This window comes from Paenibacillus sp. Negev47, from assembly GCF_058313655.1.
The window spans coordinates 5303700-5361370 of the sequence record NZ_CM177754.1; the positions used below are offsets into that span (position 1 = coordinate 5303700).

Annotated in this window: 53 protein-coding genes (2 of these 53 cut by a window edge); 19 read left to right on the forward strand and 34 right to left on the reverse strand. The window is 47.5% G+C overall.

Annotated elements, in window-relative coordinates:
• The 8 genes from AC4G47_RS24005 to AC4G47_RS24040 form a co-directional block, all read right to left on the reverse strand.
• Positions 1 to 538, reverse strand: partial view of an XkdQ/YqbQ family protein gene (locus AC4G47_RS24005; protein WP_491103068.1) — the 5' portion only. The gene continues 449 nt to the left of window position 1, outside the view; the window shows 538 of its 987 coding nt (coding positions 1-538); it begins with the start codon at positions 536 to 538; its stop codon lies off the left edge, out of view.
• Positions 535 to 1164 (reverse strand): LysM peptidoglycan-binding domain-containing protein, encoded by a 630-nt coding sequence (locus AC4G47_RS24010; protein WP_491106778.1) that lies wholly within the window; start codon positions 1162 to 1164, stop codon positions 535 to 537. The genes AC4G47_RS24005 and AC4G47_RS24010 overlap by 4 nt, the downstream gene beginning before the upstream one ends.
• A gap of 54 nt (positions 1165 to 1218) precedes the next feature.
• A complete protein-coding gene (locus tag AC4G47_RS24015; RefSeq protein ID WP_491103069.1) occupies positions 1219 to 2970 on the reverse strand; it encodes a hypothetical protein in 1752 nt (583 codons plus the stop codon).
• Positions 2971 to 3152: 182 nt separating this feature from the next.
• A complete protein-coding gene (locus AC4G47_RS24020; protein ID WP_017690174.1) occupies positions 3153 to 3587 on the reverse strand; it encodes a phage tail assembly chaperone in 435 nt (144 codons plus the stop codon).
• A gap of 175 nt (positions 3588 to 3762) precedes the next feature.
• Entirely contained in the window at positions 3763 to 4170 is a 408-nt protein-coding gene (locus tag AC4G47_RS24025; RefSeq protein WP_491103070.1) for a phage tail tube protein, read from the reverse strand.
• A gap of 245 nt (positions 4171 to 4415) precedes the next feature.
• Positions 4416 to 5879, reverse strand: a complete 1464-nt coding sequence (locus AC4G47_RS24030; RefSeq protein ID WP_491103071.1) for a phage tail sheath subtilisin-like domain-containing protein — start codon at positions 5877 to 5879, stop codon at positions 4416 to 4418.
• Complete coding sequence (locus AC4G47_RS24035; protein ID WP_458125641.1) at positions 5879 to 6079, reverse strand: YqzN/YkzM domain-containing protein; 201 nt, start codon at positions 6077 to 6079, stop codon at positions 5879 to 5881. Before AC4G47_RS24035 ends, AC4G47_RS24030 begins: the two co-directional genes overlap by 1 nt.
• 333 nt (positions 6080 to 6412) lie before the next feature.
• Positions 6413 to 7336 (reverse strand): hypothetical protein, encoded by a 924-nt coding sequence (locus AC4G47_RS24040; protein ID WP_491103072.1) that lies wholly within the window; start codon positions 7334 to 7336, stop codon positions 6413 to 6415.
• 437 nt (positions 7337 to 7773) lie between these two features.
• Here AC4G47_RS24040 and AC4G47_RS24045 point away from each other — a divergent pair, with 437 nt between their 5' ends.
• The gene (locus AC4G47_RS24045) at positions 7774 to 7896 is read left to right on the forward strand and encodes a hypothetical protein (RefSeq protein ID WP_491103074.1); all 123 of its coding nucleotides are present in this window, start codon (positions 7774 to 7776) and stop codon (positions 7894 to 7896) included.
• A 225-nt stretch (positions 7897 to 8121) separates the two neighbouring features.
• Here AC4G47_RS24045 and AC4G47_RS24050 read toward each other — a convergent pair whose 3' ends face one another.
• Entirely contained in the window at positions 8122 to 9972 is a 1851-nt protein-coding gene (locus tag AC4G47_RS24050) for a DUF4127 family protein (RefSeq protein WP_491103075.1), read from the reverse strand.
• 346 nt (positions 9973 to 10318) lie between these two features.
• Here AC4G47_RS24050 and AC4G47_RS24055 point away from each other — a divergent pair, with 346 nt between their 5' ends.
• Positions 10319 to 10801: a hypothetical protein gene (locus tag AC4G47_RS24055; RefSeq protein WP_491103076.1), complete on the forward strand. Its 483-nt coding sequence runs from the start codon at positions 10319 to 10321 to the stop codon at positions 10799 to 10801.
• 108 nt (positions 10802 to 10909) lie between these two features.
• Here the strand turns inward: AC4G47_RS24055 and AC4G47_RS24060 are convergent, their stop codons facing one another.
• The 7 genes from AC4G47_RS24060 to AC4G47_RS24090 all read right to left on the reverse strand — a co-directional run bounded on the left by AC4G47_RS24060 (position 10910) and on the right by AC4G47_RS24090 (position 17084).
• On the reverse strand, positions 10910 to 11869 hold the full coding sequence (locus AC4G47_RS24060; RefSeq protein ID WP_458125636.1) for a hypothetical protein: 960 nt from the start codon (positions 11867 to 11869) through the stop codon (positions 10910 to 10912).
• Between the two features lie 305 nt (positions 11870 to 12174).
• Positions 12175 to 12810, reverse strand: coding sequence for a VOC family protein (locus AC4G47_RS24065; RefSeq protein WP_491103077.1), 636 nt, complete (start codon positions 12808 to 12810; stop codon positions 12175 to 12177).
• On the reverse strand, positions 12807 to 13265 hold the full coding sequence (locus tag AC4G47_RS24070) for a VOC family protein (RefSeq protein ID WP_491103079.1): 459 nt from the start codon (positions 13263 to 13265) through the stop codon (positions 12807 to 12809). The genes AC4G47_RS24065 and AC4G47_RS24070 overlap by 4 nt, the downstream gene beginning before the upstream one ends.
• A gap of 52 nt (positions 13266 to 13317) precedes the next feature.
• Positions 13318 to 13893, reverse strand: a complete 576-nt coding sequence (locus AC4G47_RS24075; RefSeq protein ID WP_491103081.1) for an NADPH-dependent FMN reductase — start codon at positions 13891 to 13893, stop codon at positions 13318 to 13320.
• A 186-nt stretch (positions 13894 to 14079) separates the two neighbouring features.
• Positions 14080 to 14814, reverse strand: a complete 735-nt coding sequence (locus AC4G47_RS24080; protein WP_491103083.1) for a response regulator — start codon at positions 14812 to 14814, stop codon at positions 14080 to 14082.
• Positions 14815 to 14833: 19 nt separating this feature from the next.
• Positions 14834 to 16546 (reverse strand): GAF domain-containing sensor histidine kinase, encoded by a 1713-nt coding sequence (locus AC4G47_RS24085; RefSeq protein WP_491103084.1) that lies wholly within the window; start codon positions 16544 to 16546, stop codon positions 14834 to 14836.
• 55 nt (positions 16547 to 16601) lie between these two features.
• Positions 16602 to 17084 carry an ArpU family phage packaging/lysis transcriptional regulator gene (locus tag AC4G47_RS24090; RefSeq protein WP_458125630.1) on the reverse strand — a complete coding sequence of 161 codons (483 nt, stop codon included), beginning with the start codon at positions 17082 to 17084 and terminating at the stop codon, positions 16602 to 16604.
• A 784-nt stretch (positions 17085 to 17868) separates the two neighbouring features.
• On the opposite strand from AC4G47_RS24090, the gene AC4G47_RS24095 reads away from it, so the two are divergent.
• From AC4G47_RS24095 to AC4G47_RS24105, 3 genes are all read left to right on the forward strand, one after another.
• Complete coding sequence (locus AC4G47_RS24095; RefSeq protein ID WP_458127178.1) at positions 17869 to 18312, forward strand: helix-turn-helix domain-containing protein; 444 nt, start codon at positions 17869 to 17871, stop codon at positions 18310 to 18312.
• A 42-nt stretch (positions 18313 to 18354) separates the two neighbouring features.
• A complete protein-coding gene (locus AC4G47_RS24100; RefSeq protein ID WP_101314157.1) occupies positions 18355 to 18771 on the forward strand; it encodes an ImmA/IrrE family metallo-endopeptidase in 417 nt (138 codons plus the stop codon).
• Positions 18772 to 18952: 181 nt separating this feature from the next.
• Positions 18953 to 20752: a 5'-nucleotidase C-terminal domain-containing protein gene (locus tag AC4G47_RS24105; protein WP_491103085.1), complete on the forward strand. Its 1800-nt coding sequence runs from the start codon at positions 18953 to 18955 to the stop codon at positions 20750 to 20752.
• A gap of 567 nt (positions 20753 to 21319) precedes the next feature.
• Here AC4G47_RS24105 and AC4G47_RS24110 read toward each other — a convergent pair.
• Positions 21320 to 23104 carry a proline--tRNA ligase gene (locus AC4G47_RS24110; protein WP_491103086.1) on the reverse strand — a complete coding sequence of 595 codons (1785 nt, stop codon included), beginning with the start codon at positions 23102 to 23104 and terminating at the stop codon, positions 21320 to 21322.
• 493 nt (positions 23105 to 23597) lie between these two features.
• Between AC4G47_RS24110 and AC4G47_RS24115 the strand changes: the two genes are divergently transcribed.
• Entirely contained in the window at positions 23598 to 24269 is a 672-nt protein-coding gene (locus AC4G47_RS24115; protein WP_458125626.1) for a 3'-5' exonuclease, read from the forward strand.
• Between the two features lie 67 nt (positions 24270 to 24336).
• Here AC4G47_RS24115 and AC4G47_RS24120 read toward each other — a convergent pair whose 3' ends face one another.
• From AC4G47_RS24120 to AC4G47_RS24130, 3 genes are all read right to left on the reverse strand, one after another.
• Positions 24337 to 25308: a helix-turn-helix transcriptional regulator gene (locus AC4G47_RS24120; RefSeq protein ID WP_491103088.1), complete on the reverse strand. Its 972-nt coding sequence runs from the start codon at positions 25306 to 25308 to the stop codon at positions 24337 to 24339.
• Positions 25309 to 25459: 151 nt separating this feature from the next.
• Positions 25460 to 26164, reverse strand: coding sequence for a hypothetical protein (locus tag AC4G47_RS24125; RefSeq protein ID WP_458125624.1), 705 nt, complete (start codon positions 26162 to 26164; stop codon positions 25460 to 25462).
• A gap of 207 nt (positions 26165 to 26371) precedes the next feature.
• The gene (locus tag AC4G47_RS24130) at positions 26372 to 26539 is read right to left on the reverse strand and encodes a hypothetical protein (protein WP_491103089.1); all 168 of its coding nucleotides are present in this window, start codon (positions 26537 to 26539) and stop codon (positions 26372 to 26374) included.
• Between the two features lie 331 nt (positions 26540 to 26870).
• On the opposite strand from AC4G47_RS24130, the gene AC4G47_RS24135 reads away from it, so the two are divergent.
• The 6 genes from AC4G47_RS24135 (at position 26871) to queF (ending at position 30958) form a co-directional block, all read left to right on the forward strand.
• Positions 26871 to 27326, forward strand: a complete 456-nt coding sequence (locus AC4G47_RS24135; RefSeq protein ID WP_491103091.1) for a hypothetical protein — start codon at positions 26871 to 26873, stop codon at positions 27324 to 27326.
• 18 nt (positions 27327 to 27344) lie between these two features.
• Positions 27345 to 28049 (forward strand): AIM24 family protein, encoded by a 705-nt coding sequence (locus tag AC4G47_RS24140; protein ID WP_458125621.1) that lies wholly within the window; start codon positions 27345 to 27347, stop codon positions 28047 to 28049.
• A 374-nt stretch (positions 28050 to 28423) separates the two neighbouring features.
• Positions 28424 to 29104, forward strand: a complete 681-nt coding sequence (queC, locus tag AC4G47_RS24145) for a 7-cyano-7-deazaguanine synthase QueC (protein WP_491106779.1) — start codon at positions 28424 to 28426, stop codon at positions 29102 to 29104.
• Positions 29101 to 29592 (forward strand): 6-carboxytetrahydropterin synthase QueD, encoded by a 492-nt coding sequence (queD, locus tag AC4G47_RS24150; RefSeq protein WP_491103092.1) that lies wholly within the window; start codon positions 29101 to 29103, stop codon positions 29590 to 29592. Before queC ends, queD begins: the two co-directional genes overlap by 4 nt.
• Entirely contained in the window at positions 29585 to 30358 is a 774-nt protein-coding gene (gene queE / locus AC4G47_RS24155) for a 7-carboxy-7-deazaguanine synthase QueE (protein ID WP_491103093.1), read from the forward strand. The genes queD and queE overlap by 8 nt, the downstream gene beginning before the upstream one ends.
• Positions 30359 to 30466: 108 nt before the next feature.
• Positions 30467 to 30958: a preQ(1) synthase gene (queF, locus tag AC4G47_RS24160; protein ID WP_491103094.1), complete on the forward strand. Its 492-nt coding sequence runs from the start codon at positions 30467 to 30469 to the stop codon at positions 30956 to 30958.
• 152 nt (positions 30959 to 31110) lie between these two features.
• Here queF and AC4G47_RS24165 read toward each other — a convergent pair whose 3' ends face one another.
• Entirely contained in the window at positions 31111 to 31323 is a 213-nt protein-coding gene (locus AC4G47_RS24165; protein ID WP_491103095.1) for a hypothetical protein, read from the reverse strand.
• 210 nt (positions 31324 to 31533) lie between these two features.
• On the opposite strand from AC4G47_RS24165, the gene AC4G47_RS24170 reads away from it, so the two are divergent.
• Complete coding sequence (locus AC4G47_RS24170; RefSeq protein ID WP_124117101.1) at positions 31534 to 32808, forward strand: MFS transporter; 1275 nt, start codon at positions 31534 to 31536, stop codon at positions 32806 to 32808.
• Between the two features lie 275 nt (positions 32809 to 33083).
• On the opposite strand, the gene AC4G47_RS24175 is transcribed toward AC4G47_RS24170, so the two are convergent.
• From AC4G47_RS24175 to abnA, 7 genes are all read right to left on the reverse strand, one after another.
• On the reverse strand, positions 33084 to 33929 hold the full coding sequence (locus tag AC4G47_RS24175) for an EcsC family protein (RefSeq protein WP_491103097.1): 846 nt from the start codon (positions 33927 to 33929) through the stop codon (positions 33084 to 33086).
• Positions 33930 to 34124: 195 nt separating this feature from the next.
• Positions 34125 to 35105, reverse strand: coding sequence for a glycoside hydrolase family 43 protein (locus tag AC4G47_RS24180; protein WP_458125618.1), 981 nt, complete (start codon positions 35103 to 35105; stop codon positions 34125 to 34127).
• 623 nt (positions 35106 to 35728) lie between these two features.
• Complete coding sequence (locus AC4G47_RS24185; RefSeq protein WP_491103098.1) at positions 35729 to 37207, reverse strand: arabinan endo-1,5-alpha-L-arabinosidase; 1479 nt, start codon at positions 37205 to 37207, stop codon at positions 35729 to 35731.
• Positions 37204 to 38046: a carbohydrate ABC transporter permease gene (locus AC4G47_RS24190; RefSeq protein WP_491103099.1), complete on the reverse strand. Its 843-nt coding sequence runs from the start codon at positions 38044 to 38046 to the stop codon at positions 37204 to 37206. The genes AC4G47_RS24185 and AC4G47_RS24190 overlap by 4 nt, the downstream gene beginning before the upstream one ends.
• Positions 38047 to 38072: 26 nt before the next feature.
• Positions 38073 to 38963 (reverse strand): carbohydrate ABC transporter permease, encoded by an 891-nt coding sequence (locus AC4G47_RS24195; RefSeq protein ID WP_491103101.1) that lies wholly within the window; start codon positions 38961 to 38963, stop codon positions 38073 to 38075.
• 157 nt (positions 38964 to 39120) lie between these two features.
• On the reverse strand, positions 39121 to 40464 hold the full coding sequence (locus AC4G47_RS24200) for an ABC transporter substrate-binding protein (RefSeq protein ID WP_491103103.1): 1344 nt from the start codon (positions 40462 to 40464) through the stop codon (positions 39121 to 39123).
• 131 nt (positions 40465 to 40595) lie between these two features.
• The gene (gene abnA, locus AC4G47_RS24205; RefSeq protein ID WP_491106780.1) at positions 40596 to 41507 is read right to left on the reverse strand and encodes an arabinan endo-1,5-alpha-L-arabinosidase AbnA; all 912 of its coding nucleotides are present in this window, start codon (positions 41505 to 41507) and stop codon (positions 40596 to 40598) included.
• Positions 41508 to 41906: 399 nt separating this feature from the next.
• Between abnA and AC4G47_RS24210 the strand changes: the two genes are divergently transcribed.
• The 4 genes from AC4G47_RS24210 (at position 41907) to AC4G47_RS24225 (ending at position 45162) form a co-directional block, all read left to right on the forward strand.
• Positions 41907 to 42824 carry an ArsR/SmtB family transcription factor gene (locus AC4G47_RS24210; protein ID WP_017690213.1) on the forward strand — a complete coding sequence of 306 codons (918 nt, stop codon included), beginning with the start codon at positions 41907 to 41909 and terminating at the stop codon, positions 42822 to 42824.
• Between the two features lie 247 nt (positions 42825 to 43071).
• The gene (locus tag AC4G47_RS24215; RefSeq protein ID WP_491103105.1) at positions 43072 to 43989 is read left to right on the forward strand and encodes a helix-turn-helix transcriptional regulator; all 918 of its coding nucleotides are present in this window, start codon (positions 43072 to 43074) and stop codon (positions 43987 to 43989) included.
• Between the two features lie 82 nt (positions 43990 to 44071).
• Positions 44072 to 44581: a DinB family protein gene (locus tag AC4G47_RS24220; RefSeq protein ID WP_491103106.1), complete on the forward strand. Its 510-nt coding sequence runs from the start codon at positions 44072 to 44074 to the stop codon at positions 44579 to 44581.
• 11 nt (positions 44582 to 44592) lie between these two features.
• Positions 44593 to 45162 carry a YdeI/OmpD-associated family protein gene (locus AC4G47_RS24225; protein ID WP_491103108.1) on the forward strand — a complete coding sequence of 190 codons (570 nt, stop codon included), beginning with the start codon at positions 44593 to 44595 and terminating at the stop codon, positions 45160 to 45162.
• 64 nt (positions 45163 to 45226) lie between these two features.
• Here AC4G47_RS24225 and AC4G47_RS24230 read toward each other — a convergent pair whose 3' ends face one another.
• Positions 45227 to 46093, reverse strand: coding sequence for a helix-turn-helix domain-containing protein (locus tag AC4G47_RS24230; RefSeq protein WP_491103109.1), 867 nt, complete (start codon positions 46091 to 46093; stop codon positions 45227 to 45229).
• A gap of 171 nt (positions 46094 to 46264) precedes the next feature.
• Between AC4G47_RS24230 and AC4G47_RS24235 the strand changes: the two genes are divergently transcribed.
• Both AC4G47_RS24235 and AC4G47_RS24240 read left to right on the forward strand, forming a co-directional pair.
• Complete coding sequence (locus AC4G47_RS24235; protein WP_491106781.1) at positions 46265 to 47779, forward strand: glycoside hydrolase family 43 protein; 1515 nt, start codon at positions 46265 to 46267, stop codon at positions 47777 to 47779.
• A gap of 265 nt (positions 47780 to 48044) precedes the next feature.
• A complete protein-coding gene (locus AC4G47_RS24240; protein WP_491103110.1) occupies positions 48045 to 50351 on the forward strand; it encodes a helix-turn-helix domain-containing protein in 2307 nt (768 codons plus the stop codon).
• A gap of 149 nt (positions 50352 to 50500) precedes the next feature.
• Here the strand turns inward: AC4G47_RS24240 and AC4G47_RS24245 are convergent, their stop codons facing one another.
• The 5 genes from AC4G47_RS24245 to AC4G47_RS24265 form a co-directional block, all read right to left on the reverse strand.
• Positions 50501 to 51553, reverse strand: coding sequence for a glycoside hydrolase family 18 protein (locus AC4G47_RS24245; RefSeq protein WP_491103112.1), 1053 nt, complete (start codon positions 51551 to 51553; stop codon positions 50501 to 50503).
• A 5-nt stretch (positions 51554 to 51558) separates the two neighbouring features.
• A complete protein-coding gene (locus AC4G47_RS24250) occupies positions 51559 to 54192 on the reverse strand; it encodes a transglutaminase domain-containing protein (protein WP_491103114.1) in 2634 nt (877 codons plus the stop codon).
• Positions 54193 to 54199: 7 nt separating this feature from the next.
• Complete coding sequence (locus tag AC4G47_RS24255) at positions 54200 to 55222, reverse strand: carbohydrate-binding family 9-like protein (protein WP_491103116.1); 1023 nt, start codon at positions 55220 to 55222, stop codon at positions 54200 to 54202.
• Between the two features lie 63 nt (positions 55223 to 55285).
• Positions 55286 to 56572, reverse strand: coding sequence for an alpha-L-fucosidase (locus AC4G47_RS24260; protein ID WP_491103118.1), 1287 nt, complete (start codon positions 56570 to 56572; stop codon positions 55286 to 55288).
• A gap of 49 nt (positions 56573 to 56621) precedes the next feature.
• Positions 56622 to 57671, reverse strand: the 3' portion of a protein-coding gene (locus AC4G47_RS24265) for an extracellular solute-binding protein (protein ID WP_491103120.1). 546 nt of this gene lie beyond the right edge of the window; only the last 1050 of its 1596 coding nucleotides appear in the window; its start codon lies beyond the right edge, outside the window; it ends in the stop codon at positions 56622 to 56624.

Here is a 57671-nt window from a genome sequence, read left to right on the forward strand (position 1 = left end):
AGAGCTGCAGCCCACCGGGCGTCATCCGTGGATGATACATGTCCCCGCCGGACTTCGCCGTTTCCTTCAGATCAGCAAACATCATCGAGAAAATCGTCTGCGACCGATACACGGCTTTGCCCAGCTTTGTCTTCGTATCCGGCAGCGTGGCGTATGGAATCTTCCACTCTTTGGCGTAGGTTTTGAGTCGTTGCGTGGCAGTCTGATCTTTGGGCAGCAGGAACTCGTCCTCCGATTTTTCCAGATATATCATCCTATCGTACACCGTGAGGGACAGCCGCTTGGTGCCGCTGTTCGAGCTTTCCACCTCCCAGATGACCGCAGGATGCAGCAGATGAACCATCGATTTCTCGCCAAAAGGAACCCCGCTAATCCGCACTGCCATGCCCGGTGAGATTGAAGGCAGACCGGAAGGTGCAGACACCGCCAGCCGGATGTTGGCCTGATACGCAATCTGGTCCAGCGAGTCCTTCAGCGTAATCGTCTCCACCAGCTTAGTGATGTCATATTTGTCGTCGACAATGACCTTGTAGGTCATGGCATCACCAGCTTTTGCCCCGGCTTGATCCGGTTTGGATCACTCCCGATGGTTTTCGCGTTGAGTTTGTAAATCTCGTTCCATTTGGAACTGCTGCCCAGCTCCAGCTTTGCTATTTTGGAGAGGGAGTCGCCAGCTTTGACGGTGTAGGTCTTGCTGCTCTTTTTCAAATCCGTACGAGAACCTGACTTGCTCGTGGATGTAGCCGCGCCGACCTTCTCCACCTTGGAATCCCGCCATGTGCGCAGCGTAATGTCGAAGTAAATATCCCCGCTCTCGCCGCCCCGGAAGGTCGTATTGTGCGAGATCAGATATACCGGCACGTTCACCCCCGTGTTGGTAATGATGAAGCGCAGCGGCTTTTTCGATATCAGAAACGTATTCAGCATATTCATCGCTACCCGTGGATCAGGCAAATCTTCGTACATGCAATAGGACGCATCATATTCTTTGGGAAAAAAAGAAGAGAAGGTGATCTCCTTCACCTTCTCTCCCTGCGCAAAATCAAACTCGCCATGCTCCAACATATTAATCGTTTCATATCCTTTGGAACGTGAGATTGTCAGTTCTTCCGGTTTCACCGGAAACTGGAACTTCGTTTTCCCATCGATCAGCGTAAATTCCATTCTGACACCTTCCACGTTGTCTTCAAATACAGTCATAAACGGCCTCCTTTCTGCTTAGGCCATAATGGTTTTACGGTTTTCCATGGCACGGCGTACTTCACCTACAATACGTTGTCCAACTTGACGTGACAGCCCGTCGTAGTCAATGGCATTTTCACGGACCGTCACCTGCACAGCGCCTTGAGGGACATTCACGGAGATCTGGTTAGTCGTCTCGGTTTTAAAATCTTTCAGGTAACCGGACAGACTGCTCATCTGGTCTTCGGATATTTGTACCGTCATCGTGGACGATTTTCCATTCGTCTGCGCAACGTTACCAAGCGCCATTGCTTGGTTCTGCATCATGCTTGTTCCCATGAATCCAGCAGATGTAGGCTGACCAACCTTGCTGTTCATATAAGCCGCTGGACCTGTCATGGTCAGTGCCGGTGGCATATAGGCAGGTGCCATCTGCGGACCTGTTGCTACGGGAGACGGTGAAGCCACCGTTGCTGCCGAGACCGTCTTTTCTTCTTTTTTGGAACCAAAACCGAAGAAGCTGGATATGCCATCGGTGATATTTTTTGTTTTCTCAGAGACGTAATCCGCTGCACCCGACAATGCATCCCCTACACCCTCAGTAGCGTTGGACATGAATTTTCCAATATCCTTCGCTTTGCCTCCAATCCAGCCCCCTGCCTCACTGCCAACCCAACCACCTACTGCACCACCAACCCATGTTCCGATGCCAGGCAAAAGAACGCTGCCGATGGCGCTACCAATCGCAGTACCTGCTGTGCCGCCAATCATGGAACCCACCGCTCGGCCACGTTCTTCCGGGGGTGCTGTCGCTACATTCGCCACATCAGCAAGCATGCTGATGGGTCCAAGCAACCTTTTGGCTCCTTTGGCAAAGCCACCGCCCAATTTACCAAGCATGCCATCACCTGAAAATAGATTCGACATTGCCGTTGGTGAACTGGACATGATGCCAGAGATGAGATTGGATCTCCTTCCACCAACATTTCTTCTGTTGTTAGCATTTCTGGCTTCATTAAAAGCACGATCTGAAGTATCTGTAATGATCGGACTTGGCGTTGGAACAGGAGTTGCTGTTGATGATCGATTCTTTCCACCGCGTCGTCCACCTACTCTCCGTGGGGGAGTTTCACTCGGATTGGCATTACCAGATCTTGAGCTGTTACGAGTTTGGCTTTTACCTTTCTTGCCCTCTGCCACTTCTGTACTTGCACTCGGATTAGACACTTTATTCTTTTTAGCCTTTCGATCGGACATCCACTCTTTATATTTCTTACCAAGATCAGTAGCATTATTAAGAATATCTAATCCAGTACTGGTCCATTCCAGTGCTTTTTCCCACCACTTTTTATCTTCTTCTTTAGCCACATTATAAATCGTTGTATTATGACTCCCGATCACAACTGACGTGGACGACGCACTCGCAGGATTCATCTTACCCATCGCCACTTCGATCTTCTGCCGAACCTCAAACGATACTGTTCCTGAAGCCGTAACCATCTGGTCCTTAAAACTGTTCAGTTTCGCCCATGCACGATCCAGTGCCGGACTCAGCTTATCGATTAACCCAATCGTCGGTGTGATTCGCAGCCTGCTGATTCGCACAGCCATACTATAAATATGTTCCAACCTGCGTCCGGTCGTTCTCAGCTCATTGTTCACCTTGATTAGACTCTGATATCGAACTCTGCCCAGACGTTCCGTTGAGCGCTGGATCTGATCCAGGTATCGAAGGGTTGTCCGCATTTCCGCATTGGACTTGGATAAACCCACAATCATTTCTGCCATTTTTTCACCTCCTGCCCTATATCGTTATCGATTCATTTGCGAGGTGATCGCTGACATTTCCTCTTCAGAAAACGCAATTAACAGCGAGCGCTCCCCGCGTGGCAAAGACCAGAACTCTCCGGGCCGGAGATGATGACGCACCCACATGTGATACAGGAACGTGGTCATCCCGCCGGAGTGAATCAGTTTTTTAGGTCTTCAATCTCCACACCGAAGCCGGACAGCTCCAGCACTTTATCGCCTACGGCATCCAATTCACCCGCGAGAAGCATGCGGCGAACCGCCTGTTCTCCACCAGAAAGCTTCATGCGACCAGTAATGCGGGTGTCTCCCCAGCCGGACAATTCCAGACTACGGACTTTCAGCTTCACAGTTGCTTCGGAAATGAGCAGCGCGTTAAACGTTTCGGTATCCACCTTTTCCTCGGTGCGGCCTTTGGTCGTTTTTCGAATCGTACAACGTTCGCGAATGTGATCCACTTTGGAGGATGTCAGTCCACGCAAGGTCAACAGCAGATCCAGACGCTGAATGCGTACATTCTCCTCTGGCAAACGTTCTGCTGCTTCAAACAACTGATCCAAAATCTGTTCTTCGGACATATTTTCATTCATACTCATCGGGCGTTATCTCCTTCTTTTTTCACAAATAGGTTCATCTATGCCATTTTCCAAGACTGTAGAGACAACAAAGAGACCGAGATCATCTCGGCCTGCATTGGTGTCCATATTATAAGGAAGTAACTATGCAATCACGCTTGAGCAAGCAAGCCTAATAACGTGGCTATTTCAAAGCTTAGTTCGCCACAATCGGATTCAATAAATCAAATCCTTCAAACGTAAAGCCTGTTTCCTCGGGCACTTCTTCGCCGGCTGTCCAGTTGGCAAGCTGGATTTTGTCCACCATGCAACCTTTCAGTAACACACTCTCGTGTCCATACGATTCAGGGTCGTTCAGCTTCGAAATAATCTCGAATTTGGTGAAGCCACGCTGAATCATATCCGAAGTGACTTTGTAGCCGGTCATCGTGCCTGTTCCTTTTTTCGCTCCATTTTTGTGCACTTTCCAGTCGTTACCGACCAGGTTCAACTCACGCTTTTCAATCTCCACACTCGCTTCCAACTTGTTAATGTTTGTCTGCCACACACCATCGATATGCAACTGACCATGGGTACCGAGAATTACTCTTGACGCATCCAACATATATTTTCCTCCTTGGGTTCGTTGAACTAATAAATATTACACGGTATAACTCCGCAGTCAGAACAATCTTCCGATCGCTGTTATCCCCAGATTTTTTTGATTCCTTTTTATAAAGGGAAAATCCGGGGGATAAAGGCGAGCGCTTCGCTTCTTCAGATTTTTTCTGTCCTCTCCGTTATCGTGTAAACCAGCAGTTCAACGTATAGTAGTAATTCAGAAAAACAGTTCTTTCCTTCCACACAACCTTATTGTACGTAAAATGTACCAAACAACTGCTCCATCACATCCGTCAGCTTCACATTCCATTGCAGGAATACCTGATCCGCCTCCGGTTTGAGAACTGGTGCCGCGCCGTAGTAGGCAGGGTCAAGAATAACATCATAACCGTCAGCTTCAATCACATTGCTCTGTGCGAGCAGCGCCAAATAGGCCTTCATGGCACTAATCAGTGCCTGACGACCCTCTTCCGTATTGTTCACTTTACCGATATACGTATCTTCCGCGGAGCGCTGCAAATCCGTGTTGATCGCGTCCAATACACGAATGGAACGGATTTTTTTCCACGCATTATTCTGTCCAGCGGCCGGAGTTACCAGTGTGTTTACACCGCGAAGTGCCTTCACCTGACGTCCATCATGGAAGAAAATAAATACGCCATTCTGTACTGCCTGCTCCTGTTCTGCACGTGTCCAGCGACGTGTAACGTCATCGAACGGAGTAGCTGCATAAGTTGTGGATTGGTTCAGACGTTGTCCGGCGATCAGTCCTGCAACATAGGCGGACGTTTCCGCCGAGCTATAAAATGCATCTCCAAGGCGCACGCCTGTACCGACATTAATCACACCTTCATGGTTGAGCATAAGCGAACGTGCTGCTGCTTTTTGTGCTGCTGTAGCAGAGGTGTCGTCCGCTGTGGAACCGCCAAATACAGCTACCACCGGTTTGCCTTCACCACGCACACGTTTCACCCATGCTGCAAAACTCGCAAGCAGAGGCGCATCAGCCGCCTGATCCAAAGCCAAGACGTCGAATTGCTCCCCTTCCAGCGCACCCTGTACAGCAATGTATTCCGCATTGGTCAGGTCATCGTTGCCACTTACCCCGCCTTTGAATGCCGCACCCGCAACGGTAGCAACCACACCCGTACCATCACCAATGGCCTGCGCCGTTACCCAGACATTTCGTTCATCCGCATTCATCTCTTTCGCCAGAGAAGCTGCTGTAATATCCGCTGTCAGGAGCGCATACAACATCCGGTTACCTTCAAAAAGGCGCACTTCATGCTTCGTATTATCAATCACACCCGGCTGGATGGTAACGTAGAATCCATTCGCACGATCCCCCGGATACTTCGCATCCAGTTGCAGCACATTTGCATCACTGCCGTCCTTCAAAGTAAGCGTAGCTGTTTTGGCCGCAGCACTTGCTACCCGATAAGCGAGCAATTTCTTAGGACCACCCAACAGGGCGAGTTTTAAGGACGTATAGGCCGTGCCGTTATCCAGTACATTCGCCGCATAGATACGTTCAATCGCCGCTTCGCTCCCCACTTCAACAAATGTCCCTACCGGACCCCAGTTCGCCTTGATCGGCACAACGACAGTTCCCCGTGTTCCGGCCTGAATGGCCGAAGATGCTGCCGCCTGAAAATTCATATATAAGCCCGGAAGGACCGGACGATTCGTTTGTTCCCAAGTTCCACCTGCCATTATCCCTTCACCTTCGCTTTCATAAATTGGTTAATTCGTTCCTGCGTTTCTTCAATGGAAAATGTCTCTTGCGCTACTTCGTACAGCGCACCGTACAGCACCTCTGCCTTAACGGCAAAGAGGGCTTCTGCATGATTCATCAGTTCGGCCCTTGTATACCGCGGGGCTGACTGTTTGCCTTTTTTCACTGAGCTTGCCATTGCCATCTCACCTCATTGTTGGACTGATATTTACACCAGCACTTCGATGACAAAATAACTTCCGATCGCTGTTATCCCCAGATTTTTTGTTTCTTCTTTTAGGAGGTGAATCCGGGGATAAAGGCGAACGCTTCGCTTCTTCAAGTTATTTGTGCCCTCTCCGTAATCGTGTAAATTTAATTGAACTTAGATATCTTGAAGCTATATTTTTGACCTATGAATTTTTGATCCTATGAACCTATGAATTTGAAGCTATAGTGTTGAATCTACATCCATCATTTCAAAGCTATAATCTGGAACCACCTTTAATAGAAGGTTCCTCTCGACTAACGTTTACTCCATGCCTTTGCTGTGGTGAATCTCACGGATGAATGGCACATCGGTACCTGGACGACGAATCCGCTGTTGCAACGTCAGGCGAATCTGTCCATTCAGATACGCATCCGTCTGCAGATCTGCGGTGACTTCATCCACCGTTACATAGCGAGTTTTACCTTCGTGCTCTTCGCTCCCCATTTCAGTTACGGCAATCCGAGCTTGAACCGCAAGTTGCCGGGCCAACCGAGTAACCGTATGCCGTGTTAGCACTGGATGATCGGTGAGTACATGCCCAATCCACTGTTGTCGAACCTCCAATGCCGAAGTGCCCGCCACGGACGTGCTGCATCCGGCCAATCGCCATAACACAGACGGCTTCTCATACCCACCGGGCCAGACATCCCCATACACCGACCAGTTCGAGCCAAGTTCCTGCTGTGTCCAGCCTTGAAGTGCAGCCAGCCACGAATTTCCTTTTTCAGCCGTAGCTTCCGTTCGACCTTCGGGAACATACACCCCAAACCGCAGACTGCGTGTAAGCATGCCAGAACCTGCATCCACCCGGTCACTATCTGAAGAACCCAGATAGATGCAAGTAAAAGCCTCGCCTGCTTCATCCACCAACCTTACCTGATGCAACCCTTCGATTAGATCAGCTGACCAAGCTTCCACTTGTTCAGAGCCGCCATCTTCCGGACGGGCGTACGGTGAGATTTTAATAATCCGTCGGTACCCCGCCCATGTAGACTTTGGCACTTCTTCGGCAAACGCAACGACTGCACAAGGCCCGGCCAACCCTTCGCCTGACGCAGGAACATCCAGCACACGACCGTCCCAATCTGGAACAAGTACAGCGAGCTTCTGTTTCAGCGTTTTTTTAATGAGCGTACTCAATGTACTGGTGCTCATGGCAGTGCTAATCTCATTTCTCATAGACACATTCATTTCGCCCCCTTTGGCTGCAAGTTTGAGATCTGCCCACACCGTGCAGCGACAATGCAGCAGCTGTAGACTCCCCCTTTTACTCAGAGTCTGTATTCCGAACGAACCAGTACCGGGACTACATTCACCGCATTAAAAAGACCGGCCACCTGGCCGGTCTGTACATTAGCGTATGTGCTTTTGGTGCGTCCCTTGCTATTGATCCGATAATACAATCTTACACCCTTTCATCCCTAACGCGGATGGTGTTCCGTACGACTTCGGTGCGATTAAGGGCGTCGTTCGGGTGGAAAAAAGACGATTCTGGAATCATCCTTTAAAGGATACCTAAGTAAGCATTAAGATCAAGATCAATGAATTGATAAATTTATCCAAATATATTAATATTTCATTATCAAATTCGTTGTCGCTTACTTAAAAGAGGGAGAATACCTATGAGTAAAACATTCAAGATCACTTCACTTGTCGTCTTATCATTTATACTCGGAATATCCTGCTGGGCCTACTTCGGACTGCTTGGTAATCCACTCAAGAAAATGATGCTGAACAACAGGTAACCACTTACCTGATTGAACAGAATGGTTACTCACCCGAACAGCTTAACGAAGTAAAAGGTACATACTCTTCAAAAAGCACTGACGCACCTTACGGTGCCTCAGTAACATTCGCGGATGAACTGGAAGCGAAGTATCAATACATCATTTTTAACAACGGCGAGATTAAGCAGTACAGTCATACCAGTGATCACCCTAAACATAAGGAACCCATGGTGAGATAACAGTTTAGTTCAAAGTAACCTTCGGGTTCAACGTAATCTCAAACGCACGTCCCCAGATGAAATCGGGATTTGCATATTCCAGCAGCGCACTGCCATACGTCGCATAAGACAATTCCTCATTACAGATCTGTTTGATCGCCACATTGCCTGCCTGGAAGGCTGTCTTATTCGCAAGCGCCGTGGTATAAGTCTGCATCAAATCACGGAGCAATGTTTGCAAATAGGCATAGTCCTCCTCCGAGTTGAACAGCAACATATTCTGATCCGAAAGGGTAGCCACGTTGGTATAAAGCGCATGGGCTCGGGAATATGTGCGAATCTGTGCAATCGCTACCGCTTTGTAGTAGTAATCCTTCAGGAAACGCTTAAACAACAACGACCCGTGAGCGTTCATCGCATCTCGCAACTTATGTTCATGCTTCTCTGTTGTGATCAATGCGTACCTCGACTGTCCCATGCCTACGGCAATACCGATCTTGTTGCCCGGCGTATTCCAGGCACTATAACCCAGAACCCGGCCAGTATATGGACTGTTCAGCAACGCTTCAGCAACATCAACATTGGCTGGTCCTTTACCCACAAAATCAATCAACACCGAAGGCAGACCTTGCTCACCATTTAGTGTCAACTGCTCCAACGCAGCCTGCAACTGATCCAGAGCGGTAATCGCAATAATCTCGATGTCGATGCCTGTGTTCTCTGTGGAATTGCCCGGGTGACCCTTCGTCATACGGTCCAGTTCGGAGGCCATGTCAAACGGGACAACTTGCTCGGCTGATACAGCCACCAGCTCTTCATTCTCCACGCTAGCAATTGCATCCGTCCCCACCTCCGGTTCAGGATAAGCTGAATCCGCCACAAGTACACCACCTACAATATCCACGTGACGAACTACATTCTCGTGTACATCCATGTATTCATACGTGTTAATGATGGTATTGCCGTGAGGACCAAAATATTTCACTGCGTAACGTGTCTTCGCCCCACCTCGGAACAACTGGTTAGCCATGCGAGCAACCAAAGCGTGCCCCAGACCATCCGCATCCGGCAAGATGATAGCACGATCCGGATTTTGTCCATTGGTTCCACCCAGCCATTCATTGATCCGTGCTTCCACATATTTGATTTCATTGATCTGAACACCCTGCGTGTTGGCATCGTCCACTCCAACCGCGAGGAAATCGATATAACCTGTGCGAGCCAGCTGATCCAGAATGTACAGGTTTGTTTTGAATTTATGTTGTCTTGTATTGTAATACTCTTCTTTATTAAAATAGGTCGTTGTCCCATATTCCACCCCATCCGGAGACAGGTTATACCCTTGAATAATATCGTCAAACTCGGTGTACGTCTGACGTGGCTGCTGCATTAACGCACGGGACTCATTATATGCATCGAGCGCCAAACCATCTGCGAACGAGGTCGTGGCAAGACGCATAATCGTATCCATCACGTACACGGGTTTGCGTGGATATTTCTGCTTGATCACCCGGATCACATCCAGCAAACGAGTAGTCTCATCATCATATCCCGGATAGGCACCTCCCCCATCTTCGCGAAGCTGACGACTGCCAATCAGACCGCCATAGGCGAGCATATCGGATGAAATAATAAATCCATCGACTTTGGCAGCATGTTTCAGAATAAAGTCATGAATGTTGGACGGTTTCCCATACACCGGCGTGGAGGTACCGAGCAGCGTTGTGCCATCTACGGTTTTCTCCGAGTCCAGACGATTCTTAAGATCACTCAGGTTCGGTGTAACGATATGGATACCGGCTGCTTTCCCTTGCACAATCACATCATCCAGATTCGCTGGACGATCATCCAGTGGAACATACAATACTGTTTTCATATCACGTAGCCTCCTGTTATCTAATTAGTCTTATTACCCGATCAGGGCAAGGATGCAATCACCGAATTAAAAAACCGGCCCCAGGGCCGGTCTGTACTTTAGCGTACGAGCTGTCGGTGTGTCTTCCTTGCTGCTGATCCGATAATACCATCTTACCGCCTTTTCCCACTCGCGCTGACGGTAATCCGTACGGATAAAGTCTATTTGCTGACGCCTTCACAGCGGTTAAAAGTCGGTTTCTTGCGAGGAACTCCTACCGGATAATCCAACCAAACCATTCCTGATGATGTTTTTATGATATAAGTAGCTTTTCAAATCCTATGTACAATAAAGGATGGATATGATCATGAAAAAAAGGCATCTCTTCTATCTTTGGATTGCGGTCACCAGTTATATGGTGGGTCCCGTCATGTATGCGTTGACGATGTACATCTTATATCAGGAAACAGATGTTGTAACGACATCACTCATTGGATGGACCGCGGCAACGTTCTTATCCGTTGGTATCCTGTTTATCCTGATCACAGTCATCATGCTTCGAGTGTTAAACATCTATTATTTCTGGCTGCAAACCCTGCTCTTCGAGCTGCTTTTCCTTGCGCTCGTCTATATGACCACTGTTCTTCTTGGGGCTGGCAACACAGGACTGCCCAAGCTATCCTTTCCATTTACACCCGAAGGCGTTTCCTTATGCATGTTCTGGGGGAGTATTGCACTTATGAGTTCCTGGGGAATATGGGCAGCGCGTCAGCCTATACGAAAATCACCATACATGCTGGTGTCCAGAGTCATTCTGATCCTGTTTATCCTTGAAATTTGGCCCCGTTAAAAAGAGGCAGGCTGCCCACGATTCGGTAGACCAGAATAATGCCAAAAAGGGATGTCCTCCGTCAAACTCATAACTGACGGACACCCCTTCTGAAATGTATCTTTTATCTCACGCGATGATATAACGAAAATTTTCCCATGTTTCCGGCACAGGCTCCCCGTTCTTCGCATGATGATAGAAGCTGAACGGGAATTTGAACACATGACCTCCGTACCAGTCACGGGAACGTCTATCGGTGAGCCAGTATTCCAGTTCATGGGGCAGCGCCACCGACCTTTCCGCTCGTGCTAGTGGCAGCAGATCTACAGGGGATTGCAATGTTGGCATCTCCTGTTCGCTGTTCACATCTCGGCTTAAGCGTAGCGCCTTCACCATAGTAAGGAAAGGCGGAATACCTTTGTGAAATAATGCCGGGTAACCCAATTCATATAATATGTTAAGCGCATGTCCGTAGGTGAGCATATGACCAATTAGATCATGATGTGCTTCCGCGTGATAGATGGTCTGGAACGCACCAAGCTCATCCAGAATCAAGCGTGACAACTGCGTTGGATCTCCGATCTCAGGGAAACCATCGCTCATCTCCGGCTTCAGACTGCGAATTTCTTTCACGGTTGTATTCATCCATGATCTTCCCGGGATGGTTCGATCGAATGAATCGATCAGTTCAACCAGCCGACCAATGTCTTCAGCCGTACCCCATCCCTCCAGTTCGCGAATAGCCTTCAGGCTGATGGCCCCGTAGATGGCCTGGTGCCCAACCCAGTGCAGCTCTCCAATGGTTCGATGCAATGCGTCCGTAATGCGCGCTTCGGCATCTTCCATGGGCATCATCTCACCTATCGGAGAGGTCTGACCAGGGCTCAATCCATGCTGGCGAAGCATGGCTTTTGCTTCGGCGGTAACACTGCCGGCGGCAAGGGCAGTGAGACGATTTTCCCGTACCCAAAAATATGCCGCAATCGCGCCTGCTCCATAATGGGCGTGCCACAGATCTCCTGTACGTTCCCGACTGGAAACAATAATTGCAAGTCCTTCTTCCAATAAACGTCGATCCAAGCTTGCCACCACCCTTCATAATATATAAGCCCATCAGAGAAACTATATAAGTTGAACAAAGATTATTTACACTGACACTACGATGACAGAACAACCTTCCAATCACTGTTATCCCCAGATTTTTTCGATTCCCTTTCCTAAGGGAAAATCCGGTGATAAATGTGAACGCTTCGCTTTTTCAGGTTTTTTCTGTCCTCTCCGTTATCGTGTAAATTTAGTTCAACTTATATATCCTAATTAATAAATAAAGCGTTTACTTCTATAACATGACGGAAATGTTCCACATATGCCCGTTTTGCCCCGGAATGCAAAGTTTAGCCCATTCGAAGCCTGCCCACGTCACGAATGGACACTTCCAGCGGATAGATCTGTGCTTTTTGCGTAGAGAAAAACCACGTCCGTTCCTTCTTGACCACAATAAACAGACCATGCACATCCCCAACAGGGGCAAAGGTATCACTAACCTCACACCAGCGCTCAAGTCCAATCTGCTGAAGCTCGTTCACCACAGACAGAACATCATCCGTCACCAGGCCAATCTCACACACCTGTAATATATCTTTACTGGAGAAGTCATGGTCACTCTCGTTCTGGATACGATGATGAGCAATCAGCTCGATAATATTGCCTCCCGGATCTTCGAAATAGACAGAATGAGAGTCCCAATTAGCTGAGTACGTCTCATCCCGATTTCCTTCCCTGCTTAAGGCAACACATGATGCAGCCCACTGCTTCGCTTCCTTGAACCGATTCGTCGGAATTAACCAGGCCACATGATAGAAGGGCTCATGATCTGTTTCACACGGTTTGAAAATCATCTTTGTGCTTCCAACCTGAAGGTTGAAAGCCTGATCTGTCTCACTGGATACCTCCATTCCCAACGTATCGCGATAAAAACGCTTGAGGTCCTCCAGCCGTGTTGTATATATCTGTAATTCTTCGATCATCATATGGTCTTCTCCTGCATCTCCTCCCACTGACTCCATGGCACCATGCCAAGCTCAGGCTTCGCTTCATCCGGAAGCATCGCGATGAATTCAAGCGAATGACCATCTGGATCGTTAAAATACACAGATACCGCAGGCATCCAGCCGAAGACATATAGTTCACCGATATCATCATCCAGGAAGTTGTGTGTTTTGATCCCTTTGTTCTCCAAGTGAGCCACCGCATGTTTCATATCCTCCAGAGATACGTGAAAAGCAAAATGCTGACGCTGCACCTCGGAAGATTCCTTCTGCCACAATCCCAGCATGGCATTGCCTTTTCCACCAATCCAGTAGAAGGAATTACCGCGTTCTATCTGCCCGTAGGCATGGGGTAAACCCAGGACCGTTTCATAGAAATGATGGGATCTCTCCAGATCCGTCACGTTCAAATGTGTTTCAAATATGCCTGTAATCATGATGATCAACCTCTTTTCCTTTGCCCATTTTCGTCGTCGCTTTCGTTCGTTCTTAGCTCATGGATGAGTTCCGGGCATTCGTTAACGTCTGAGCCAGATTCAAAAACGATCCAAGGACCCGCTGAACTCGGTCCTCTATATCCTGACTGTCTTCGTACTCTTCGTATCCGTCAAATGTCGCTTCGAATCGTCTGCGCTGTGCACCACCAATGGAGATCCACTCCTGTGCATTGATGCCATGCAGATTGCGAACAATCGCTTGCAGTTGTAAAAGCGAACTCACCCCTACCGCTCCGCCAGAGGAGCTAATCGACAGGACGGGCTTGCCACTGAAATGAGCCTGACTCAGGTGATCCAGTGCATTTTTAAGCACACCGCTAATACTCCCATGGTACTCTGGCGTAGACAGGATGATCGCATCTGCCGCGAGCATACGTGTATTCAAGTCTGCCAGATGTTCATGGTCCGCCTGTTTATCATCTGGTGCGTAGAATGGAAGTGGCGTCTGATACAGATCAAACAGGCTGGCCTGATGTCCCTGTCCCCGATTAATCTCCACAGCATACTCTCCCAAACGCGTACTGGTTGCATTGTTCCGATTACTACCTGCCAATATAACGATATTCATCAAAGTCACTCTCCTTGTTTTTAATACTTCAAGCTCTCATGTTCCAACCGATCTGTTATTTCTACTCTTATCTTACCTTTCTCCCGCATCCATATCGTCAGCAGATAGACTTAACTTGAAATACCAAAAAACTCAACCTTTAGGTTGAGTTTATACGACTTAAGTATGAAGATATGTCGGAATTGGTCAGACGACCCAGCCATTTCTTACGGCATGAAGAGCCGCTTGCGTCCGATCCGCAAGCCCCAGTTTGTCCAGCAGATGACTGACATGGGTTTTGACCGTTTTTTCTGTGATAACCAATTGAACCGCAATTTCCTTGTTGCTCAGCCCTTGAGCAATCAGTCCCAAGACCTCTTGTTCACGACGAGTGAGCATATCCGGACCACCAAGGGATGCTTCAGCTGCTTTTCCAGCCTGGCTTGGCTTCTGATATTGACTGTTTACTGACCGATCTGTTGATATATGCTGTGTTTGCTGTTCATTGATGGACCAATCGGATGAAGACATCACATGCATCAATTGACCTGCCGCCACAGGATGTAATTCCACCTGACCCGCATGCACATTGCGAATGGCCACGGCCAGATCCTCCGGTTCAATATCCTTAAGCAGATACCCTTTCACTCCTGCACGAACAGCGGGAACCACATGATCCTGATCGGAAAACGATGTGAGCACAATGATTCGCGTTTCTGGCATTAACGTACGCATACGTCTGGCTGTTTCAATTCCGTCCATGACTGGCATATGCAGATCCATTAATACCACGTCGGGTTTTAGCGCTTCCGCCTGCTCCAGAGCTTCCTGCCCGTTCGATGCTTCACCAACAACCTCCATGTCTTGCTGCGTGGTCAAAAAAACGTGCAGTCCCCGTCTCACCATCGCATGATCATCTGCGAGCAAAATCGTAATCGGCATCTCTTCTTCCCCCTAACTTTTATACAGATTCGAACGGAAGTGGAATGACTGCCGTTACTGTCGTTCCCTTGCGGGAAGAACTGACCATTACTAATCTGCCTCCGAGTGATTCAGCCCGTTCCTTCATAATGGACAGGCCCAGCGAGCTTCCAGAAGATACTTTTGGCCTTTTCGCACCGCCTGTTCCCTGATCTGTGATAGTGAGCACCGCTTCATGATCACTTAACTTGAGGGTGACTTCAGCAGATGGAACACCAGCGTGTTTCCGTACATTATTCAGCGCTTCTTGTCCGATTCGCCACAATGCTTCTTCTATATTACGTGATACAGACCGCATTCCCGTCCGATCCACCACCACTTGAAGACCCTGGTTGGTGCCATATTCCTGTAGCGCATGGAGCAGTCCTGCTTCCAGTCCCGCGGGCCGAAGCTGCATAATCAATGCACGCATTTCCTTGAGAGCCTCCTGAGACAAAACCCGAATATCCTTCATCGCTTCCGCTGCCGGGTGTAACTGTTCGGAGCCAGATAACATACTTTCTGCACCTTTAGCGGTTAACGAGAGTGAAAAAAGAATCTGATTTACCGAATCATGCAGATCGCGAGCCAGTCGGTTACGTTCTTCCAGTCGTGCCAGCTCATTGCGATTCTCCGCTAGCTTCAGACTCTCCCACGAGGCCGTAATATGCTCGGCCAAAGCCTCCAGCACTTCAAGGTCTGCCTGAGCAGGACCTGATGTTCCTACTCCAATCACCAGAATTCCTGATTCTCCTGGCGTATGATACGGAAGGGGAGCAGCAATTCCCGAAGTAAGGATATCTATCGTTTTCTCCGGCTCGCACACTGTGAAAATCTCAGTCATTTCTATTGCAGACAGGGACGCAGCACGGTGACTATGGATCACTCGGTTCATGTGGTTTGCTGCTTCCAAAGATAGAGTCGCACTTGATAACGTTTGAACGATGCTACCTGCATAAGCTGCCTGCACCGTATATACGCCATTTTTCTGTTGAATAATAGCTGCCAAAGGCCAGTCATAATATTGTCCAAGCAGCTGCACAACTTTTAAAGAAAAAGCCTCTGAATTACTGCATTCGTTGACTGCCAGACCCAAGGCCGCGCTGAACTCCCCCAGCTCGGCATACAGGTCGGCCCGTCGCTGCTCTGCGCGATACAATCTCATCCGCTCCATTGCACTACCGATCTGATAGGCAACGCCCTGTAACAATGCCAGTTCGCTGTCGCTGAAATGTTCCTTAGCTGGTGCGGCAACGTTGAGCAGGCCAAGCATCTTCTCACCCGATCGCAGTGGGACGGTCGCATGATGGGTTACATCCTGAGTATCTCCCCATTGGAATTCCACCGCATCCTCCAGCCGTTTACAGTTAATGATGTTGACCGCATGATTCAGTCGACCATCCTTGAAGCGGTTCACACACCAGCAAGTGCCCGTTCGCATCGGCTCTTTATCGTTCCGCAGTAATGCAGGGGGCAAGTTATAATCCGAAACACAGGTATAATCTCCGCGTTCATTAATGAGAAATACCCAGCCAGCAGTTAATCCGGTTAACTCCAGTAATTTGCCGACCACGGTATCCAGCATTAGGCTCAGATCATTGGACGTATTGAGCGTTTCCGCGATTGTCTTCAGCGTGACCATTTCCTGCATTCCGAGTTCTTCCGACATGGCAGACTTCTCTCCTTTGACTGATGCCAACTGTGGTTTGTTCAACTATTGTAACCAATCCACCTTGGATATTAAAGGATCAACTTCTTAGACGTTTCGCTTAGCCCAGCTTCTGCCGCTCTTTCCGAGACACTGACAAAGGCTCCATATTAATTAGTCCGCGGTCCGACAGAGCTAGTGCCATTTTGTAGAAAGCACGCGTACGAATCTTCGTATACGTATCCTTGCTGACAGGTGGATCAAACACATGGTTATACACTTTATAGTCAAACACATCATCGTCCTTCAAGTACCGTTCACATACGAGTACACGTTCCTTCTCACTCAACCGGGACACAATAAAATCAATCGTATCGCAGTATGCCTGACGCGCGCGCTGTACGTCCACATTATAGATCGCCGTTCTCGCCGTGGAATCCCCCGTCACATTGGTTGTACCATGGAAACGCTCGGCATAACTTGCCGTCACCATAACCTCTCGTTCTTCAAATGCAATGGTTTTATAGATTCGGTATTTTTCCAGCGCAGCTTCGACAGCTGTTTGCGTTTTGCGTCGGTCCAATTCGGGCAGCATCAATTCCATAATCATTTTCCTCCTTTAGTGTTCTTTATAAAATGAATATCAACTGGTTCCGCATGTTCACTTGGATGACAGAACAATCTAGTTAAACATGCAACCATCTCATCTCCCGCACTTCTTCTCATTAATCAATTCAAGTCACTCTATCGTTCACATGATATTGCTTTGCCATCGTTCTTTCGACGATTGCAAAAGGCTCTTATTCATAGAGTTGTCCAGTTCTCCAAAAAAGTAACGATAATTCTTCAATTTTCCCTGTTGCCTTTTGGAATCAATCCAAACCGCTATAATCCGGGGAGTTCCATCTTTAAGAAGGTAATCTCTAAAACTCCAACCTGTCTCAACTTTACATTTTGTTCGTATATTGTTCGTATTTCTATTTGAGGATACCACTTTCTGGAGATCGGAGTAAACCTTCATTTTGGTTCGTTTTGACGATAAAATAAAACCTTCGCTCTCATTTCCTATGCCTTTTGGCATAATTGTTTCATATCTCTTTACCTAATGGTATATATACGTTATAGTACTGTTTAATTAATGAACTTCCGTACAAGTCATTTGATTTTTATAATTTAAATTTGTATATGACATGAGAACGAAGAGGACAGAAAAGACCTGGAGAAGCGCAGCGTTTGCCTTTATCACCAGATTTCAACCTTTTGAAAGTAAACTAAAGAAATCTGGGGATAACAGCAATCGAAAGGTTTTCTGGACTCGAAGTGTCTTAATGACATCAATGGTTTAATTTATATCTCAAGCACTTGTACGAATCGAAGGAGTGGCATGAATTGTGGAGCACGCTTTTGGTCCTTATATGAAACAACTGCGCGAGCAACAGGGATATAGCATCAATCAGCTCGCCGAAGCAGCCGGAATAAGCAACTCACAGATTTCACGCATTGAGAACGGGGTCCGGGGTGTGCCCAAACCTGCGACCATCCGCAAAATCTCAGATGCACTCTCGGTTCCCTATACAGAGATGATGAAGCATGCCGGCTATATTGAACCAGGGAGTTCCACTGAACTTCAGAATGTGCCGGAATGGGCTACATACAAAGACCGTCGTGATTTTAAAAAGATGCTGGAAGACGATGATGATCTGATGTTTGACGGCATTCCACTCGATGAAGATGACAAAAAACGAATTAAGGATGTGCTGACAGGTCTGTTCTGGGAAGCCAAACAGATGAACAAACGCAAAAAGACAGATGAATCGGACAAGCGCCCATGAGGAACGACGAACTGAATTTAATAAGGCAGCAGGTGAGATCATATGGATGACATCGTAACAAAACTGATTCGAAAACACCGGACCAACTGCCCTTTCAGCATTGCCCGCGCGGTTGGAATACAGATTCGTTTCACCAATTTGGGGAAGTCTACCAAAGGACTGTACTTTCGAAAGCTCCGGCGCAGGTTTATCGTCATACACAATGATTTGCCGCCGGAATGGCAACGGTTCGTATGTGCCCATGAGCTTGGCCATGATCGGCTTCATAAAGGAATCAATCGATTCTTTCTGGAGGAACATTCCTATTTTGCTCCAGGCAAGCTGGAAAGACAGGCTAACCGTTTTGCCATTCAGTTGTTAACCTCCGGCGTGATGCCTGAACCGGATGAATCTTTGGAAAAATTCTGTTTACGTACCGGACTGCCGCGTGAAGCGCAGCATTTTTTTTACACCATTTAAGAACATATGTTCTTAAAGAGGATTATTTTATCTCTATTAACCATTAGAAGATTTACATGTCACTTTCAGGTTAACTATTTTTACGTAAATCGCGAGATTTCCACATAATAGTCTGTTAAAATACAACATGAGCTGTGTAAACGCTCAATTAGATTATTATTTTGGGAGGTTTCGGATTCATATGAAAATCTGGAAGAATTACGTTTCACTTCTGCTAACGGTCTGTTTGCTGTTTGGCAGTGTAGGTATTGCCGCGGCTGCAACGGACACCACGCCGGGCACAGGCAAACACATTACGATTCTACATACGAATGATACACATGCTCGCGCAGTTGAATCTTCACCTGCTATGGGTTTTGCCAAAGTAGCTGGAATCGCTGACAAATATCGCAGCGACAACCCAAATACACTCTTGCTTGATGCGGGAGATGCTGTACATGGTACTACTTTTGCCACTCTCGTGAATGGTGAAAGCATCGTGAAACTCATGAATGAAATGGGCTACCAAGCTATCGTACCGGGTAACCATGAGTTCAACTATGGCTCGGATCGCCTGCTTGAGCTGGCGGACATGATGAATTTCCCAATGATTAGTGCCAACGTGAAGAAAAAAGACGGAACTCGTCTCTTCGACCCTTACCTGATTGAAGAAATTGATGGTGTAAAGGTTGGAATCATTGCCCTGTCCACACCTGAAACGATGTACAAAACGAATCCGAAAAATGTAGAAGGTCTTGATATTACAGACCCATCTGCAGAGGCTAAAGTTCTGGTGAACGAGATCCGCAGCAAAGTAGATGTTGTTGTGGTATTGGGACACCTTGGACAAGACGCGTCCAGCACGGATACTAGTTTAAAAGTAGTTAAAGAAGTTCCTGGCATCGATGTATTCATTGATGGTCACAGCCACACAATACTGCAGGACGGTCTTGTGTCTGATAACGGAACGTTGATCGCAAGTGCAGGAGAATACACTAACTACGTAGGTGTCATCGACCTGTGGGTAGATGGTGGTAAAGTAACGAAGAAACAAGCAACTTTGATTGATGAAACTGAAGCAAAAGACATCAAACCGAATGAGAAAGTCGCGGCTCTCGTGGACTCCATTCAAAAAGAACAAGAGCCTATTTTGAAAGAAGAAGTAGCCAATACAGCCATTCTGCTTGAGGGTAAACGTGAACAGGTACGTGCAGGTGAAACCAATCTGGGTGACCTGCTTGCAGATGCAATTCGTGATGTCAGCAACGCCGATATCGCACTGACTAACGGTGGTGGTATCCGTGCTTCCATTGAAAAAGGTATCGTAACCAAAGGTGATGTTATCACTGTGCTTCCATTTGGTAATCAAGTGGTAACCCTTGAAGTGAAAGGGTCCGATATTCTGGCAGCCCTTGAAGTCGGTGTAGGTTCCTACCCTGAACCAAGCGGTGGATTCCCGCAAGTATCTGGCATCAAGTTCAAAATCGACACTTCCGCTGCAGAAGGTAGCCGTGTACATTCCGTAACCGTTGGCGATAAAGCCCTTGATCCGGAAGCAACATACACGCTGGCAACCAATGATTTCACTGCTGTTGGCGGTGACGAGTACACCATGTTCACCAAATATGCTACAACAGGTATGTACGGCGCGTTGGATGAAGCGTTGATTAACTACATGCAAAAGCTCGGCGCTGTAGACATCAAAACAGATGGTCGGATCAGTGAAGCGAAAAAACCTGCAGTAGAGCCAGAAACTCCGGCAACCGAAACACCAGCTCCAACCAAGCCAAAACCAGAAACACCAAAACCGGAAAAACCGTCTAAACCGACGCCAAGCAAACCAGCTCCAGCCAAACTGCACGTTGTGAAATCCGGAGATTCCCTGTATTCCATCTCCAAGCAATATGGAACAACTTGGAAGGCATTGCAAAAGCTGAACAATATCAAAAATCCACACTGGATCTATCCGGGTCAACAATTGAAATTGCCTGCAGCTTCTTAAGATCAATACAGAGCAGCAGCATAACGGATTTATCTTGTCATAACAAAAAGGGTGTCCCCAAGCCAGATTACTGGCTAAGGGGACACCCTTTTGTATATTAGTTCTTAACATCAATCCACATCAGGCATGAACATTCCCTGTGGACATATCCTGCTGATCCTGACAATCATCTGAGGCAAAAATAAATCCCCGCCAGGCCATTATGGACCAACCTCATCATATGCCTTCGACACCGAACTATATAAAAACTCTCCGGAATTACCGTGTTCATGCGGTTATTATACATTTAATTTCGACATCTCTGGTCTTCTCAAAATTGCATACTTGCACATAAATCTGCCTGAGTAAGATCATCTCTAAACCTTAAATCATAAAATCATTTGTTTACTGAATACAACTACCCGAATATAGTTATTTCGTATGATACGATACCTGAAATTCTGCCTTTTTAATATGCCTGTAGCCCTCTTTTTCTTGCTCTCATTGCAATTTCAGCAATCAAAATCATCTACCGCATTATAATCGGTACTATGATATGAACTCATATAATTAGCAAATCCCCTGAATCTAGGAAGTGAGCTGTTCCTTTACATAAAGCACAGCTTCCTGTGCAGTCATTCCCATTCGTTTCGATTCACCTGATGCTGCAAGCGCATGTGACCCCAGTTCAACCTGCTCTTCTGCTGCTCCTCTACCAATAACGATCTGCACAGGCAATCCGATCAACTCTGCATCCTTGAATTTCACACCCGGACGTTCATCCCGGTCATCAACCAATACCGTGTAACCACCCTCGACCAATTGTTGTTCCAGTTCAAGGGTGAGCTGACGTTGCTGCTCATCCTTCCAACTTACTGTAATCAGATGCACATCATATGGCGCCACAGCGGCAGGCCATCTTATGCCTTCATCTCCTGCATATTGTTCAGCTATCGCGGCCATCAGGCGGGATACGCCAATTCCGTAACATCCCATGACTGGTGCGCACTGGCGACCATTGCGATCCAGGAAGGAGGCACCCATGGCATCACTGTATTTCGTTCCCAATTTGAATATGTGTCCAACCTCGATGCCTTTGGTAAACACAAGTGGCGATGCACATGTTGGGCAAGCATCCCCTTCAGCAGCAAAGCGAATTCGTTCTACTCGCTCCATTGCAAAATCAATCCCTGGGCGTACGCCAGAAACATGCATATCCACTTCATTGGCTCCTGTAATTGCGCTCTTCATCACTGCCACGTCAGCGTCCACTACCATCGGCAGATTCAGTCCAATCGGACCCAGAAAACCTACCTTCAAGCTTGGATGTGCCGCAATGGCTGCATCGTCTGCAAGGATCAGTTCCTCTACACCCAACACCTGCTTCAGTGCGATGTCATTCAGTTCATGGTCTCCACGCACCAGCGCAGCGACAAGCTGACCATCTGCCACATAAAGCAGCGTTTTGATCATATGTTCAGCACCTTCGCCCACAAAGACACTTAACTCTGCGATCGTACGAACCCCAGGTGTGGAGATGCGTATTACCTCTTCATCTCCTGCATGCTTATCCGTTTGAAGCGCGGAGTTTGCACTCGCAGAGACAGGTGGAACTTCTGAGCTTCCTTCTTTTTCCCCAATATCTCCGAAAGTCTGATAATCAGCTTTCTCCAAGTTTGCAGCATATCCACACTGTTTGCAGGTTACAATCGTGTCCTCACCCACGTCAGCAAGAGCCATGAACTCGTGTGTTTCCCCTTGACCGCCAATCGTTCCCGCGTCCGCCTCAACACGGATATAGTCAAGACCACAACGCTCCAGAATGCGACTATAAGCTGTATTCATCGCCTGATAGGTACGGTCAAGCTCTTCCCAATCCGAAGCAAAAGAGTATGCATCTTTCATGATGAATTCACGCCCGCGCAGCAATCCAAATCGCGGACGGCGTTCATCCCTGAACTTGGTTCCAATCTGATACAGGGTGAATGGCAGCTTACGATACGAACTCACCTCGTCCCGAGCTAACGCAGTTACAACTTCTTCATGCGTTGGTCCAAGGGCAAATTCTCGTGCATGACGATCCTTCAGACGCATCAATTCAGGACCATACTGTGTGTATCTTCCGGATTCTTCCCACAGCTCGGCAGGCTGCATAATTGGCAGCAATACTTCCTGACACCCTGCACGATCCATCTCTTCTCGAACGATCCGTTCAACGTTCAACAATATACGCCGCCCAAGTGGCAGATAACTGTAAATTCCCGCGGCCAGTTGGCGAATCATACCGGAACGCAGTAACCAGCGATGTCCCGCCGCATCTGCCTCCGCTGGCGCTTCACGTAATGTTGGAACAAGCATTTCACTTTGACGCATCTAAACACACTCCTAATCTTTCTCATGGTTATTGGTTATCTAGAGTTATAAACAGCAAAAAGACACATCCGTCAAGGGACGAATGTGTCGTGGTACCACCCTTGTTTAACTGCACTTTAAACCATTCGCTCGCAATCTATGCGATCTGTGACATGCAGTCCTACGGAGCATAACGGGCCCTTCCGGCGGAGGTTGCAACCCTGGACGGGCATTCTCTTCCGCAGCTTGCGAGGTAGGAATTACGAAGCAGCCACAGGAACCTTGCACCACACTGTTCCCTCTCTGTTGAAGCTGACTAACGCAATCATGTCCTCGTTATAACGCTGTTATCATTTTTGATCACATTAGTTCATTTACAAGAAATTGTCAACCATACCGAGTTAACATAAAGTACAATGAATTCCGCAACGATGGCTGACACGACAGCGCGTTCCCTGTAATATAGAGAAATAGAAATATACCCTTGGTATTAATTGATAAAGGAGCTTGTCCTATGCCATATATTATATATGATCTTGAATTCACAGTAAGCCGCAATACTCGCTATTCATCTGAAATTATTGATATCGGTGCCGTCAAAGTTACGGAAAGTGCGGATGGATTGGCCGTTACGGATACATTCCATACGTACGTTCGTCCTTCCAACAAATCCGTCCTGTCTACCGACACGATCCAGTTCACAGGCATCACGCAGAAAGATATTGATGCAGCCCCTCTTTTTCCCGCAGCACTGAATCAATTCATCGCCTGGATGGGAAGCGAATCCTATTACATGTGTTCCTGGGGACCCGATGACCGCAGCAAACTGATCTCTCATTGTCGTACGCACCAGCTCGATGTGGCCTGGATTACCAATCATAACGATCTCCAGCAGCAATGGTCCCGCACCGTTCGCAAAGAGGGTAAGTTCCGTCAACTCGGACTCGCGCAGGCTCTTGAAATCTGCGGCATCGAATTCGATGGTACCCAGCACCGGGCTTTGGATGATGCCATCAACACAGCCAAGGTGTTCATGCATCAATTTGACCGATTCACGCTGGAAAACAACTGTGCAGCGGACGATGAGGGCATTGCATCAAAGGTCGTCTATTCCAGCTCCACAGAAGATGAAGAGAAAGAATCACCTTTTGGCAATCTGGCAAGTCTTTTCAAAACCAAAGAATAGCCAGCCACAGCTCGGAAATTTTTGGTGTTTTGATATTCGTGTTCTTGCTTCAGATTGCATACGAATCTCAATTTCTATCGTACATTTGTTGCCAACTGTTCAGGCGTTCTTTCATCATGATGCGGCAGACCTCAGGTTCGAGGATTTCCGCATCAGGTCCATATTTAGACACCCATGCGAGAATCTCCTCAACATCACTTAATATGGCTTCAAATAACAGGCTGCCTTCCGGTTCTATGGTTAAGATGGGGCGTATAAAGAATTGCTCCTGCATCACACGCTCCACAGCATGGGGTGAAAATCGAATTTTGAACACAGTCCACTCCGTACTCCCCTCGTATGCCCAAGGAATGCGGAAGTGCGATTGTATGAGATAATCCTCTTTGCGAAACGTGCGTGGCAATATCCGTATCCGCTGCAACCGACTCACCTGAAATATTCGTATTTTCTCCGACAGGTGGCAATACGCTAACAGCTCAAATCTGTAATCACGAGGGATAAGACAGTAAGGATCTAAGCGTACGATCCCTTTTTTACCTTGAGACAGATATTCCCCTTCAATGGTGTTCTGTGAAATGCCGGCCTGAAGCAAGGTAATTAGGGATTGATTCTGGGGATCGTTTCTCTCATTTTGCCATATAGGCAATCCCAGTTTAAACAAGCTATTAATTTGCTCCGACCGTTCCACTCGTTCTGTTTTGTTTTTCTGACTCGCAGCAACCACTTTCTCATAAGCGCTCTCAAAAGCAGGTTTCAGCAAAGGACGAATATTCTCCATAACTTCAGCAAGATGCATGAAAGCTTGAGCTTCTTCATCAGACCAATTTAGCGGATACATGGCAAAATGGCTGATAAACATGTACCCTTGCCCGTGTCCCATATTGGCGATCGGGATATGCATTGCACTGAGGGCCTCCATGTCGCGGTATATCGTCCTTTCCGTCGTCTCGCACCGCTCAGCAAGCTCACGTGCCAGAATGCCCGGCTTGGCCTGTACCAGCGTTATAATGCGCATTAATCGGATTAGTCGGTCTGTCATTTTGCCGGACCCTCCACGATGTTGTTTCAATAAATTTGATACAACTCCATCCATTGTTTAATATGATATTGATACATACATTCGACCTTCTCCTAAACTTCACCTTCAAATATGTAGACTCTCTCTATACCGTTACCATCTGAAATCAACCCTATTCCCCTAGTATCTTTTTTTCACGGTCATGATATCCGGTTGTAAACGTGATCCCATAGTGATAACGCAGCTTTTCAACGATCTCGGCTTCTGCGTAATAGTCCAAATCCTGCTTCCGCGCAGCTTCGATTAACAGCGCATCTGCATGACGACGCAACATATTGCTTCCCTCTTGAACCCGGCCTCTTTCATAGGCGCGCAGGGCTTGTTTGATCAGGGGCACGGTTTCACTTAATTTGATCGTCTTCTCCACCTTGGGATCTTCCGGCTGGCGCAACATGCCCAGATGACTGGTGTACTGAATATACAACTGTTCTCTGCGTAACAATACGCGTTGACTTTGCTTCAACTTTCTTGTGCTCCAATAGGCTGAACATACGGCAGCTTTTCCTGATACACGGGGTCCCATGACGAATTCAAGCAAAATTTGTTTGCTTTCCCCCTTGTACATATCGCCAAGCCTTAGTAACCAGCCAATATCCGTTTCTTTGGAACGACATCCATAAATGCCTTTTAGCTGTACTCCAAATTCCGGTTTGAGCAAAAGTTCCAAATCTCTTGATACAATTTTGGGTGCTATTTTCCTAAGTCTTTTGGCAGGGGCACCGTTACGCCACTCTACCATCATATATACGGGGTCGGCTCCCCCTGTCGGTATGGCCTCTTTATTCCACGAATAAGATACTTCAAAGACTGAGTTCACTGGTAGTCTCTCCCCCGATTTATGTGTATTATCTTCTAAGTTATCAGGGTGAATGGACACTATATTGTCACGGAACACATGTTCGCATTAAATTTTTCCAATATATTAGTTTTACATCCCTAAATCCGTCTCAATACGACAATAAACGACGAAAAAGCCTGGCGCTATGCCAAGCTTTTCAATCACTTATCTATGACAAGTCCCAAATTAAACAGTAGGATGATCGTTTCCCATTTTGTGTAAATATCGTGCGTTATCTGCTTCGGTTACCGGAGCATAGGTGACACTGTCAATGACCAGCTTACGTCCCACTGGCTCTCCGTTAACAGTGATCATAATGGTTTTGGTTGATGTGTTCTGATCTGCTGTATACATATGTTTCTACTCCTTCATGTTCACGATCTTATATTCAATCGGATATATTGGTATCTTTCATTAAATTGCGTATTTGTGAATAGCATGCACCCGGAACTGAAGTAAAAGATCTGTTAAAACGGTCCGGTGTGCTTGCCTATCGTACTATTACCCCACAGATTTATAAGCTAAACAGCTCTTACGACAAATAATTTTAAATATTTCGGGTAATAAAACGATATCATCTTGAACCCATCGTCCCGATTTTGACGTATAATGTAAGAGCCGTATTTCAACAATAGACGACGAATTCGGCGATCGACATATCTAACCGAAGAAAGAGGTGTTAACGATGCCAAAATCCACTCAGGGTTATTTCATTCGGGTGTTATTCATAACATGCATTCTATTTACCGTTTCAATAGCATCCACAGTAAGTGCAGCCAGTGCCAATATTTTCACTGATATATATAGCGGATGGGAGCGAGTCTCCGAACTGCCCGGAGAAGTGAACGCTCTGCAGGAAAGTTACAAGCAAACGATGGAGCAACTAAATCAAACGTCTGCCCAATTGGGACAAGCCCAGGCCAATGTCGAAGCATTCAAGACCCAGAACGAACAACTGCTGGCTCAGAACCAGAAACTTACTGAAATGGTAAGTAAACTGCAGGATGACCAGAATGCCAAAGCGGCTGCCAGCAAACGAATTCAGACGATGATTATCACTGTCGTTTCACTCATATTGGGTTATTTTATTCTGATTCGTGTGATGCGTTGGGGAATGCGTCGCCGTTCGGGCCGAGTATAAAAGAACAGGAGCAACTGCATGAACATACACCTGAACAATGCTGAAGCAGGCGGAGCTGGACAAGTTGTTACGTTCTCACTGATTCAAGATGACCGCCTTCATATTTTGCATCCGCAGCAGATTGTCGCCTTCCGCGGTCCGAGTGGTAGCCGCAATGATAAATTCATGAATATCACGGGCATATATCGCAAAAAAAAGCTGATTAAATCCGAAATCACCGGACCTTGCCAATTTGTGGCCGCCCTGCCTCCCGGATTCACCATGAAGGAAGTGGAGCTCACGGAGGATAGTGATCTGCTCTATGACTTCCGCCACCTGTTCTTCTACTCTGATGGTGTAACCATGCATACCAAAATTCTGAAAATCAAAAACATGCTGATCACCCGCGATGCAGTAAAAATGAAATTTTCCGGCAAAGGAAAAATCGGATTGCTCACCCAGGGTCAGGTCTGCCAGCAGGAACTACACCCAACTGCCCCGCTTTATGTGGATGCTGGTAGCATAATTGCCTATCCCGAAAATGCACATCTGGAACTCACGGTATATGGTAACAACCTTGCCAGTCAGCATATGAATTATCATTGGAAGATGACAGGACATGGCTCGGTACTCTTCCAAGCTGGGCGGGAGAATCATCGACTGGAACAGGATCTCAACGATGAGGGATTGTTCAAACGAATCCTGAAAGAAGTGATTCCTTTCGGCAATGTACTGATCAAATAAGCTGTTATAGGATGAAGTCACCCGATTAGCTGCCACTATGCTCCAGTGGGGTGGTCACCACGCGGTTTCATGTTATAATGGATCAGACAATTGAAGAAGAAAATCCATGCCTAGGGCATGGGAGAGGTTCGCGAACTCCCTCTATAAGACTTGACCATGCGATGGTCAGTATAAGTCTTGCGTACACGTTAGCAGTCACAATGCAATCATGTACGTAAAAAACTAAGGACACTTACTCATGGCGGCTTTTTTGAAGCGGTTATTGGGAAGGTGTGTTTTTTGATGGATGTTAGTTCATGAACTTCTCTGTTCTTCCGACACTCTATGCATACGTGCATGGTTTGATCTCAAGAAGATGGAGAGGTTTTTTTATGTTGAACGAAGAAAAAGCAGTCGTTGTATTTAGCGGCGGTCAGGACAGTACAACTTGTCTATTCTGGGCCAAACAACAGTTTGCCGAAGTCGAGGTCGTTACGTTCGATTATGGTCAGCGCCACAAGCTGGAGATTGAGTGTGCAGCAGACATTGCTCGCGATCTGGGCGTACAGCAAACGGTTCTGGATATGAGCCTGTTAAACCAACTTGCACCCAATGCGCTCACTCGCACGGATGTAGAAATTACCCATGAAGAAGGCGAACTGCCGAGCACATTTGTAGATGGACGGAATCTGCTGTTCCTCAGTTTTGCAGCCATTATGGCAAAGCAAAAAGGAGCACGTCACCTGGTTACAGGTGTATGCGAGACGGATTTCAGCGGATACCCGGATTGCCGGGATTCATTTGTGAAGTCGATGAATGTGACGCTTAACCTGTCGATGGACTATCCATTTGTCATTCACACGCCGCTCATGTGGCTGGACAAAGCCCAAACGTGGAAGATGGCGGATGATCTCGGTGCCTTTGATTATGTACGCGAGCGTACCCTGACCTGCTATAACGGTGTGATTGGCGATGGGTGCGGAGAATGCCCTGCCTGCAAACTGCGCAAAGCCGGACTGGATCGCTATGTGCAACAGCGTACTGCTGCTGAATCTGCGGGAGTGGATGTGCGATGAGAGAGCCTGGAACGTTCCGTATTGTTGAGCGATTGCAGCGAATTGACGAGGACATCCTGCCTACACAACTGAGATATCATCGCAAGCGTGTAATGGTCAGCAAAGAATTTACCTTTGACGCGGCACATCATCTGCATTGTTACGAAGGTAAGTGCAAGAACCTGCACGGTCATACGTATAAAGTTATTTTTGGCATCAGCGGTTATCCGGGTGAAACCGGGCTGACGGTTGATTTTGGACATATCAAAGATATTTGGAAAACTCAGATTGAGGGGTATTTGGATCATCAGTACCTTAACGAGACGCTTCCTTTAATGAATACAACGGCGGAAAATATGGTTGTTTGGCTGTTCGAACAGATGGAACATGCGTTGCAAACGGAGCCCTATGCCGGGCTGACAGACGGTGGGCGGACAGAGTTTGTCCGACTCTTCGAGACACCAACCAGTTACGCTGAGGCGAGACGGGAGTGGATGATCGATGAGTAGTATTGTAGAACAGAGACAGTCGCGCGAACGCAACCAAGAGGCTCGTATCCCTGTGATGGAGATTTTTGGCCCGACGGTTCAAGGCGAAGGCATGGTGATCGGTCAAAAAACGATGTTTGTTCGCACCGCGGGCTGCGATTATCGCTGCTCCTGGTGCGACTCGGCCTTTACCTGGGACGGCAGTGGCAAGGACCAGATTCGGATGATTACGCCGGAGGACGTATGGGAAGAATTGCGCCGCGTTGGCGGCACGCGTTTCTCCCATGTCACCATCTCCGGTGGTAACCCCGCCCTGCTCGCTTCGCTGGGCGGATTGGTTGCCCTGCTGCGGGAGAACGGCATCCGCACCGCGGTGGAGACGCAAGGCTCCCGCTGGCAGCCTTGGCTGGCAGACATTGACGAAGTCACGGTCTCGCCCAAGCCACCTAGCTCCGGCATGGACACCGATTGGGCCGTGCTGGATGATCTGATCGAACGGCTGGCCGCTGGCCCGGTAGAACGAAGTCATAGTCTGAAGATCGTGATCTTCGATGAGACAGACTTGGACTATGCCCGCCGTGTGCATGCACGGTATCCGGGCACGGATTTATTTTTACAAACCGGTAACCCGGATGTGACTTCCGCCGATACGCCAGATCTGGCGTCCTCGTTGCTTGCTCGTTATGAGTGGCTGATTGACCAAGTCAGTGCTGCCGATGACCTGAACAATGTTCGTGTGCTTCCACAGCTTCATACGTTGGTATGGGGCAACAAACGAGGCGTCTAATGGGCAGTATGGGTGGAGACAATAAGAGAGTTAAACAGGCAGAATTGCCTATTCATATATACCGTGAGGCTTCGGGCTTTGACGGAAACAAGGAGCGTTTACGAACCGATGAGACAACCTGATGAAATGCAAGATGTGACGTTGCTGGGCAACCAGAACGTAAAATATACGTTTGAATATGATCCGGGAATCCTGGAGAACTTTGATAACAAACATCCGTACCGTGATTATTTTGTAAAATTCAACTGCCCGGAGTTCACTAGCCTTTGCCCGATTACGGGTCAGCCGGACTTTGCAACGATCTATATCAGCTACATTCCGGATGTGAAAATGGTGGAGAGCAAATCACTCAAGCTGTACTTGTTCAGCTTCCGCAACCATGGTGATTTCCACGAGGATTGTGTGAATATCATCATGAACGATCTGATCAAGCTGATGGACCCGCGCTACATCGAAGTATGGGGCAAATTTACACCGCGTGGCGGCATTTCCATTGACCCTTATACAAACTATGGTAAGCCGGGAACGAAGTACGAACAGATGGCCGACCAGCGTATGATGAATCATGATATGTATCCAGAGACGATTGATAATCGTTAAACTGGTGTGTAAATCAAATCTGCTATAAATAAAATCAAATTATAGGACACAGAAAAGCCGAACTCTTCAAACCTGAAGAAGTCCGGCTTTTTCTTTGTTTAGTATAATCCTGTAGAACCTCAGTCTCTCGATACAATGGGATCGCAGTGCATTTAAGTAGACTGATCTTCCTTTAGTTTTTTGATTTTTCTGATGTAATGTCTCAACATCAGCACACCTATCGATTGAAATATGATAAATATGACGATGGCAGCAGATAGAGATTTCGGTGCAACATATATAGCCTGAAACGTTATTACAGTCATATATACAATGGTCATCACCAGCTCACGTTTCGCAGAAGCATAAGGTGATAGCGATTTCATATCCATCCCTCCTCTGGCCTTCTTACACATAAATATGGATCTTCTTACAGTAGATGCTAAAGCAATACGTTTCTGTTGTAAATGTACGTTTTCTCTTGTTCCCCTTGTCGGTCCAATCAATCTATCCTATTATGTAACAATATGCTTAAACGCATAGATTACAACATCAGGCGCTGATCCCTCGTGACCGCGACCAAAGGAGAATTGTACATGTCTACGCAATCCACATTAACCAAGGACGCCGCCGCGCGTTCGAAAGCCCCACCCGGATCGGATGCCCAAAGCACCGTTTACCGGATACTCATTGCCATCAGTCTGGTTCATCTCTTCAATGATTCGATCCAGTCGGTCATTCCAGCCATTTTTCCGATTCTAAAAGATTCCATGCATCTCACGTATACTCAGATCGGATGGATTTCCTTTGCTATCAACTTTACCGCATCCATTATGCAGCCTGTCGTAGGCTGGTTTGCAGATAAAAAACCGACGCCTTCCATTCTGCCCATCGGTATGGGTTTTACGTTTACCGGCATGTTGCTGCTGGCCTTTGCTGACAGTTATATGGCTGTCCTGATCTCCGTTATCTTTGTCGGTCTGGGTTCGGCTGCTTTCCATCCAGAAGGCTCACGGGTATCACATATGGCTGCTGGTCAGCGCCGTGGGCTGGCACAATCCATCTTCCAAGTCGGTGGTAACGCTGGTCAATCCCTGGCTCCATTGCTTACACGTTGGATCTTTATCCCGTTTGGTCTGTTCGGAGCTATTGGATTTACAGGCATTGCTGCCATGGGAATTGCAGTTCAAATCTACATAGCCCGTTGGTATGGACGCATGCTGCAATCGGGAGGATACCTGCGTAGACAGGCTGCTGCCCGTCGTGCACCCAATCCAGCTTTGCGCAAGAAGATTACTGCCGCCATTACGATATTAATCTTGCTCGTCTTTGTTCGTTCTTGGTACATCGCTTCCATCGGCAGCTTCTATGCGTTTAATCTGAAAGATACTTTTGGATTGTCCACAGAGGACGCTCAGATCTATATCTTCTTGTTCCTGGCTGCCGGAGCACTTGGTACGTTCTTCGGAGGCCCACTGGCGGATCGATTCGGCAAACGCAACCTGATCTTCCTGTCCATGGCGGGAGCTGCTCCACTGGCGTTATTGTTGCCCTATGCGAATCTGTTCTGGACAGGTGTACTGCTAACCATTATTGGTTTTATCATGTTATCCAGCTTCTCGGTTACAGTAGTCTATGCACAAATGCTGATTCCAGGCAAAATCGGAACGGTCTCTGGACTGATCACTGGTCTGGCATTTGGTATGGGAGGTCTGGGCGCACTTGTACTGGGCAACTGGATTGATGTCTTCGGTGTATCACCGGTAATGCAGATGTGCAGCTTCCTGCCACTGCTCGGGATCTTCACGTTCCTGCTTCCATCCGATAAATTACTGAATATCTGGGCGAAAGAAAATGGTAGTGAAGAGTAACCTACATTTGCAAGCTGAATAAAAAGTTTAACCACTACAAAAAGGTTCCCGCCAACTCTGTATATACAGAACGGCAGGAACCTTTTTGTTATATTTGTTTTCTCGTATTTAGCTTTAGGCGCTCTATTCCACGTCACACATGACAACACTACCATTGTGTACACTGCGGGATGTTCAACACTCTCGTAAACAATATTATTGCGATCCAAAGATCATAGAAACCCTGTTTGTTTAGTTTGTAAAATTTATCTCTTTCATTTAAGTTCTTCTGTACATTATTTCAAACGCTGAAGGATCAGCCGTTTTTTGTACAGCATTTTACCTGCTTCAGCTACATCCCGAATTGTATTTTTGTTGCTCACTGAACCAAACACCATGCCGGCAATCGGAACGAGTTGGAACAGTTTCTTCCAGCCAAAGGATTCACTGTAGGAATTAAAAACTTCACGCCAGCCCTGCATTTGCGATACCACTTCAATAGGTTTGTCCGGGTCGTCGTAAGCCGCCAGTTCTTCAATGATCGCTTTCTTGCCTACAATATCGGCGGAAGAGAATTGCAGACATTTGACAATAAAGATACGCTCCAGCGGTTCATCCGGATCATACCCGTAACATAGTGCCATCTCCTGCAGAACCTTCAGGGAAAGTCCCATCACCATCGGAATATCTGCTGCAATCGTTACAATACCACCAAAACCTGTAGCTGCTCCCTGAGCGGCGGCAAACTTCGTTCGACTCTCAGTAATGTTATCAGCCACCTGGTCCAGCACCTGAAGTGGCAGATTCTCTACACTATGAATCTTGGCTGTGCCCTCAGCTTCTGCTTCCTGCTCCAGATGATCGGTCGTATTTATCATGGAATAACCGGACTTCTCAGCTTCCTCTTGCAGCAATTTGGCTACTTTTTTCTTCTGTACGAGAAATTTGCCCCCATTCTGCACATACTGACCGACGTCGTTCAGGGAATCTCCGATCTTCTGTTTTAGCGCTTTAGGCATCACTTTATCCAACATCGCAAAGGGCAAACGCCCGATTTTATCCCAAATAAACAAGTCCTTCTGTTGTTTCTCCCATTTCAAAATCTGTTCGAGTTCCTGGTCCAATGTTTCGCGTGAATCCATATATGATCCTCCTAATAGGTTGTGTATCGCAATCTGTATCTTTCTCATACGCAGAAATCATCGTTGTGGTTGCTTTGTTTTATATCCAAGACATCGATACGTAGACCACTCTTCCTTATCGTTCACATACGGAAGAGCCCTTAATCAGCATCACTCGCTAACTAAGGGCTCTCGTATTTATGGTTTCACTACCTCTTATTTTGCTTCTGCTACTGCTTTTCCATCTGGAACCGGAACACCGAAATCAGGTGTGCCATCTTCACGCCAGCGAATCACTTGAGCACGGGCGTGACGGTTCGGATCATACAAGGGATCGCCCTCGATATCTTTGTAATTACGCGCATGATAAATCAGAATATCGGTCTTGCCATCCGGTGACACCGTAAAGCTGTTATGGCCCGGACCGTATTGGCCGTTCGCTTCACAAGTCTGGAATACCGGCTTGGGTGATTTCACCCAGCTAGCCGGATCAAGCAAGTCGGCATTTTCATCTGCGGTGAGCAGACCCATACAATAGTTGTAATCGGTCGCGCTGGCCGAGTAGCCGATAAACAACCGCCCATTCCGATGCATCACGGCTGCTCCTTCATTGACCTTAAAGCCGATGATCTCCCAATCATACTCTGGCGTAGAGATCATGACCTGTTCGCCGCGTAGCGTCCATGGGTTTTCCATTTCGGAAATGTACAGGTTCGAGTTGCCCACAATATCGGGATCTTTCTGCGCCCAGACCAGATAGCGGATTCCCTTATGTTCAAAGGTCGTTGCATCCAGCGCGAATGATTCCCACCGGGTGTAAATCTGTCCTTTCTCTACCCACTCTCCTTCGAGTGGATTCGCAGAATCGTTCTCCAGAACATACATCCGATGATCGAACAGGCCTTCTTTGGTCTCACTGGTGTGAGCCGCAGCGTAGTGTATATACCATTTGCCATCGATAAAATGAATCTCCGGTGCCCAGATGTTGGCACTCATCGGCCCTGTGTCACGCTTCGTCCAAGCCGTTACCGGCTCCGCATTTCTCAACTCTTCCAAAGTCTTTGCTCGCCGGATCTCAATCCGGTCAAAAGCTGGTACGGATGCGGAGAAGTAATAGTAACCGTCCGTATGACGGTACACCCACGGATCAGCACGCTGCTCCAGAATGGGATTAGTAAAGGTAATGGAATCAGTCATGGGAATGCTCCCCTTTCAAATGTATGTGATGGCTCGGAGTTAGGGATGTAACGCATACGTGAAAAGAAAAGGCAAGACATGGTGCACAGCGGACGTTCGGGGGTGGCAGGGCCTTGGTGCTCTCTTGTCCTCCGATTTCTTTTATCACCGCCCCTGGCGGTTGAAATCGGATGCCAAACTCGCTCCTGCGGCCCCTTCCTCCCCCTCACTGCTTGTGCACCTTGGCGCAGCAGCTCGCTCTTTTCGCGCTCGCTGGGTTACAACCTCACTTCGAGCCTTTTTGGTGGCTCGGTCTTATGGGGTTGACCGCTTCGCAGGGTCAACTCTCCCCATATTTAGTACATGATTGGCCTTAAACTTAGGCCAGCATAAATGCATCTTGAGTGTCTAAAGGCAGCAATACCTTGCCGTTATCGCACCTTAACAGGACAGCTTTGTGGTGCACAGCGGACGTTCAGAGGTGGCAAGGCCTTGGTGCTCTCTTGTCCTCTGATTTCTCTTTCCACCGCTCCTGGCGGTTGAAATCGGATGCCAAACTCGCTCCTGCAGCTCCTTCCTCCCCCTCACTGCTTGTGCACCTTGGCGCAGCAGCTCGGCTCTTTTCGCGCTCGCTGCTCGCTCCCTTACTCCTCAGCTTCGCTAATTTGCTTGCCCCAGACCGCGATACCGCGGTCATTAAGGCCTGTCACTACGAGCGCAGACTGGCTTCGCTCCCAGTCCCAGGACGGGAGCAGCTTCAGCTCTTCTGTGGAAGCTCCGCCCCATGGGCTTTCTTTCCACTTCAGTGTCAATGTTTGTTTACCATCAAACGTCCAGGTTCCTGAACCGTTTTCGCTTTGAATTTTACCGTTGCCCGTTAGGGTATATGGCACGGCCTGAATCTGCCCGTCCACGGACGGATCAAGCGCCATGCCTTCCCACTCCCCGGCAATCATGGACTTCGGAATGTCCTGTGCAGTCTCACCGGCGTAACGCTCCGGTGAGACAACAGGCCAGCCGTCCTTGGTCCATAACATTTTGCGTACATGAAGATACGGCCAGTGTTTATCCGTCTCGCCCCTTGCATGATGCACGATGTAATAATCGTCTCCGTCCTTCAGAACGGAGTTATGTCCGGGCGCAACCCAGCCCTCGCCTTCTGTGAAGCGATAACCGCCGAGAATTTTGGTGCCGATCTCATATTGCGGCAGATGCTCCGTATCCAGCATGTTATTGCCGTTTATGTCCGTGTACGGTCCTGTGATTGAATCAGCACGCGCAACCCGCACGTTATAGTCCTCAAATAAGGAGTCATATGAGACGAACAGGTAATACTTTTTGAACTCCGGGTTATACACAATGTATGGACCTTCGACTGCACCTTCTTCGGTAGCACGATCCCGAGCGGCAATGCGGGTACCATAACCCTCGTCCTTGAATTTCCCGGTGTCCGGATCGAGTGGCGCAATATAGATTCCGTCAAAAAAAGAACCGTATACCATCCACGAATTGCCCTCGGCATCCACAATGGGATTGGCATCAATCGCATTCAGTTTGTCTTGTTCATTTGCGGAAGTTTGCACAACCAGCCCTTCGTCTGTCCAAGGACCTTCCGGAGACGAGGATGTCTGCAATCCAATCGCCGATTGAGTGCTGCCAAAAGTAGAAGCCGAATAATACATCCGATAGGTATCGCCAGCCTGGATCACATCCGGTGCCCATAGATTAAGAGCACCTGTCCAGTCCAACGCTTCTTTTGGGATACCCGGCAGAGCCTGGCCCACCCATGTCCAGTGGATCAGATCATCGGATTTACGTACCATGACGCCAGGTTTGGGCTCTCCCGCTACGCGAACGTCCGTGGAATACACGTAGTAACCCTGGTCTGTTTTGATAATCGCCGGATCATGTGCATTGTTAACCGTCCAGCGAGATTCATCATCCAGAATAGAATTGTCGTACAGTACCGTATCTTGGGGAGCATCCGGAAATACGGGACGTGAATTCGCATCTCCTCCCCCATCTCCTGAGCAACCCGTAGCCCCGATAAGCAGTAACAGCATGGAAGCAACAACCCCTCTCTTCGAAAATGTCCACCCTCGGAAGTTATTCCGCTGATTCATCCCTTCACTCCCGAAATGGCAACCGATTCAATAATCTGTTTCTGGAAGATCAGGAAGATGATTAATACCGGTAACAGAGCCACAATCGACGCTGCCATAATAAGTGGATAATCCGTCTGGATTGCATACGTGGCATTGAAGTTCGCTATAACCAGCTGCAGCGTCTGCTTCTCCGGTGAATTCAGATAGATAATCGGTGCGAGATAATCGTTCCAGATCCCCATAAACCACAGAATTAACTGTGCAGCAACGGCAGGTTTAATCAATGGGAACGTGATACTGGAATAGAGCCGGAAATAGGAACTTCCATCAATTTTGGCTGCTTCAATAATGGCATCTGGCACACTAAGCAGATATTGCCGGAGGAAGAAGATCATAATCACATTACCGAACAACCCCGGTACAATAAGCGGCAATAATGTATCTGTCCACCCAAGCTTTGAGAACATCATGAATTGTGGAATCATGACTGTTGGATATGGAATCATCATGGAAGCAAGCAAAGCAAGAAACAGTTTGTTTTTATGTGGAAACCTCAATTTGGCAAAAGCAAACGCAGCGATACTGGATGTAAACGTACCCACGATCGTTACACTCACCGCGATAATGAGGCTGTTTTTGATCCCGCTGAGCAGCGGGCCTGCTTCCCAAATTTCCTTATACTTATCAAATTGGAACACTTCAGGGATCCACACAGGTGGAAGCGCGAATACATCCTGCTTCTCCTTCAATGAAGTGGATAGCATCCAGATCAGTGGTGCAACCATCGCAATAGCGCCGATCGCGAGTACGATAAAAATGATCGTGTTCGTTAAATTCCTTTTTTGACTGTAAGACATCTCCGATTCACTCCTTCCCTTGACAATTAATCCCCATCATAGGCTGATTTTTCGTTCATTTTGAATTGCACCAAGGTAATGACAAAAATGAAAATACCAAGAATCATAGCCATGGCTGACGCATAACCCATCTGAAGGTTACTGAAGGCTTTCTGCCAAATGTAGAAGACAATCGAAGCCGATGCATATTCAGGACCACCTGTAGGCGTCATAATGTTCATCTCGGTAAAGATCTGGGAACCGCCAATGATATTCGTAACGACGAGGAAAAAGGTAACAGGCTTCACCATCGGCCACGTGATATTGCGGAAAATCTGGAACCCATTGGCTCCATCCAGTTCAGCCGCCTCATAATATGTACGTGATACACTTTGCAGCGCTGCCAGGTACAATAACATGGTGTATCCCAAACCTTTCCATATCGTCATAATAATCAGTGCTGGTTTGACTGTGTCTTTGTTCGCGAGCCAGTTGGGACCCTCAATGCCAAACAGGCCGAGGAATTGGTTAACCAGACCGTAATCCCCGTTATACGCCCAGTTCCACATGATGGACACCGCAGCCAGGGAAGAGATGACCGGAATATAATAAATGACACGGAAGGTCGTAGTCCCGGGAATTTTACGATTCAAACCCATAGCCAGCAATAATGCCAGCAAAAGGCCGATCGGGATCCCCAGCATCAGGAAGAATGTATTAAACATCGCTTTGTAAAATAAGTCATCCGTGAGCAAGTCCTTGAAGTTGGCCAATCCGATAAAGTTCATCTGTCCCAGTCCATCCCAGTCGGTAAAGGAACCATAGAGGGAGTAGAGGAATGGGAACATGACAAAGATCAGCAACCCAAGAATCGGAGGTAAAATAAACAGATATCCGTACAGCATCTCTTTGCGATACAAACTCGATTTCGTAATCACAGCGTTCACCCCTGTTTCTAGTATCAGCATGTGGCATTCTTCGATTGAACCTTGCCGATCAACGAATGCCACATGCCCGTATGGAATCCAATAATACCCAATACGAATGATGCCAGCAGCATGATTGCAGGCTGCCGGCATCGCCCTTTCCTATCTACTATTTCTGAGATTTCTGTTCCTGTTCAACCGCTTTGTCGAGCAGTTTCTGCATCTTCGGCTGTTGCTGCTTCACATAATCTGCGGCTGTAATCTTGCCATCCAATACCGGCTGGATGTCCGTGTAGAACAGGTCATACCACTCTGCATTGTACGTGTAGTTACCTGGCAAAGAACGTCCGTAATCCTCTACGATATCAATGAATTCCTGCTTGTTGGCCGGTTTCGTGGATGTATCTTTGGCCCACTCATCTGCCATATCAAGCAGATTCGGAATCTGTACCTTGGCATCTACCAGTTGTTGCATACTTTCTTTCGAAGCGGTTAAGTAGTTCACTAATGCTGCCGCTTCTTCCGGATGTTTCGATTTCGCAGATACCCCGATTCCCAGGGAACCAATCCACGTAGCTGACTTGCCAGTCGACCCCGCAGGGAAAGGTAACAAATCATACTCAAAAGGCAAAGTCTCGAATGTACTCATATCCCAAGGACCTACAGGGAAGAAGGCCATTTCGCCTTTCATCCAGCGTTGGTAGGTATCCAATGTTTGCGCTTCCTCAATGGAAGGTGTAATGTTGTATACGTTCTGCATATCCGCGAAGAATTGCAGAGCTTCTGCGAATTTCGGATCATCAATGGTTACCTTCGTTTTGCTCTCATCCAGCCAGTCCCCGCCATTGCTCCACACAAAGGATTGCAGTGCCCACTGTACGTTAAAACCTGTACCGAATACATCCGGTTTACCGTCCCCGTTGGTATCCTTGGTCGCTTGCTGATTCACCTTAATGAACTCTTCCCATGTATATGGTTTATCCTTGTCAGGGAGTGGAATGCCTTCTTTTTCAAACAAAGTCTTGTTGTAGCCTAGTGCAAATGGCCCAAGGTCCTTCGGCATGCCGTAGAGATCACCCTGTCCTGCCATCTTGCCGTCATAACGGTATAGATCCACTCCATATTTCCAGATGTTATTCAAATCTACATCCGCATTATTTTCAATGTAAGGTGTAAGATTCATGAGAACATTGCTGTTCACATAGGCCTTAATATCGCCTGGGTTAAAATAAAATACGTCAGGCAAGCTGTTTCCAGTAATTGCCGCTCTCAGCTTGGTTGCATATTGATCCGCAGCCGTTACAATAATTTTGACTTTCACACCCGGATGATCTTCTTCAAATTTCTTGACCACCGCCTGGTATGCTTTCTGCTCATCTGTGCCCCCGCGGAACATAAACGTTAACTCCTTGTCCCCACTTGCACCGCTGCTTCCTCCTCCGCAGCCCGCAAGTACCAGTGCACTTACCAGCATAAGAAGCATAAACGTGACCCAATTCTTTTTCTTTACCATCTGAACCCCTCCTGATCTGGATTTGTAACCGTATTCAATTGGATGAAATATGATTTCTGTTGTTAATTTATCAAATCCAGATCACTTTAGTCAACACTTTTATAAAACATTTTATATTTATCTAAAACAAATCAATACTTCGGCCAGCCATTAGCGTCCCACAGCAAGTCATTAATCAACAATTTCGGATTACCATTATCCTCTGCATCATAGGCGTGTCGTGCAATGACATTGCCGTTGTACACGTCCTGACCACCTGGACCTTTCCATTTCACATTGCCTGTATCCAGTACCGTTCCGCCGCCATTCAGCATATTTACTCCGTTTTTATCCACATAAGGGCCTGTAATACTGGTCGAACGCCCATAGACCATTTTATAGGTACTGTTCACCCCTTGGCAGCATGAATCGATTGAGGCAAACAAGTAATAATAGCCATTCCGGTACACAATACTTGGTCCTTCGATAGCTCCTCCGTTATTCGGACGTGCAGCAATGGAAGATATGCTTCCCGTCGGTTTCATGGTGTTTTTGTCGAGTTTCACGATCTTCAGACCACTCCAGAAAGAACCAAAGGCCAACCATGGATTACCTGAGGCGTCGATGACCAGATTCGGATCTATGGCATTGTAGTTATTGGCAGATGTGCTCTGTAGCACCAGTCCTTCGTCTTTCCACTGTCCCGCACCAATGCTGTTCGCAGATGCAAGACCAATCGCAGACCGATTGGATCCGAAGGTTGAGATTGAATAATAAAGCCACACTTTGCCGTTGTACTGTTCGATGTCTGGTGCCCATACATCCAAATCTTTTTGCCCCGGAACGGCTGTTGCCCACCAGGAAGGCTTACTTAAGAAGATTTGTGGAACACGATACCAGGACGATCCATTATCCGATTTCAATACTTGTATGCCCGGGCCGGTTGAGAAGGTGTACCAGGAACTGCCCTCTTTGATAATTGACGGATCATGAACGGCGATATCTCCGGTCAGATTCCAGAACGCTGCCAAAGCTTTTGACTGACCTGCCAACAGTAGTACCATCACAAGTAATGCCGGTAACGCCAAACGTTTCCACTTAAACCTCTTCACATTGTTTAACTTTTCCAAACCGAACTCCACCTTTCCTGATCAAATGGTTAATTAGGTTCATGAAGTAATGAATCAATTTAGGTATAATAGGATTATAAAAGCGGTTACATGACATTTCAATGGTATATTTCAAATATATGTGAACTGATTAACACTTATTTTAACCGGAATAGTGAACAAAATATAGATTATATTTTCATATTTGCGCTATACATAGGGGTTTTGGCTTCTATTTCTCTGCCCTTCCCTTCCATGAGGGAATGATTTATAATTATCTGAAATAAAACATATAAATGTGCAAATGTCTGTTTCGAAGAGACTTTGTTCAGAACGGGGAAAGGAAATCCACCTATGATTTATATTAAAGATCTGATGTCGGGTGTGAATATCTTCAAAGCGCTCAGTTCGGAAATCCGGATTCAGATCATTGAGCTGCTGGCCAAGAACCAAAGTCTTAATCTCAATGATCTTGCAACCAAACTCGGACTCAGCAATGGTGCCATCACGATGCATATCAAGAAGCTCGAAGAAAGCGGATTGATCGAGATCAACACCGCTGTTGGCAAACATGGAATTCAGAAAATATGTTATCTCAATGAGGAAAAATTGATGGTTGATCTGCGTTCACAGGAGATCAACAATCGTTACGAAGTGGAGATTCAGGTAGGGCATTACAGCGATTATCAGGCTGCACCTACATGTGGTCTCGCTACCCGAGACAGTATTGTTGGAGAATTCGATGATCCGCGTTACTTTGCTGATCCACTGCGAATTGATGCGGAGATGATCTGGCTGGCTGAAGGTTATCTGGAGTATCGGATTCCCAACTATCTCAAGCCTAATCAGTCGTTTAGCGAAATTCAGTTGTCGATGGAACTGGGTTCGGAGGCGCCTGGCTTTTGTGACAATTACCCTTCGGATATTTATTTCTATGTCAATGGTATTGAGATTGGCTGCTGGACGAGTCCGGGGGATTTTGGCAATACACGCGGTACCTTCAACCCGGAATGGTGGCCTCCCCATCTGAATCAGTACGGCATGCTGAAGCTGATCCGAATCACGCAGGAAGGCAGCTATATTGATGGGTGTCGTATCTCGGATGTAACACTTGACCAGATTGGTTTGGATTACAAAAGCGATATTCACTTCCGCATTGCCGTTACCGACGGACCTTTGAACAAACGTGGCTTAACGATCTTCGGCAAAAACTTTGGCAATTACGGACAGAATCTGCTCGCCCGCGTTCTCTATAACGTACAGGAGGAATAGAGCCCACTCTGACTCAATGCCCGAAATAAAAGCTCAGCAGGACTGCAAAGATACCTAAGATACCTGTTCTTCTACACAACACAACAATAATGTGCCTTGTAGAGAGTGCGATCCAGCACTCTTTTTTTGTTTTTTCATCCGATCCATACCTTGTTCAATCAGGGCTGTAGTCATCCATCTTGTTCACTATGTCGTGATATAATAATGGCCTGGAATGACAATATGAAATAACGGGCGGGGATAGCTTTTGAAATTGGAGCGATTAATATCAATCATATATAAACTGCTGAACCACGAAGTGTTGTCTGCTTCCACTCTGGCGGAAGAGTTTCAGGTGTCCCCAAGAACGATCTATCGGGATATTGATGTGATCTGCGCAGCCGGCTTTCCGGTTGTCTCCCATCAGGGACTTAAAGGCGGATATGGCATGATGGACGGATATAAAATGGATAAGAGCCTGCTCGGTTCTTATGATGTTGATGCCCTGATTACGGTCCTTAGCAGTCTATCGACGGTATTCGAAGATGCACGTGCACAGGGAACCATTGAACGTCTACAGACGATTGGACCCAAGCATCAGAATCCAAGTCTATCTGTGGATTTGGAGACTCGCCGAACAGAGCCTGATGCGCTTCCTCATCTCCGTACAGGGATTATGAAGCATCAAGTTGTGCGTTTTGACTACATCAATACGAAAAATGAACATATAACCCGCCATCTGGAACCGGTAAGACTTCATTTTAAATATCGTAATTGGTACGTGTATGGATTTTGCCAGACACGACAGGATTATCGGGAGTTTCGACTATCCCGGATGATGAATGTGAGCCTGACCTCCAATACTTTTCAACCACATCTTGAGCTTCCTCAAGAGACTGTGGCATCAGATCCGTCATGGCAAGATCAGATCAGTGATGTTATATTTCGGGTGAAACCGGAAGCGCTCGCGGAAGCTATGGATCATTTTCAACAGGCGGATAAGCAATTTCACAAGGATGGAAGTATGACGATGCGTATCCGGGTTCATCAGCCGTTACAAGCCAAATGGTTATGGTCGTTTCTGCTTAGCTTGGGCAGCGGCGCCGAGGTGCTTGAACCGATTGAATTACGTGGCATCCTGAAAGAACAACTTCGTAACGCGCTTAACCTCTATGAAGAAGTATGACACGCTGTTGTCATACTTCTTTTTTTATAATGATCTCAGTAAGTAACCAAATCCCTCGCCAAATAAAAGGAGACGATCATTAATGAATCATCCGGAGCAAATGTATAACTACCACACGTGGGCCACTCAAACCATCCTGAGCAGAATCAAGGAACTGCCCTCTTCCGTACTGAGTCAGGAAGTGAATAGTTCGTTTCCAACCATCGCTCATGCCCTCAGCCATATCTATGCCGTGGATAAGATGTGGTATCTGGTGTTAACTGGCACCGGTATGCCCGAGGCACTCCAAGCATGCATACCTCTCAATAGTGAGATTCACGGTTCAATAGATGAGTACATCCAATGTTTTGCCGACTTGTCGGTACAATACAAGGAATGGCTCCAAGGCCAGACTGATCTGGAAAAAACCGTTCTGCTCGATAATCCATTTGCGGGAGTCCGCGAAACCAGCTTATCGGAAGTGGTATTCCATCTGGTAAATCACGGGACCTACCACCGAGGCAACGTGTCTACTATGCTCCGCCAGTTGGGGCATGCTTCCATCATGAACGACTATTCTCTCTTCTGGTATCAAGAACTGGCTCAAGTATAGACAACGATTCGATGGAAAATGCACATTGTATCCCCGTGACATCGAGAGAAGAATTGAGAAATTGGTTACAGCAGCACGGAAAAGTCCAGAAATCTTGCTGGGTCATTGTAAGCATGAAACCAACCCCTGATACCCTACTGTACTTGGACGTGGTTGAGGAGTCCCTATGCTTCGGCTGGATCGATGGGATCAAAAAGAAAATATCCGAGACCCAATTAGCACAGAGATTATCTCCTCGAAGCAAACGTAGTTCATGGACTGAATTGAACAAGGAACGTGTCCGTCGACTTGAAAAGTTGGGCTTTATGCATGACGAAGGTAGAAAGGTTCTTCCTGTGATGGACCCGAATGCTTTCATCATCGATGGCGTGATCGAACAAAGACTGAAAGAGGACCAGCAGGTTTATGCGAACCTCATGGCCTTCCCTGCCCTGTATCAAAAGGTTCGGATCGATACGATCCAAAGTGTGAAACAGCAGCCCGCATTATTTCAGAGCAGATTAGACAAATTCATAACCAACACGAAGGAAAATAAAATGTACGGTCAGTGGCATGACCACGGACGGCTTCTGGATTATTAAAGTGTCCCTGAGACAGCAAACAGGACTTCCCTTTTGAGGAGGCCCTGTTTTGATGTTTCTCATGTTAATGATTCTGCCTGTATGTTTTGGGAGACTCGCCAAAAGCTTTCTTGAACTGACGGGTGAAATAATTACTGTCGTTAAACCCGCATTCATACGAAATTTCCGTAATGGACAAGTTCCTGTTTTTCAACAGATGACAAGCCTTTTCCAGACGCAACTTCTGCAAATAAGAGATCGGAGTCATCTGATAATAGGATCGAAAAATCCGATTCAGATGCCTAATCGAAATATTTGACTTCCCCGCAATGTCCTCCAGCGACAATGGCTCCAGATAATGATCTTCAATATATGAAATGGCATTCGCCAAATGCATCAGATTGTTGCCCTCGATCCCCTTTTCCTGCGTATCATATTGCCTCGACAAATATACAACCATCTCGGTAAGACGTGAGATCAACATCGTCTGATACCCTTGCTGTTTACTATGATATTCCTCAATCATGAACGATATCAGTGATTCTACATACTCCAGACTTGCAATGGATAACGCCAGTTTACTGGGAAATGAGTGGGTATGACGATAAAACGGTTCCAAAACAAACAGCGCCTGAAAGCCATTGGATTTCCTCAGATCAGGCCCAGCCGAAGCAAGCATCTCGGGACTGAACATAACGTTACAGATCCTAAAGTCATGAGGGTCTTTATACGCATGATGGGTGTCGCCATTGATCACAAATACGTTCCCTTTTTTAATGAAAAATTCCTCGGTGTTCACCACATGCGTTGCATGACCATTCAGGACAATCACAAGTTCGGTAAAATCCATATGATTATGAAGCTCCATGTCCTCAACATGTCCACCGTACTGAATAAAAAACGGAAATTGTTGATGATCTGAAGTAAACCATCTCAAATATGCATTACTCAAAAGCATTCCCCTCCACGAACATTGTTGGGTTGAATGTCTATATCATGCTATTCCAAGACCGAAAAATCAAGGTGCAATATACTTGAAAGCGTTATAATTCGCCTTGTAGCAGGGAATTTCAATGTGTCCAGATTCGTACTAAACTCTCTCAATGAATAGGAGTATAACATGATGAAATATACCAATCCGGTGATTCCGGGTTTTTATCCAGATCCAAGTATCTGCCGTGTAGATGAAGACTATTACCTGGTGACTAGTACATTTGAATATTTCCCGGGTGTACCGCTCTTTCACAGCAAAGACCTCGTGAACTGGCGACAGATCGGTCATGTCCTTACTACCCCAGAACAACTTCCTCTAGCGAATGCAGGCAGCTCGGGCGGTATTTATGCTCCAACACTCAGATATCATGATGGCTGGTTCTATATGACAACAACCAATGTAAGCGGCGGCGGAAATCTCTATGTACGCAGCACCCAACCCGAGGGACCGTGGTCTGATCCGATCTTTGTAGATCAGAACGGTATAGACCCTTCATTTCTATTCGACGATGACGGTCGTGTGTATTTTCAGACTGCCCGTAATGGCGATGAAGGCGAGGGTATCTACCAATGTGAGATAGATATCTCGACGGGGACCAGATTGACGGAAAGCCGATTGATTTGGACCGGAACCGGAGGAGCAGCCCCTGAAGCTCCCCACCTGTACAAAATAAACGGCTTCTACTATTTGATGATCGCCGAAGGCGGAACCGAGTATGGTCATATGGAGACCATTGCTCGAAGCATAGATCCATACGGACCATTTGATCCGTGTCCTCATAATCCGATCCTGTCCAATCGAAGCATGAAATCCAGTATCCATGCAACGGGTCATGCAGACCTTATCCAGATCCCCGATGGAAGCTGGTGGGCCGTATGTCTTGGCCTTCGTCCAGCAGGCTACCCCATGCGGCACCATCTGGGGCGAGAAACCTTCCTGGCACCTGTCACTTGGACGGATGACGGTTGGCCGATGATCGGGGTGGACGGACATATTGAGCCGGAGATGACCGGACCTTCGTTACCTGAGCACCCTTGGTCACCTCAGGCTATCCGGGATCATTTTGACGAACCAACATTGCACATGAACTGGATCTTCTTGCGGAACCCGGCTCCGGATAGTTGGACGCTCACAGAAAATCCCGGGCAACTCATCCTGCGGGGTCATCCAGTTTCGCTCGATGATGGAAGAAATCCAGCCTTTGTCGGGCGTCGCTTGAGCCATTTCTTATGCAACATGGCGGCCGAGCTGGATTATGAGCCAAGTGCGAGTGGCGGTGAAGCTGGATTAACTGTATTTATGAATGATAAATATCATTACGATTTGGCTGTAACACAGATCGACGGTCAGAAGAAAATCATCCTGCGGCGAACGGTCGGCTCTCTACGAACAGAACAGATTCTTGACTGTGAGCAGGGTTCGGTTGTTTTACAGATCAAGGCCGACCGTAATCACTTTACGTTCCTCTACCAGCAAGGCTCATCCGATGCCATCGAAGTAGGTTCGGGTGAAACCCATCTGTTATCTACTGAAGTAGCCAGTGGTTTCACGGGTGTCATTATAGCCATGTATGCCTACGATCCATCGGGGGAACGTACCCCTGCAAGTTTCGATTGGTTCGATTATGAACCTCTGAAAGAATAATCGTTTTAACTCCTAATTTAATATTTGCTCGACTATAATTATCCCCTTAAAGTAGATACTCTTTGAAAAGCCTTATGTGGTAGCATAAGGAAATGAGTATACTTCAAGGGGATTTTGCTATCGTCATATCTTTCTTGCTTTATTAGAGAAGTTCTCCTAGTATTTTTAGTAGGTACACCCCGCATCTCGCATCATGGCAATAGCTTTACTTTCCATATGAGAGCGCTATCGCTGCAGCACTAAAGAAAAATGGGAGGTTGCAGATATGAAATGGAATCACTTCAAGTCCAAGCTTCTGCTTAAGTACACACTATCCTATATCTCCATTTTCCTTATACCTCTTGTTATTTTAACCATCATTATTTACCACAATGCTGTGGACACTCTCCGTTCAGAGATTGAACAGACCAATGTCAACCAGCTCACTCAAGCCAAAACTGTCATTGATGATCGTATGAAGGAATTACAGGACATCGCGTTTCGTATCGCCTACGATGAGCAGTTAACGCGGTATTGGACCCACCATCCGTACTATAGCCGAGAATCGATTGGAGCATTGGTCAAATATAAAGCCACCAGTTCCATTATCGATGAGCTGTTCCTCTTCTTCCGTGGAGATGACAGCATCTACTCTTCTCAAGGTTCTGAGCATCTGGATGTATTCACGGGCCGCTACAAATTTAATACATGGAACGAAACAGACATGATCCGGGATCTGAATAACGTGCAGTTCCCTACGATACGACCGGCGGAGCAAGTCGTTCAAGGAACCAAAATACCCAATTCCATGCTGGCTTACCTTGTACCGATTGCACCTAACAATACGCCCGCTCACGGAACCGTCATGTACCTGATTCATGAATCTAATCTGACCGGCTTGATTGATTCCATCCTCAGCGACTATCACGGGATGACTTACATTTTCGATAATTACGGGCAAGTTCTGGCAGCCAATTACAAGGGAGAGATCATTTCCGAACAGGAAGTCAGTGCACTGTCTGCACTTGAACCTGGAACGCACAGCATCTCCTTAAATCAAGAACCACATTCGGTTGTATCCGTTAAATCAGACGCTGGCTGGACTTATGTAACCGCTATGCCTAGCAATCAATTTTTTAGCCGAATCGTTCATATTCGTACCTTTATTATTCTTGTTTTCTCCTTCATGGTGGTGATGGGCACTTTCCTTGCCATTATGTTGGCCCGGAGACAATACCACCCCATTTCAGATCTAATGGAGTTCATTCGGTTGAAGAATGATCCTGATACATCCTCAACGACCAACGAGCTGGAATGGATTAAGAAAACACTGCACGATTATAGTCAGCGCGTAGATCTTCAGGAGCCCTATGCCCGCAATCATATTTTGCTTATGTTGCTAAAACACGGCCATACTGGAGATTTCCCCTCTGAGTTTACGGACAAGCTCGGCATACGCTTCAACCGATCCCATTATTTTGTCATGGTCATGGGCTGGGAAATGCATGCTTTTCCGATCAGTGATAACGATAACGCTGAGCAAAGAACTATAATGCAGCTGATGAACGATGTGGAACTGTCAGAGTTATCTGCTTATGCTTACGGCGTGGAGCTTCCACAGGCAGACCAATTGGCTCTCATCGTCGGGTTTAATGCCGAGATCGGGCATAAAGGCAGTCTGAACAACCGTATGGAGCCTATCGTTGAAAAACTGCAAGGGATGGTGACGGAGCACACCGGCGTCGCGCCCGCAATCGGGATAGGTAATCGATACAGTTATCCGGAGCAACTGAATCAGTCCTACATCGAGGCATCGACCGCTCTGGAAGCATCGATGCTGCATGGACAGGGCAGCAGTACATACTTTAACGCCCTTTCCGGTTCCAGTGCACAGGATTCTTCCTTCTGGGTCCCTAAAGATGTACTGCTCAAGCTGGTTCAGAGCTTAAAACAGGGAAGCTATGATGTGGCTGTTCAGATGGTGTCGACCGCGTTAAACAACCTGAAAGCCGAAATGCCGTCCGTACCACTGCTGCGTTGCATCTGCTTTGATATTCTGAATACCATGCTTAAAACCGCCTCGGAACTCGGGATTCATCATGTCGTTAACCAACTCCCGAGAATTACATCCTATGACTCGCTGGAGGATTTGGAGAAGAAACTGACTGGGCTTGCCGCAGAGATCTGCGCCCATGTCGAGGCGAAGAGTGAGACGGAAGAAAGTTCCCTGATGGATGAAATCGTTGCTTATATTGATGCCAATTTCTCGGATTATGACCTCAGCCTGGGTACGATCTCATCTAAATTCAGCATCTCTTCATCGTATTTCAGTCGTTCCTTCAAAGAAAAGATCGGCATGAATTTCACCCAATACATTTGGCATAAACGGATGGATGAGGTCATTCGGCTGCTGCTGCATACAACTGATCCGTTAAAAGATATCATCACGCGCGTCGGTTACTTGGATACACCGAACTTCATCCGCAAATTCAAGAAAGAAACGGGATACACACCCGGACAGTACCGCAAAATGCACCGTCCTAACGGCTCCTCCGATTCCCTGGATGATGATGACGAGGAATGTATTGGATGAAGGATTACTTTTCATGTGATTGTTACTGTTAGACCAAAATAACGCAAACAAGGGGCCGTCCTATAAGTCATGAGCATGACTTATAGGACGGCCCCTTCGTATGTTTTTAGTCCATATACATCATCTGACCCGTCGGCTCCCTGACGTGCTTATCCTATTTTCCCAGCCGGAAGATCCTGCAGCCCTTGATGCACTGCATCCAGCAGACGGTGGGTCGGATCACAAGCGTACTCCCAGAACATGATTCCGGCCAGACCTTGATCCTTTACGTAATCACATTTGCATTGGATCGATTCTTCATCATCATAAGATATGAGGCTGGACCCATTAAACAGAAACGGTGCACAGGCTTCTTCATCCCAATAACGGATGTATCCATTCTTGTTGATGTACTTCGCTTCCAGCTCTGCAAATGACGGACCATAGCCGCCTGTGCTGCCGGCCATTTGATGGAGCCCGTGGTTTCGGTCAGGAACCTCAGTCCAGATCCGGGAATAGAACGCGGCACCGATCACCATTTTCTCCTTCGGAACGCCGGCTCGAACAAACAGGTTCACGGAAGCATCCGCACTAATTCGAAACAAATCTCCTGTTGGCGTGTACAGATTCGTGTGATGTCCGGTTAGAACCTGAAAACCACCTCGCATATCATAGGTCATCAACTGGACGTAGTCTAGGTACTGATGCACCTCATCCATCTCTGTACCATCTACATAGTATTGGTCAGCCCCTGCCGCAATGGTGAGCAGATAATGACGGCCATCCTCGGCTCCCTTGGCATCCAGTGTCTCCCGGATCGTCTTGAGTAGCAAGGTGAAATTCCGTTTATCATCAGGACTGGATGCGATACTAGCTTCACCATAACAAGGATACTCCCAGTCCAGATCAATCCCGTCAAAAGGGTATTCCTCCAACACCCGGACCGCCGATGCGGCCATGGAATCCCTCCCCGCCTGGGTTGAGGCGGCCTCTGAGAAACCGCCAGCGCTCCATCCGCCAACAGACAGCAGCACCGTAAGATTCGGATGCTCCCGCTTCATAGTCTGGATAACGTGACCGTTCTTTAAATGCTCGGTGGTGATTTCATCATTCTTGACATGTCCGAAGGCTACGTTCAGATGTGTTAACTTCAACAGATCCTCATGTGTCATATCGGGGAGAACTGAATCAACGGCATAACCCGCAGCAATAAATTTCGTCACTCTCTTCACTCCGCTCCGTTCGATGATTGAGATATCGCAACAGCAATCTGCAGGGCTTCCTTCCCGGTGCCGATCTTGTACCCGGAAGCCGAATACCGAATTCGATCCTGTTTATCCAGCACAAACAGATGCGGATAACCCGCTTCGTGAGCCGCAGGCTTCGAAATGAAACCAGACAAGGAAGCATAACTGGAATCTCGTACAAAAACCGTGCGCACAGGCAGCTTCGGATAACCAACAGGATCAAAGGAAGCGTTCCATTCCGCATCTCCGATTATGAGTACGATTGGCACATCCAGCTTTTTCAGAGGCTCAGCGAGTTCGCACAGCTCCCGAATCAGATGCTTGGTCGGTTCCCGCTCCGGTTCAATCCAGGCAGCAATGGCACCCTCCGATCCCAGAAGTTCCTTCATTTCAACCTCTGAACCATCCAGACGGGTCAGTACACTGCCTGGTGCCAGTTTACCAAGTACAGGAATATCAACCTCAGTCTCGCGAAAGGATAATACAACCTCAGTAGTATCTCCGGCGCTCACGGTAAAGTAAACAAAGCGCACTTTTGCCGTTCCATCTTTCAGACGAATGCCTGTCGTTAAGCGATAAGCTCCTGTTTCAACCTCATATGGCTCGCTATAGACATTCGTGCTGCCATAAGGATAAATCAACGTCTTGTAGACGCCATCTTCCAGACGGGCAAACGAGAAATTCTCGAAATAGGATGCTTCAGGTGTATCCTGCGGAGCCTTTATATCCCTATGAAGTTGAAGCATTCCCCAGCTTGTGCTCTTCTGAGTTAGAGTTGAGGCGAGACTGAACACCGCATCCTCCCAGCCTCCGTCACTCAGGTACTGTGGTTTCTGCGCACTCGGATGTAATCGCGCCGGAATACCTAAACTGCGACATACAGCCACAAACAAAATATCCAGTGACTGAGAGTCCCCTTTCATCAGACTAAATGTCCCGATCGGATTACCCTTGCCTTTTAGATTAGGAAGATCTTCATCGTATTCGTATTCCTGTTCCAGCATTCGGGCAAGCGTCGCAGGATTCTCCCTGAACGCCGCTGCCTCGTCCGCCGAGAAGGCATTTTGGAATACACCTCGATAAGGGACCAGCATTTCATAGGAAATCCGCGGGCACAAGATGTAGCTCACGAACGTATCTTCCGCCCATGATCCTTGCTGCGAGAGCGCACCGAGCAGATGATCGTCCAGCGTCTGGCGAAAGGTATCGATTAAATCTTTTTCATTCATTGACTCCAACAACCGGAGCGGCCACTCACCGTATGGATTGGAACGTTCCTCCAGGAAAGCTGCAATTTCACGGCTGTTCCCCCGTGCCTTCTGGAGAATATCCCATACACGCACCAGGGGCAGTCCAACCATTTTAGCCAGTGAGACAGCCTCCTCTTCACTCAGGAAAGTTTCCTCATACCCGCTCCGGGTCTGCGCTCCTTCCTCCAGACGATGATTGTGAATCTGGATCTTCTCTTCCGGTAATGCAATCACGTCCTCCCCCTCCCCTTCCGGCGGAGGAACCATATCGAAATCTGCGATCCCTGTGGGCTGCTCTGACGAGTCCAGCACAAGCTCTACAAGTTCGTTTTCCTGAGCCTTGTATAGAATTTCACTCCACTTGCCGCCGCTGACCGCACGAATCAAAAGGTCGCCATAACCTGTCTTAAAGGTAGCTTCTCCTTGTGCGTCCGTCCTGATTTCGGCAATCGGATAAAATTCAGCGGTATTGTACAGCTCAAAGCGGACGCTCGCGCCGGGTACAGGCTCGCCCTGCTCATTTTTCACCTTCACACAGATCGTACGCGTTGGCGCATAGTTCTCAAGCAAATTAATTTCCGTAAATCCCTTTTCGGAGAGCGTTATATCCTCCGGTCCGGGATAGTCGGCATAGATCCTCGTATTAATCAGCATGGCCCTGCGGGCTGGCGGGCTGAACCACCCTTGATTCAGACGGGCTTCCGGCTCGCATGCTCCGATGTAATACCATTGACCATCTGCCCAGGCTTCTACCCATGCATGATTACTGTCACAGTGAGCCCAGCGCGGTGTGTAGACCTGACGGGCAGGTATACCGATGCTGCGAAGAGCGGCCACCGCCAGCGTGGATTCTTCGCCGCATCGACCACGAGCATTTCGGATCATCGTCAGCGGCGATATCGTACGCAGATCGCTGCCGATATAGGTCGCTTTCTCATGACACCAGTAATTCGTCTCCAAAATGGCATCAGCCATGGATAACTTCGTTGTCCGCTCAGCTAATTCGTCATATATCAAACCGCGGAAATCTTCAATATTCTCCGTGTTTATCCGATAAGGCAACACAAAATGAAGGAACAGATGATCCGGGACGCGATCTCCCCAAGGCACACGTTTGCGGATATCCAAAGCCCGGCGCACATGGCTCAAGAACAGGTCCCCATCATAATCAGCCATATCGTTTACCGGCATGTAAGCATACATATACTTCAATGCCCATGTCTCTTCTTCCGTTAGGTCCTGTTGAAAAATATGAAACAACTCCGATTTGCGGGCGTCTGCAAAACGCACCTTTTCCTGAAACTGCTGCTCGATCCTCTCCAAAGACTGTGCATCAAGGGAAAATACCAAGGTTTGGCTGGTCATTGTGATCTCACTCCTTCCACAGCTTTCCGTCTTCCCGAATACAGATCAAGGCCGTGCCATCCGACGAAGGCACAGTAATCTGGAACAGGCTGCGAGTCGTCTCAATTACAGGCTCACAGCTCCACGATTCCTCACCCATAAGCAGCTTCACATCCTGTGTAAATTCACCATGGGTTTCATAATAATTGCGTTCACGGTAATAGAGCCTGCGAAGCTCCCATTTGATTCGTTCGTCTTCCGGCAACTCAAAGGACTGATCCGTTCCGTCATCCGAGAATACGACATAGCCCCACAACTCCGGGTAATGCATGTTGATAATGCCCATGGGTGACCAAACCCAGTTGTCCTCAGGATAAGGTTTGCCCGTATCTGGATTCAGCATCTTGCGGTACTGACCGTCCTGCACCTCGGTCTGCCACTCCACGCGCGAGAAGTTGATGCGCCAGAACTCACCCGGCGCAGGCGGACGGTTTCCTTCGGCGCATTCCTTTAGACTAGTCCAGGGAATTGCGACTTCCACGCTCCATTTCCGGTTATCAGCCCCAGGTTTGTTCAATTCCCCATCGATATATACGGCCGTCTTGAGACCGCTGATATCCCAACCGTTGACCGGAGGTCCACCATCCCGATACGGCTTCACCAATAGCAGGTCCCATACCGTATTGAGCGCATTGATCTCGAACTCATAATATTGATGGGAATCCCCATCGGGATCGATAAAAATCTCAAAGTCATTGTCATAGAAAATAACGGAATCACGCTCGGTCAACGTAGCCCAGATCTGATCTTCAATCAGCTCAGCAGCAAAGTAGAAATAGTCGTCATCCCACAGCATTTTTACCCGTGTCTGTTTTCCAGGCTTCGGACGAAGATCCCCTTCGATATCAACGAAATCATCCGTCCAAGGGGCCGCATCCCAAAATGCCTTATCCACACGGCCGTCTAACACCAACGGTTCCTGCGCTCGCTTGCATATATAATGTTTGGGAGCATACTCAATCCTGGGTTCTGGCACTCCACTTCTGTTCATGTCGTTCTCTCCAATTCGTAAGGGAGGGCATGCATCTATCGGCACATGCCCTCCCTGTAATGGTTAGTTATGGGTGACAACGGCCCCAGAGCCGCCGTACATTTCCAGCTCCTCATCGAATTCGAGCTTTAGAACGGTCACCTGTTCATGCGTGTCCTCCGGGGTCATCTTGATCCACGTTGTCCCCGGGATATTGAACCAAGGCACACCCCCATGAATCTCATGATTAAGCTCTTTGTCCGAATGCAGCACGGTTATCTTCTTGATCGGATTGCAGAGACCCTTGATGCACACATTCTCTTTTGGATCGTCATACACGAATAGGTACAATATCTTTCTGTCCTCAGATACGGTGCTTCCCCCCAAATAATAGCGAGGCATAATCCCTTCACTCGTTCCAAAGACAGCCTCCTCATGGGTTCGAATCCATGCTCCCAGCCCAAGCAGGATGTCCTCCTGCCTCTTATCGATCGTGCCATCTTCACGGGGCCCGATATCCAGCAACATATTGCCGCCCATCGAAATACAGTCACAGAACATTCGAATGATCTGATTCAGAGATTTATATTTATGATCTGTTGGCACATAACCCCAAGATGTGTTGATCGTGGTGCAGAACTCCCAGGGGCCCTCCGGTCTTGTAATCGGGATGCCCTGCTCCGGCGTCTTGTAATCCCCATAACCCTGCAGACGGGAGTTGATGATGATATCCGGGTTGAAGGATTGCACGTAATGCTTGAACTGCGGCAGATTCCACTGCTGGGCAGTCCGTTCCCAATCGCCATCAAACCATAGCAGATCCACCTTTCCGTAATTCGTCAAAATCTCTTGCAGCTGCTGGTTATTAAATTGCAGGAACTCCTGCCACTTTTCCTGATCCTGAACGCCGTCCACAGGACTTGAATGCCGATTGACACTGCTGAGATCCTCCGGTACTTTTCCACCTTCATATACGCTGGGATAATCCGGGTGCGACCAATCGATCAGCGAGAAATACATCCCCAGATGAATCCCCTTCTCCCGAATCGCTTCCGCATACTCCCTCACGATGTCCCGATTCGCTGGTGTCTGTCTGACGACATTGAGGTCACTATGCTTGGTATCCCACAAGGCAACGCCATCATGATGCTTGGTTGTCAGCACGGCATACCGGGCTCCAGACTCTTCAATCAAGTCCGCCCACTTCTCCGCGTTGAATTCCGATGCCGTAAAACCGTCCAACTGCTTCATATAATCTTCATAGGACACCCTTCCATTATAGAAGGACCATGATTCCGCAACCCCGTCTACCGCATAGATGCCATAGTGGATGAATATCCCCAGCTTGGCTTCTTCAAACCATTTCTGCATATCTGTCCACACCTCTTTCGAGAGTCCTTATCTGTGAAAAACCTTTAGGTTATTGGCCGGTATTCCAACGGTCATATGCCCCCTGATACAGTTCGACGATACGGTCGCTGCCCATTTTCTTCATCTGTGCAATGTACTTATCCCAGTTATCAAGCGGTTCCTGGCCGGTCACGAACTTCGCTTCCATCTGCTTGACGTACGTATCCAGGTCAGACAATAGAGCGGTTGCTTCGCTTTGCTCTTCATTCGTCAGATAAACGTTAGGAAATGGTGCTTTTCCGATAGGTACCAACTTCTCTTGATTCTGCTGGTCAATCCACTCATCAAATTCGGTGCGAAGCCCTTTCGCTACATCCGGATCATTAATGCCCGGTGTCAGGATGCCAAAGTTCGGCGTGATTTTACCCCGGTATTCCTCACGATCACCGCCGCCAGGAACAGGAAGCCACTCTTTCACGTGATTTTCCTTATCTTTGAATTTCCACAGGACGCCTTCAGGACCTTGATTGAACAGGGTTGCACCTTCGTAACTGTATATATAGTCGATCCAGCGCATCGTCGCCTCAGGAGACGGGTTGCTGCTCGTAATAGCAAAGGTACCGCGAGCTGACATGCCCGGGTGCTTGCCGTATACAGGAGAGTCTACAACCTCGCTCTTCACTGGCGTCATCAGCGGATGATCCGTGCTAGGTTCACCGCCGAGCGTGAAGTATGGATGGTAATCGTTGAACAGTGCAAGTTTGTTACTTTCGCCTTTTGCTTTTTTCTGATCGCCTGTTTGTGAGAAGGTCTCATGATCCAGCAAGTCTTCCTTCCACAAGCGGTTCATGAACGTCAGATAACCTTTGTAGCCTTCTTCTTGATAAGGATAGTGAACTTTTCCGTCTTTATCGGAATAGATGCCCTCGTTGTACATTCCCCAGAAGCCGAAGAAGAACATGCGAAGATCATCCAACTTTACAGAAGTAAGCGGTATTTCATCTTGCTGGCCATTGCCATTAGGGTCTTCTTCTTTTACCCGCTTAAGATACGTATACAATTCTTCGGTAGTCTTGGGCTCTTCTACGTTAAGCGCCTTTAGGAATTCCCCGTTGTACCA

What these genes read in the sequence shown, in the direction of transcription:
- AC4G47_RS24010 (WP_491106778.1), bottom strand. Translation starts at nt 1,164, where the DNA reads ATGGAATTTACGCTGATCGATGGGAAAACGAAGTTCCAGTTTCCGGTG.
- AC4G47_RS24015 (WP_491103069.1), bottom strand. Translation starts at nt 2,970, where the DNA reads ATGGCAGAAATGATTGTGGGTTTATCCAAGTCCAATGCGGAAATGCGG.
- AC4G47_RS24020 (WP_017690174.1), bottom strand. Translation starts at nt 3,587, where the DNA reads ATGAGTATGAATGAAAATATGTCCGAAGAACAGATTTTGGATCAGTTG.
- AC4G47_RS24025 (WP_491103070.1), bottom strand. Translation starts at nt 4,170, where the DNA reads ATGTTGGATGCGTCAAGAGTAATTCTCGGTACCCATGGTCAGTTGCAT.
- AC4G47_RS24030 (WP_491103071.1), bottom strand. Translation starts at nt 5,879, where the DNA reads ATGGCAGGTGGAACTTGGGAACAAACGAATCGTCCGGTCCTTCCGGGC.
- AC4G47_RS24035 (WP_458125641.1), bottom strand. Translation starts at nt 6,079, where the DNA reads ATGGCAAGCTCAGTGAAAAAAGGCAAACAGTCAGCCCCGCGGTATACA.
- AC4G47_RS24045 (WP_491103074.1), top strand. Translation starts at nt 7,774, where the DNA reads ATGAGTAAAACATTCAAGATCACTTCACTTGTCGTCTTATCATTTATA.
- AC4G47_RS24050 (WP_491103075.1), bottom strand. Translation starts at nt 9,972, where the DNA reads ATGAAAACAGTATTGTATGTTCCACTGGATGATCGTCCAGCGAATCTG.
- AC4G47_RS24055 (WP_491103076.1), top strand. Translation starts at nt 10,319, where the DNA reads ATGAAAAAAAGGCATCTCTTCTATCTTTGGATTGCGGTCACCAGTTAT.
- AC4G47_RS24065 (WP_491103077.1), bottom strand. Translation starts at nt 12,810, where the DNA reads ATGATGATCGAAGAATTACAGATATATACAACACGGCTGGAGGACCTC.
- AC4G47_RS24070 (WP_491103079.1), bottom strand. Translation starts at nt 13,265, where the DNA reads ATGATTACAGGCATATTTGAAACACATTTGAACGTGACGGATCTGGAG.
- AC4G47_RS24075 (WP_491103081.1), bottom strand. Translation starts at nt 13,893, where the DNA reads ATGAATATCGTTATATTGGCAGGTAGTAATCGGAACAATGCAACCAGT.
- AC4G47_RS24080 (WP_491103083.1), bottom strand. Translation starts at nt 14,814, where the DNA reads ATGCCGATTACGATTTTGCTCGCAGATGATCATGCGATGGTGAGACGG.
- AC4G47_RS24090 (WP_458125630.1), bottom strand. Translation starts at nt 17,084, where the DNA reads ATGGAATTGATGCTGCCCGAATTGGACCGACGCAAAACGCAAACAGCT.
- AC4G47_RS24100 (WP_101314157.1), top strand. Translation starts at nt 18,355, where the DNA reads ATGGATGACATCGTAACAAAACTGATTCGAAAACACCGGACCAACTGC.
- AC4G47_RS24105 (WP_491103085.1), top strand. Translation starts at nt 18,953, where the DNA reads ATGAAAATCTGGAAGAATTACGTTTCACTTCTGCTAACGGTCTGTTTG.
- AC4G47_RS24110 (WP_491103086.1), bottom strand. Translation starts at nt 23,104, where the DNA reads ATGCGTCAAAGTGAAATGCTTGTTCCAACATTACGTGAAGCGCCAGCG.
- AC4G47_RS24115 (WP_458125626.1), top strand. Translation starts at nt 23,598, where the DNA reads ATGCCATATATTATATATGATCTTGAATTCACAGTAAGCCGCAATACT.
- AC4G47_RS24120 (WP_491103088.1), bottom strand. Translation starts at nt 25,308, where the DNA reads ATGACAGACCGACTAATCCGATTAATGCGCATTATAACGCTGGTACAG.
- AC4G47_RS24130 (WP_491103089.1), bottom strand. Translation starts at nt 26,539, where the DNA reads ATGTATACAGCAGATCAGAACACATCAACCAAAACCATTATGATCACT.
- AC4G47_RS24135 (WP_491103091.1), top strand. Translation starts at nt 26,871, where the DNA reads ATGCCAAAATCCACTCAGGGTTATTTCATTCGGGTGTTATTCATAACA.
- AC4G47_RS24140 (WP_458125621.1), top strand. Translation starts at nt 27,345, where the DNA reads ATGAACATACACCTGAACAATGCTGAAGCAGGCGGAGCTGGACAAGTT.
- queD (WP_491103092.1), top strand. Translation starts at nt 29,101, where the DNA reads ATGAGAGAGCCTGGAACGTTCCGTATTGTTGAGCGATTGCAGCGAATT.
- queE (WP_491103093.1), top strand. Translation starts at nt 29,585, where the DNA reads ATGAGTAGTATTGTAGAACAGAGACAGTCGCGCGAACGCAACCAAGAG.
- queF (WP_491103094.1), top strand. Translation starts at nt 30,467, where the DNA reads ATGAGACAACCTGATGAAATGCAAGATGTGACGTTGCTGGGCAACCAG.
- AC4G47_RS24165 (WP_491103095.1), bottom strand. Translation starts at nt 31,323, where the DNA reads ATGAAATCGCTATCACCTTATGCTTCTGCGAAACGTGAGCTGGTGATG.
- AC4G47_RS24170 (WP_124117101.1), top strand. Translation starts at nt 31,534, where the DNA reads ATGTCTACGCAATCCACATTAACCAAGGACGCCGCCGCGCGTTCGAAA.
- AC4G47_RS24175 (WP_491103097.1), bottom strand. Translation starts at nt 33,929, where the DNA reads ATGGATTCACGCGAAACATTGGACCAGGAACTCGAACAGATTTTGAAA.
- AC4G47_RS24180 (WP_458125618.1), bottom strand. Translation starts at nt 35,105, where the DNA reads ATGACTGATTCCATTACCTTTACTAATCCCATTCTGGAGCAGCGTGCT.
- AC4G47_RS24185 (WP_491103098.1), bottom strand. Translation starts at nt 37,207, where the DNA reads ATGAATCAGCGGAATAACTTCCGAGGGTGGACATTTTCGAAGAGAGGG.
- AC4G47_RS24190 (WP_491103099.1), bottom strand. Translation starts at nt 38,046, where the DNA reads ATGTCTTACAGTCAAAAAAGGAATTTAACGAACACGATCATTTTTATC.
- AC4G47_RS24200 (WP_491103103.1), bottom strand. Translation starts at nt 40,464, where the DNA reads ATGGTAAAGAAAAAGAATTGGGTCACGTTTATGCTTCTTATGCTGGTA.
- abnA (WP_491106780.1), bottom strand. Translation starts at nt 41,507, where the DNA reads ATGGTACTACTGTTGGCAGGTCAGTCAAAAGCTTTGGCAGCGTTCTGG.
- AC4G47_RS24210 (WP_017690213.1), top strand. Translation starts at nt 41,907, where the DNA reads ATGATTTATATTAAAGATCTGATGTCGGGTGTGAATATCTTCAAAGCG.
- AC4G47_RS24220 (WP_491103106.1), top strand. Translation starts at nt 44,072, where the DNA reads ATGAATCATCCGGAGCAAATGTATAACTACCACACGTGGGCCACTCAA.
- AC4G47_RS24225 (WP_491103108.1), top strand. Translation starts at nt 44,593, where the DNA reads ATGGAAAATGCACATTGTATCCCCGTGACATCGAGAGAAGAATTGAGA.
- AC4G47_RS24235 (WP_491106781.1), top strand. Translation starts at nt 46,265, where the DNA reads ATGAAATATACCAATCCGGTGATTCCGGGTTTTTATCCAGATCCAAGT.
- AC4G47_RS24240 (WP_491103110.1), top strand. Translation starts at nt 48,045, where the DNA reads ATGAAATGGAATCACTTCAAGTCCAAGCTTCTGCTTAAGTACACACTA.
- AC4G47_RS24250 (WP_491103114.1), bottom strand. Translation starts at nt 54,192, where the DNA reads ATGACCAGCCAAACCTTGGTATTTTCCCTTGATGCACAGTCTTTGGAG.
- AC4G47_RS24255 (WP_491103116.1), bottom strand. Translation starts at nt 55,222, where the DNA reads ATGAACAGAAGTGGAGTGCCAGAACCCAGGATTGAGTATGCTCCCAAA.
- AC4G47_RS24260 (WP_491103118.1), bottom strand. Translation starts at nt 56,572, where the DNA reads ATGCAGAAATGGTTTGAAGAAGCCAAGCTGGGGATATTCATCCACTAT.